Source organism: Sporolactobacillus mangiferae (assembly GCF_023336505.1).
Lineage (GTDB): Bacteria > Bacillota > Bacilli > Bacillales > Sporolactobacillaceae > Sporolactobacillus > Sporolactobacillus mangiferae.
This window is the reverse complement of record NZ_JAMAST010000006.1, coordinates 1-57,671: the sequence shown is the minus strand read 5'-3', so window position 1 is coordinate 57,671 and position 57,671 is coordinate 1. Positions and strand designations below refer to the sequence as shown.

The 57,671-nt window shown below is 43.4% G+C and carries 49 protein-coding genes, 1 other RNA gene, 1 pseudogene and 1 riboswitch (1 of these 52 running past the window's edge); of the genes and pseudogenes, 42 read left to right on the top strand and 9 right to left on the bottom strand.

Features of this window, described 5'->3' with window-relative positions:
- On the top strand, window positions 1-193 hold the 3' portion of the coding sequence (locus tag M3N64_RS07410; RefSeq protein ID WP_249100422.1) for a hypothetical protein. The gene continues 23 nt to the left of window position 1, outside the view; the window shows 193 of its 216 coding nt (coding positions 24-216); its start codon lies beyond the left edge, outside the window; its stop codon occupies window positions 191-193.
- Between the two features lie 556 nt (window positions 194-749).
- Window positions 750-2,201: an NADP-dependent glyceraldehyde-3-phosphate dehydrogenase gene (locus M3N64_RS07405; RefSeq protein WP_249100419.1), complete on the top strand. Its 1,452-nt coding sequence runs from the start codon at window positions 750-752 to the stop codon at window positions 2,199-2,201.
- A 232-nt stretch (window positions 2,202-2,433) separates the two neighbouring features.
- Here the strand turns inward: M3N64_RS07405 and M3N64_RS07400 are convergent, their stop codons facing one another.
- Window positions 2,434-2,805, bottom strand: a complete 372-nt coding sequence (locus tag M3N64_RS07400) for an LSm family protein (protein ID WP_249100416.1) — start codon at window positions 2,803-2,805, stop codon at window positions 2,434-2,436.
- A gap of 165 nt (window positions 2,806-2,970) precedes the next feature.
- Here M3N64_RS07400 and M3N64_RS07395 point away from each other — a divergent pair, with 165 nt between their 5' ends.
- The 5 genes from M3N64_RS07395 (at window position 2,971) to M3N64_RS07375 (ending at window position 6,738) form a co-directional block, all read left to right on the top strand.
- Window positions 2,971-3,453, top strand: coding sequence for a GNAT family N-acetyltransferase (locus M3N64_RS07395; protein ID WP_249100414.1), 483 nt, complete (start codon window positions 2,971-2,973; stop codon window positions 3,451-3,453).
- 299 nt (window positions 3,454-3,752) lie between these two features.
- Window positions 3,753-5,306: an ABC-F family ATP-binding cassette domain-containing protein gene (locus tag M3N64_RS07390; protein ID WP_249100410.1), complete on the top strand. Its 1,554-nt coding sequence runs from the start codon at window positions 3,753-3,755 to the stop codon at window positions 5,304-5,306.
- Window positions 5,307-5,385: 79 nt separating this feature from the next.
- On the top strand, window positions 5,386-5,712 hold the full coding sequence (locus M3N64_RS07385) for an ArsR/SmtB family transcription factor (RefSeq protein ID WP_283163350.1): 327 nt from the start codon (window positions 5,386-5,388) through the stop codon (window positions 5,710-5,712).
- Between the two features lie 86 nt (window positions 5,713-5,798).
- The gene (locus tag M3N64_RS07380; protein WP_249100406.1) at window positions 5,799-6,047 is read left to right on the top strand and encodes a hypothetical protein; all 249 of its coding nucleotides are present in this window, start codon (window positions 5,799-5,801) and stop codon (window positions 6,045-6,047) included.
- Between the two features lie 241 nt (window positions 6,048-6,288).
- The gene (locus M3N64_RS07375; protein WP_249100405.1) at window positions 6,289-6,738 is read left to right on the top strand and encodes a Fur family transcriptional regulator; all 450 of its coding nucleotides are present in this window, start codon (window positions 6,289-6,291) and stop codon (window positions 6,736-6,738) included.
- Here the strand turns inward: M3N64_RS07375 and M3N64_RS07370 are convergent.
- Together M3N64_RS07370 and M3N64_RS07365 are read right to left on the bottom strand one after the other, a co-directional pair.
- Window positions 6,725-7,177 carry a hypothetical protein gene (locus tag M3N64_RS07370; protein WP_249100402.1) on the bottom strand — a complete coding sequence of 151 codons (453 nt, stop codon included), beginning with the start codon at window positions 7,175-7,177 and terminating at the stop codon, window positions 6,725-6,727. The two genes, M3N64_RS07375 and M3N64_RS07370, sit on opposite strands and share 14 nt — an antisense overlap.
- Window positions 7,174-7,953 carry a hypothetical protein gene (locus tag M3N64_RS07365; protein ID WP_249100400.1) on the bottom strand — a complete coding sequence of 260 codons (780 nt, stop codon included), beginning with the start codon at window positions 7,951-7,953 and terminating at the stop codon, window positions 7,174-7,176. Before M3N64_RS07365 ends, M3N64_RS07370 begins: the two co-directional genes overlap by 4 nt.
- Window positions 7,954-8,229: 276 nt before the next feature.
- Between M3N64_RS07365 and M3N64_RS07360 the strand changes: the two genes are divergently transcribed.
- The 8 genes and pseudogenes from M3N64_RS07360 (at window position 8,230) to M3N64_RS07325 (ending at window position 17,375) form a co-directional block, all read left to right on the top strand.
- Window positions 8,230-8,565 carry a DUF3870 domain-containing protein gene (locus M3N64_RS07360; RefSeq protein WP_249100397.1) on the top strand — a complete coding sequence of 112 codons (336 nt, stop codon included), beginning with the start codon at window positions 8,230-8,232 and terminating at the stop codon, window positions 8,563-8,565.
- Window positions 8,566-8,639: 74 nt separating this feature from the next.
- On the top strand, window positions 8,640-9,560 hold the full coding sequence (locus M3N64_RS07355; protein WP_249100395.1) for a S66 peptidase family protein: 921 nt from the start codon (window positions 8,640-8,642) through the stop codon (window positions 9,558-9,560).
- Between the two features lie 19 nt (window positions 9,561-9,579).
- Complete coding sequence (locus M3N64_RS07350; RefSeq protein WP_249100393.1) at window positions 9,580-10,662, top strand: mandelate racemase/muconate lactonizing enzyme family protein; 1,083 nt, start codon at window positions 9,580-9,582, stop codon at window positions 10,660-10,662.
- A 14-nt stretch (window positions 10,663-10,676) separates the two neighbouring features.
- Window positions 10,677-11,573, top strand: coding sequence for a C40 family peptidase (locus M3N64_RS07345; protein WP_249100391.1), 897 nt, complete (start codon window positions 10,677-10,679; stop codon window positions 11,571-11,573).
- A gap of 35 nt (window positions 11,574-11,608) precedes the next feature.
- Window positions 11,609-12,412, top strand: coding sequence for a serine hydrolase (locus M3N64_RS07340; protein ID WP_249100389.1), 804 nt, complete (start codon window positions 11,609-11,611; stop codon window positions 12,410-12,412).
- 186 nt (window positions 12,413-12,598) lie between these two features.
- Window positions 12,599-14,521: an NAD(+) synthase gene (locus M3N64_RS07335; protein WP_249100387.1), complete on the top strand. Its 1,923-nt coding sequence runs from the start codon at window positions 12,599-12,601 to the stop codon at window positions 14,519-14,521.
- 31 nt (window positions 14,522-14,552) lie between these two features.
- A complete protein-coding gene (locus M3N64_RS07330) occupies window positions 14,553-16,274 on the top strand; it encodes an ABC transporter ATP-binding protein (RefSeq protein ID WP_249100385.1) in 1,722 nt (573 codons plus the stop codon).
- Window positions 16,275-16,380: 106 nt separating this feature from the next.
- Window positions 16,381-17,375: pseudogene (locus M3N64_RS07325) on the top strand (S66 family peptidase).
- Window positions 17,376-17,473: 98 nt separating this feature from the next.
- Here the strand turns inward: M3N64_RS07325 and ald are convergent.
- Window positions 17,474-18,613 carry an alanine dehydrogenase gene (gene ald / locus M3N64_RS07320; protein ID WP_249100383.1) on the bottom strand — a complete coding sequence of 380 codons (1,140 nt, stop codon included), beginning with the start codon at window positions 18,611-18,613 and terminating at the stop codon, window positions 17,474-17,476.
- Between the two features lie 263 nt (window positions 18,614-18,876).
- On the opposite strand from ald, the gene M3N64_RS07315 reads away from it, so the two are divergent.
- From M3N64_RS07315 to M3N64_RS07305, 3 genes are all read left to right on the top strand, one after another.
- On the top strand, window positions 18,877-20,544 hold the full coding sequence (locus tag M3N64_RS07315) for a PucR family transcriptional regulator (protein WP_249100381.1): 1,668 nt from the start codon (window positions 18,877-18,879) through the stop codon (window positions 20,542-20,544).
- Between the two features lie 192 nt (window positions 20,545-20,736).
- A complete protein-coding gene (locus M3N64_RS07310) occupies window positions 20,737-22,476 on the top strand; it encodes an ABC transporter ATP-binding protein (protein ID WP_249100379.1) in 1,740 nt (579 codons plus the stop codon).
- A complete protein-coding gene (locus M3N64_RS07305; RefSeq protein WP_249100377.1) occupies window positions 22,469-24,304 on the top strand; it encodes an ABC transporter ATP-binding protein in 1,836 nt (611 codons plus the stop codon). Before M3N64_RS07310 ends, M3N64_RS07305 begins: the two co-directional genes overlap by 8 nt.
- Window positions 24,305-24,317: 13 nt before the next feature.
- Here the strand turns inward: M3N64_RS07305 and M3N64_RS07300 are convergent, their stop codons facing one another.
- Window positions 24,318-25,541, bottom strand: coding sequence for an EAL and HDOD domain-containing protein (locus M3N64_RS07300; protein ID WP_249100374.1), 1,224 nt, complete (start codon window positions 25,539-25,541; stop codon window positions 24,318-24,320).
- A 156-nt stretch (window positions 25,542-25,697) separates the two neighbouring features.
- Window positions 25,698-26,381, bottom strand: coding sequence for a DUF1361 domain-containing protein (locus M3N64_RS07295; protein ID WP_249100369.1), 684 nt, complete (start codon window positions 26,379-26,381; stop codon window positions 25,698-25,700).
- 162 nt (window positions 26,382-26,543) lie between these two features.
- On the opposite strand from M3N64_RS07295, the gene M3N64_RS07290 reads away from it, so the two are divergent.
- The 5 genes from M3N64_RS07290 to M3N64_RS07270 all read left to right on the top strand — a co-directional run bounded on the left by M3N64_RS07290 (window position 26,544) and on the right by M3N64_RS07270 (window position 32,405).
- On the top strand, window positions 26,544-27,962 hold the full coding sequence (locus tag M3N64_RS07290) for an isochorismate synthase (protein WP_249100564.1): 1,419 nt from the start codon (window positions 26,544-26,546) through the stop codon (window positions 27,960-27,962).
- 2 nt (window positions 27,963-27,964) lie between these two features.
- Window positions 27,965-29,707, top strand: coding sequence for a 2-succinyl-5-enolpyruvyl-6-hydroxy-3-cyclohexene-1-carboxylic-acid synthase (menD, locus tag M3N64_RS07285; protein ID WP_249100366.1), 1,743 nt, complete (start codon window positions 27,965-27,967; stop codon window positions 29,705-29,707).
- On the top strand, window positions 29,697-30,539 hold the full coding sequence (gene menH, locus M3N64_RS07280) for a 2-succinyl-6-hydroxy-2,4-cyclohexadiene-1-carboxylate synthase (RefSeq protein WP_249100363.1): 843 nt from the start codon (window positions 29,697-29,699) through the stop codon (window positions 30,537-30,539). The genes menD and menH overlap by 11 nt, the downstream gene beginning before the upstream one ends.
- A complete protein-coding gene (menC, locus tag M3N64_RS07275; RefSeq protein ID WP_249100360.1) occupies window positions 30,536-31,645 on the top strand; it encodes an o-succinylbenzoate synthase in 1,110 nt (369 codons plus the stop codon). Before menH ends, menC begins: the two co-directional genes overlap by 4 nt.
- 106 nt (window positions 31,646-31,751) lie before the next feature.
- Complete coding sequence (locus M3N64_RS07270; RefSeq protein WP_249100356.1) at window positions 31,752-32,405, top strand: HAD family hydrolase; 654 nt, start codon at window positions 31,752-31,754, stop codon at window positions 32,403-32,405.
- A gap of 8 nt (window positions 32,406-32,413) precedes the next feature.
- On the opposite strand, the gene M3N64_RS07265 is transcribed toward M3N64_RS07270, so the two are convergent.
- Window positions 32,414-33,145 carry an SIR2 family NAD-dependent protein deacylase gene (locus tag M3N64_RS07265; protein WP_249100351.1) on the bottom strand — a complete coding sequence of 244 codons (732 nt, stop codon included), beginning with the start codon at window positions 33,143-33,145 and terminating at the stop codon, window positions 32,414-32,416.
- 95 nt (window positions 33,146-33,240) lie between these two features.
- Here M3N64_RS07265 and M3N64_RS07260 point away from each other — a divergent pair, with 95 nt between their 5' ends.
- From M3N64_RS07260 to M3N64_RS07185, 16 genes are all read left to right on the top strand, one after another.
- Window positions 33,241-35,505 (top strand): DEAD/DEAH box helicase, encoded by a 2,265-nt coding sequence (locus M3N64_RS07260; RefSeq protein WP_283163349.1) that lies wholly within the window; start codon window positions 33,241-33,243, stop codon window positions 35,503-35,505.
- Window positions 35,506-35,507: 2 nt separating this feature from the next.
- Entirely contained in the window at window positions 35,508-36,830 is a 1,323-nt protein-coding gene (locus M3N64_RS07255) for a ribonuclease H-like domain-containing protein (protein WP_249100348.1), read from the top strand.
- A gap of 110 nt (window positions 36,831-36,940) precedes the next feature.
- Window positions 36,941-37,528, top strand: a complete 588-nt coding sequence (locus M3N64_RS07250; RefSeq protein ID WP_249100345.1) for an SLOG family protein — start codon at window positions 36,941-36,943, stop codon at window positions 37,526-37,528.
- 121 nt (window positions 37,529-37,649) lie between these two features.
- Window positions 37,650-37,961, top strand: a complete 312-nt coding sequence (gpsB, locus tag M3N64_RS07245; RefSeq protein ID WP_249100342.1) for a cell division regulator GpsB — start codon at window positions 37,650-37,652, stop codon at window positions 37,959-37,961.
- A 55-nt stretch (window positions 37,962-38,016) separates the two neighbouring features.
- Window positions 38,017-38,406: RNase P RNA component class B (gene rnpB, locus M3N64_RS07240), an RNA gene on the top strand.
- 287 nt (window positions 38,407-38,693) lie between these two features.
- Window positions 38,694-39,830 (top strand): THUMP domain-containing class I SAM-dependent RNA methyltransferase, encoded by a 1,137-nt coding sequence (locus tag M3N64_RS07235; RefSeq protein WP_249100340.1) that lies wholly within the window; start codon window positions 38,694-38,696, stop codon window positions 39,828-39,830.
- Between the two features lie 119 nt (window positions 39,831-39,949).
- On the top strand, window positions 39,950-41,488 hold the full coding sequence (locus M3N64_RS07230) for a carboxypeptidase M32 (protein WP_438271009.1): 1,539 nt from the start codon (window positions 39,950-39,952) through the stop codon (window positions 41,486-41,488).
- A 162-nt stretch (window positions 41,489-41,650) separates the two neighbouring features.
- A complete protein-coding gene (gene parE, locus M3N64_RS07225) occupies window positions 41,651-43,609 on the top strand; it encodes a DNA topoisomerase IV subunit B (protein ID WP_249100338.1) in 1,959 nt (652 codons plus the stop codon).
- A gap of 2 nt (window positions 43,610-43,611) precedes the next feature.
- Window positions 43,612-46,059 (top strand): DNA topoisomerase IV subunit A, encoded by a 2,448-nt coding sequence (parC, locus tag M3N64_RS07220; RefSeq protein ID WP_368389904.1) that lies wholly within the window; start codon window positions 43,612-43,614, stop codon window positions 46,057-46,059.
- A gap of 112 nt (window positions 46,060-46,171) precedes the next feature.
- Complete coding sequence (locus M3N64_RS07215) at window positions 46,172-47,182, top strand: NAD(P)/FAD-dependent oxidoreductase (RefSeq protein WP_283163348.1); 1,011 nt, start codon at window positions 46,172-46,174, stop codon at window positions 47,180-47,182.
- A gap of 63 nt (window positions 47,183-47,245) precedes the next feature.
- The gene (locus M3N64_RS07210; protein ID WP_249100332.1) at window positions 47,246-48,121 is read left to right on the top strand and encodes a GNAT family N-acetyltransferase; all 876 of its coding nucleotides are present in this window, start codon (window positions 47,246-47,248) and stop codon (window positions 48,119-48,121) included.
- A gap of 2 nt (window positions 48,122-48,123) precedes the next feature.
- Window positions 48,124-49,338, top strand: a complete 1,215-nt coding sequence (locus M3N64_RS07205; RefSeq protein ID WP_249100330.1) for a class I SAM-dependent methyltransferase — start codon at window positions 48,124-48,126, stop codon at window positions 49,336-49,338.
- Window positions 49,339-50,191: 853 nt separating this feature from the next.
- Window positions 50,192-50,734, top strand: coding sequence for an EXLDI protein (locus tag M3N64_RS07200; protein WP_249100326.1), 543 nt, complete (start codon window positions 50,192-50,194; stop codon window positions 50,732-50,734).
- A gap of 42 nt (window positions 50,735-50,776) precedes the next feature.
- Window positions 50,777-51,733, top strand: coding sequence for a magnesium/cobalt transporter CorA (gene corA, locus M3N64_RS07195; RefSeq protein ID WP_249100323.1), 957 nt, complete (start codon window positions 50,777-50,779; stop codon window positions 51,731-51,733).
- Window positions 51,734-51,891: 158 nt separating this feature from the next.
- Entirely contained in the window at window positions 51,892-52,470 is a 579-nt protein-coding gene (locus M3N64_RS07190) for a xanthine phosphoribosyltransferase (protein ID WP_249100321.1), read from the top strand.
- Between the two features lie 23 nt (window positions 52,471-52,493).
- Entirely contained in the window at window positions 52,494-53,186 is a 693-nt protein-coding gene (locus M3N64_RS07185; RefSeq protein WP_249100318.1) for a YjjG family noncanonical pyrimidine nucleotidase, read from the top strand.
- A 42-nt stretch (window positions 53,187-53,228) separates the two neighbouring features.
- Here M3N64_RS07185 and xerS read toward each other — a convergent pair whose 3' ends face one another.
- Window positions 53,229-54,356: a tyrosine recombinase XerS gene (gene xerS, locus M3N64_RS07180; RefSeq protein WP_438271008.1), complete on the bottom strand. Its 1,128-nt coding sequence runs from the start codon at window positions 54,354-54,356 to the stop codon at window positions 53,229-53,231.
- A 169-nt stretch (window positions 54,357-54,525) separates the two neighbouring features.
- Window positions 54,526-54,611, top strand: a riboswitch (ZMP/ZTP riboswitch).
- A 57-nt stretch (window positions 54,612-54,668) separates the two neighbouring features.
- Here xerS and M3N64_RS07175 point away from each other — a divergent pair.
- The 3 genes from M3N64_RS07175 (at window position 54,669) to M3N64_RS07165 (ending at window position 57,215) form a co-directional block, all read left to right on the top strand.
- Window positions 54,669-55,547: a bifunctional 5,10-methylenetetrahydrofolate dehydrogenase/5,10-methenyltetrahydrofolate cyclohydrolase gene (locus tag M3N64_RS07175; protein WP_249100313.1), complete on the top strand. Its 879-nt coding sequence runs from the start codon at window positions 54,669-54,671 to the stop codon at window positions 55,545-55,547.
- Window positions 55,534-56,154, top strand: coding sequence for a cyclodeaminase/cyclohydrolase family protein (locus M3N64_RS07170; protein ID WP_249100310.1), 621 nt, complete (start codon window positions 55,534-55,536; stop codon window positions 56,152-56,154). The genes M3N64_RS07175 and M3N64_RS07170 overlap by 14 nt, the downstream gene beginning before the upstream one ends.
- A 323-nt stretch (window positions 56,155-56,477) precedes the next feature.
- Window positions 56,478-57,215, top strand: a complete 738-nt coding sequence (locus M3N64_RS07165; protein WP_249100307.1) for a DUF975 family protein — start codon at window positions 56,478-56,480, stop codon at window positions 57,213-57,215.
- A gap of 216 nt (window positions 57,216-57,431) precedes the next feature.
- On the opposite strand, the gene M3N64_RS07160 is transcribed toward M3N64_RS07165, so the two are convergent.
- A partial coding sequence (locus tag M3N64_RS07160; RefSeq protein ID WP_497007934.1) for a VOC family protein occupies window positions 57,432-57,671 on the bottom strand: 240 nt, incomplete at its 5' end.

Here is a 57,671-nt window from a genome sequence, read left to right as displayed (position 1 = left end):
TTTACTCTGTTATGCGCTAATCGGAATGCTCATGGGCTCTCTGCTCGGTCTGCTCCCATTTTGGCGGGCCTGGCAAGGAAGGCATATAGCCGTTTTTTTCTTGTTCCTTATTGCATGGCTGCCGGTCATTATGCTTGCATTCATATGCGCGCCGCTTGCAAACGGTATGCGCGTTCAAGAAAGTGATTGTTGATAAGAGGTTCTTGAGCAGGAGCCTCTTGTTTTCACTTGCATAATCGGATAAGCAGCCATGATAAATCATGACTTCAAATAAGAATATTTATCTATTCCAGTGTTTTCCGCGTCTTGGCCAAGCCTGTTCCGTTGTGAACACATTGATGGGGATATCCAATCATACATGGAATAAATATATGTCTGTTGAAACAAACCACTATTCGTTTCAAAAGAAAATATTTTTTGAAAACTAATTGCTTTTAACTTACTATGAAATTTATTTCCTTGACAAATATATGAAATTGCTTTAAAACCATATATTAAACAGGTCAGTTTTGTTTACTATCATGCATAGTCATGTGACACGGACAGTGAGCAGAAGATTGGAAATTAAGTATCTTTCGTGCGAAAATAAACTTTGTTGAAAACACTATACTCAATGAAAATCTTATTGTGTTACTGGATTCTTAAACGAAAAATAGTTACCTGGTCAGGTGATTGTTCTCGTTTTGAACGCGTCATGATGACACAAGTACGGCTTAAGAGAAATTGATAATAAAGGAGAATGGAAAGGTATGGCATCGAATGTATCAGAATTGACGACTTACTTAGCGTACCTTGAAGGCGAATGGAAGAAGAGTTCATCTGGTGAGACCATTGCCATTCAATCCCCTTACCTGAGACAGACGATTGGTTATGTTCAAGCGGTCACACAGGAAGAAGTGGATCATGCAATTACTGAGGCACACAAGGCGCAAAAGCGCTGGGCAAAGCTTTCTCTAAGCGAACGGGGCGCTTATCTTGAGAAATGGGCGGATGAACTGGTTGCTGGCAGCGAGGAAATTGCCAAAACAATTATGCAGGAAGTGGGTAAGGGTTTCAAGGATGCCCAGAAAGAAGTCGTCCGGACTGCAGACTTGATTCGTTATACAGTTCAGGACGCACTGCATATGCATGGTGAAAGTTTAAAAGGTGATGGATTTCCGGGTGGTGACCAAAAAAAGATCGGTATTGTTGAAAGCGCTCCGTTAGGTGTTGTTTTGGCCATCGCTCCATTTAACTATCCGGTAAATCTGGCTGCCTCAAAGATTGCGCCAGCATTGATGATGGGGAATGCGGTTATCTTTAAACCGGCGACACAAGGATCAATCAGTGGAGTCAAAATGATTGAAGCCCTTGATAAAACAGGTCTGCCAAAAGGTTTGCTCAGTCTGACCACCGGTCGCGGTTCAGTCATTGGTGATTATTTGGTTGAACATAAAGGTATAAATATGATCAGCTTTACGGGAGGTTCCTCCACCGGCAGGCACCTGTCCAAACAGACCACAATGATTCCGCTCGTGCTGGAACTTGGTGGTAAAGATCCGGCTATTGTCTGCGAGGATGCTGATTTAGATGTTGCTGTTAAGAGTATCATGAACGGCGCTTATTCTTATTCCGGTCAACGTTGTACCGCTATTAAGCGTGTGCTTGTCAATGACAAGATCGCTGACGCGCTTGTTTCCCGTTTGAAGGCCGAGATTGAAAAATTAACAGTGGGTTCACCTGAGAAAGACAGCACGATTGTACCGTTGATCGATGATAAGTCTGCGGATTTTGTCCAGGGTCTGATTGACGATGCGCTTGTCAAAGGTGCCACACTCGTTACAGGTAATAAACGTAAAGAAAACCTAATCTATCCAACACTTTTAGATAATGTCACCGAAGATATGGATGTTGCATGGATCGAGCCGTTTGGACCCGTTTTGCCGGTTATACGTGTTGCTTCTGATGAAGAAGCGATTGAACTTGCAAATAAGTCAGAATTTGGCTTGCAGGCGAGTGTCTTTTCACAGGATATTGATCGTGCGCTCGCGGTTGCTCGGCAAGTCGAGGCGGGGACAGTGCAAATCAACGGACGTACGGAACGTGGACCGGATCACTTCCCGTTCCTCGGCGTAAAATCTTCTGGGATGGGTGTTCAGGGCATTCACCACAGTCTATTATCTATGTCACGTGAGCGTGTAACCGTTCTGAACTTGAAATAAAAAATCTGCCGATTAGCAAGCCTTGGCGCAGGCAGTAGCTTGATTATGTGTAAAAAAAGAGAATCAACAATTGATTCTCTTTTTTATATGACTTTCTGATCGTATAATGATAGAGCTTCAGTTGATTTTTTATGGATGAGGCATGCAGGAATGATTCATTAATTGACAGGTGTGGCATTCTTCAACGATTTACAGCAAGAGCTGTATTGTCGGGCAGTATATTTCCTGTTATTTAATAATAGAATGAACCGGGTCCGGAACCATAGTATCCTCCGTAATATGGCGGACGTGGTCCAGGACCGTAATATGGTCTTGGTGGATAAAGCGGCCATGGCCGGACGCCGATGATGGATCCCAATCCGACACCGAGCAGTCCGCCTGCAAAGCCGCCAAGAAACGCCTGGGGCCCGAATCCAAAGCCATAAAAGCGTTCATCGTTACCGCCGCGATTTTCATTTATTTCATGCTGATCATTGGTCAACGGTTTTAAATAGACATTATTTTGATCAAAAGATTCTACAATCCCGTAATGTATCGAACCATCGCTGCATTGGATCTCAACAGGCTGATTGATCAAGTCTTCCCAGTAGTTTGGATGTGCCATGTACGTGCCTCCCTGGATGTGTTCTGTTATTGGCGCAAAAGCGCCGCTGAACATTGGCCTAATTCTAAGTTATGCGGCTATACGGAAAAAGAGTGGGCGAACGCCTGGCAGGCAAAAGGAACAGTTAATTATTTTCATAACGATTTCACAAGGTGGGACAGTCCGGTGGACATAAATGTCAGAGAGATGAACAATCATGATAAAGAAAAAGTACTTCACGAATTAGCAAGTCGCTGGGGCGGACAGCTGATGGCTGTGCATGATGAATGCATTGATATTTCTCAATTACCTGGTCTGCTTGCATTTGCAAATAATAAACTTTCGGGCATTCTGATGTACAGAGAGGCAGAAGATCGATTAGAAATTGTATCATTGGACAGTTTTAATGAAAATCACGGAATCGGCTCAGCATTGATTAAAACAATAATTAAAATGGCAGAAGACAGGAAAATGACTCGTCTCTGCGTCACTACGACAAATGACAATACGCACGCCCTGCACTTTTATCAAAGGAACGGGTTTACAATAACGGCAATCAGACTGGATGCGGTTTCTGGAGCAAGAAAAATAAAACCTGCTATCCCCTTAAAAAGTCAGGACGGCATAGTCATTGAACATGAAATCGATCTTAATTATCCGCTTGCTTGAATTGCTTTTCCGATCAGATTGAATTAGAATAACTATGAAATGATTATTGAGGGGTGGAAACATCGATGATTTTATCTGATTGTCTGCAACTTAAATTGGCCTGAGACAGGATTCGTCTGCCCTTTTTTCACAAAACAGGTCAATGAGTTGCGGCAATCGATCAAAGATGTTTCTGTTTCTAACGGATGGACCACTTTTAGGAGCGAAGCATTGATGCTTTGCTCTTTTTCAATGCAGGATGGAAACGAATCTTTTCCTTTCGCTTCTCGAATGACCGTAAAATAGAGGAGTGAATCGCTATGCTGCTTATCGAAGCAAGCAAGGTTTCTTTTTCTTATGGTGATAAACGTATTTTTAATGAAATGAATTTCAGATTGATGGACGGCGAGCATATTGCGCTTGTCGGACACAATGGTGCGGGAAAATCAACTTTTCTCAAGCTGGTTCTTGGCGAACTGCTCCCTGACAGCGGACAGATTAACAAACGCCAGGAACTTAAAATGGGAGTCATTGAGCAGCACTTGAACTTCGGTCACGGTAAACGTGTCTATGAATGTTTGCAAGATGCATTCAGGGAACTTTTCGATGCTGAAAGAGCAATGAATGATCTGGCAATAAAAATGCAGAACCCTGAAGCGGATCCTGACTTCATTGATCGATATGGAAAGCTTCAGGAACTGCTTATGACTCATGACTTTTATACAATTGATGCACAGATTCATGAAATGGCTGACGGGCTTGGGCTGACTGCCATTGGCCTTGATAAAGATGTATCGCAATTGAGCGGCGGTCAGTTAACTAAATTATGTCTTGCGAAAGTTCTTCTCGAAAAACCGGAAGTCCTGCTGCTTGATGAACCAACCAATTATCTTGACGTTGCGCATATTGACTGGCTGACACAATATCTTGGTGTATATCCGCATGCGTTCATTGTCATTTCGCATGATCGTTCGTTCTTAAATAATATTGCAAAGTTTGTCTATCATCTCGAAAATCAGCAATTAATCCGCTATGTCGGCAATTATCAATCGTATCTTGCGCAGCATCAGGCGCGGTTGCAGCAGCAGGAAATTGCATTCCGTGAACAGCAAAAAGAAATCAAAAAACTGGAGACGTACATTCAAAAAAATAAAGTGCGAACAGCTACCGCGAAACAGGCAAAAAGCAGAGAAAAACAGCTTGAAAAGATTGTGCGTCTGGCGCCCCCTTCCAAAAGTAAAAAACCGGTTTTTCATTTTCGTGTGACCGGTCAGCCTGCACGTATCATTTATGACATTGAAAATCTTGAAATCGGTTATGATCGGCCACTCTTTCCGTGTATGACGACAAAAATCGAACGAGAAGAGAAAATAGCAATTGTCGGACATAATGGAATAGGAAAAACAACGCTGCTCCGAACACTGCTTGGCTTACTTAAACCAATTTCGGGAAAAGTTACGGCAGGAGATCGTGTACAGCCGGTCTACTTTGCACAGCTTTCCGAACCGGCTGGCCAAACACCGCTGGATTGGATGATGTCTGCCTTTCCACACACGCATCAAAAAATTCTTCGTCAGTATCTTGCACAATGCGGTATCAGTGCCGAACATATGCAGCAGCCGATGAACACACTCAGCGGAGGCGAAGAAACCAAAGTTCGCATTGCTCGTCTCAGTTTAGAAAAAAGCAATGTGCTCATTTTCGATGAACCGACAAACCATCTGGATGCGAGCAGCAAAGCATCACTGAAGCATGCCCTTGCAGCATATGAAGGAACTGTGCTCATTGTCAGTCACGAGCCTGATTTTTATGAACAATGGATTACAGGAATCTGGAATATTGAAGCGTGGTCTGACCGAAGTACACGCTCATGAAGACAACTTTGATTTGATGGACAGAGATGTGCAATGTCTGTTAAAGTTAAATCATGATAAATCAATTAGGATGAGCGACATGAATGATCGAATGGCGTCTGATCTTGATGAAGAAACGCTAACAACCGTTACCCAGATTTTCAAGGCTGTTTCTGATGCGACACGGGTGCGTATTCTTTATTTGCTTTCACAGAAAGAATGCTCGGTCTCAGAAATAGCGGATATTTTAAAATTGCAGCAATCCACTGTGTCGCATCAACTGAGTTTTCTGAAGCAGCTGCATCTTGTAAAAGCGCGGAGGAGCGGAAAAACGATTTATTACTCTGAGGAAGACGAACATGTCATGAACCTGCTTGCCCAGACAATAGATCATGCTTTGCACAATTATAAGAAATCACGAGAATAATTCTGCTGTGAATGACGAACGCCGAGACAAAGGTAAAACGAAGACATACAGTGTTAGAGAATATAAGGTGACAGGAGCGAATGATAATGTCAAACGCATCTATTTATTCTCAATGCTGCAGGCTTTTGAATCAGCCAGTCGAAATACGTTGTCATAATGGATCAGTTCACCGTGGTGTACTTACTCATGTTGATGATCGATATGCTTATGTACAGCCACAGTCTTCCGGTTTGTCAGGAAACCCGGGACTGTTTCTTTGGAGAGATTACGGCTGGGGATATCCCGTTGCTTTAGCCTCGATTGCAGTTATTCTCGCGCTTGGTTTGTTCTGGTAAAGAAATCACTGAAAAAGGATGTCTCAAAAGTCACTTGGCGATGGGACATCCTTATTGATATGGAAAGATCGTGTAAATACGCGAACGAAAACAGATACTTCCTGCCTGGCGTAGTCAAACATGTGTTTAAGAAATTTAGTTGCCATACGGTTTATAAACAGGTAATTATGCTTTTTTTACGAAAAATGTTATGCTACTTATTGAAAGAAAACAGGTTATGCCGCTTAGAGGTGATTTGGTGATGAACAAGCAGGAAGCCATGTTGTTGTTAAAAAATAAAGGTTACAAGCATACAGATAAACGTGAGGATATTCTGGATTTATTTGCAAAAAGTGGTGGTTATTTATCAGCTAAAGAAATTCAAAGTTCATTGAAAGACAGCTACCCAGGGATCAGTTTTGATACCATTTACCGTAATCTTTCTTTGTTCCAGGATTTAATGATCCTTGAAGAAACTGAACTTGATGGTGAAAAAATGTATCAGTTTCACTGTAAAGATCATCATCATCATCATTTGATCTGCCTGCGCTGTGGAAAAACCAAAACAATCGATATCTGTCCGATGCAAGACTTATCACAAGTAGATCCGGAATTTGAGGTGACAGGCCACAAATTTGAAATTTACGGATATTGCAAAGCATGCCGTGAAAAAATTGAATACGAAAAAAGTAAAAAAATCACGATTCAATGACGGTCAACCCAAGTGCCTGATGTGCGGCTATGATTTTTTTTACAATATTTTCCTGTCCTTTATGGCAGTGTATTGAAATAAGAATATACGTTTCCGGTTTTTTTTTAAACTTTTTTGTAAAGATAAGATCAATTAGAAAACCGAGTATAAATCCGCCAATACTTGAGGCAATTCCCCAAATGATCGGCCCCAATTCCATTTTGAATCCGATACTTGCACCGACTACGCCAAAGATTGTTGCAAACACAAATCCGAGATCAGCCATGCTCATTTCTTCGTTTGGATTTGAACTCGAACTGATTTCATTTGTCAATTGGCTTAATGGTGCGTCCAAAATAAAGCACGCAACATTGTTTTGATCAATCTGGTTTTTTTTAAATTCTGAAAGTAGAAGCTCAATGGATAGCGATGGCTTAAACAGGCAGATTAAGCTGCTCATAAATCTGACCCTCTCTTTTCTTTAATGATCAAGTCCGATTTAGCTATACTCCATTCGAATTTTAAATAACTCAATAGCTCTTTTTCAAACAGCCGATTGCTTTCAACCGTTTTTGCATAAGCATCATAAGCGGCTCCAAAAATGAGGGATGGCATAAAGAGCAGCCACTCGGGATTAAGCACTTTTATCGCCTCAGCCATGGTGGCTTCATGATTAACAATCAGCTGTATATACTGAAGCTGGTGGCTATTCACATAGATGGTCACGGACCATGATAAGAGCGAAAGAGCAGTGAAAAGTCGGCGTGTATAGACCTGTCCGAGTCCTGGAAGAAGAAATGACCATACAGAAGCAAGCCATGGCAGCCGCTTATCAATAAAGCAAGTTTCATAAGTCCGCAAATCGAGGACTTTCATTGTTACCGGCTTATCTTTTGTTAATGCGTTTATACGGTTTAATTTTGCTGTTGTGATGTAGCTGTCCCAAATGCAGTAAAAATAGAAGGGAATATAGATCAACGTCCATTGTGTGTTCAGTGTCAGTGCAGAACGTTTGAAATCACCCATAAAGGTGTAGACCATTGCCAAATTTAACTTGGAATTGAAGTTGATGATAATCTCGAATAAAAATAAGACATTGCCCTTTATATGCATATCAAGCAGCATGTGTCCAAACCCTGGGAAAGCTGCCGACCACCAGGCAATGATTGCTGGTTTGCGATAGGAGAGTCCTGCTGATCCAAGAAAATCAAGAACAGCGTTATTTCTTCTGGCCATTATATTACTTCCAATCTCAATAGCCATAACCGCCTAAATTGATTACGACTAAAACAGTTGTCATTTTATTTTTCCTTGAAATTGTAGAATCATACACGAGTCTTTTAAAAAACAGGCTGATTGACTTACCCGCAAATTTTTTAAATATTGACAAATTAGCTGGGTCAACATATACTTATTTTATTCCTTGATGTTTTCACGTTCTGAGTTGAATCGGTTTCGGAGAATCGGTCGGTCCCTTAGATCATCTGATGACGCAAGGGGAAGGATCTTGATATGACGGTCTATCATAAGAACACCATTTATATAATCGGTGATGCAAAATCATCGCAGAAAAATCCAATTACATTGCGCTTTAACCAGTTCTTTATTGGCATTGTCATTGATCAGGACAGCGGAAGAATTGTTGACGCGGACTGTTCGGCGACGATCATGCTGACGGTTCGCTTCGTTCGATCACTTTTTATCGGCAGGCTAATGGAAGATCCGGAAATCCTCGTTGATCTTAGGCAAAGATATTTTGGTTCTTCTCAAAAAGCGCTGATTGTTGCCTTTGGCGATGCGCTTAAAAAGTACAGACTCTATAAAAGCGAAAATGCTTTGTCTAAATAAACCTAGACGAAATCCAGTTCAGTTTCTGAACTGGATTTTTACAGTCTTACGGTAAAAATGAAAAGAGGTGTCCCATGATTTTTCCGGAAAGATTATACGAAGGTGATACAGTCGGAGTGATTAGTCCAGCGGGTTCCCCTGATATGAAACGATTGAAAAAAGGTGCCGACTGGCTGAAGGATCTCGGTTTTCGCATACGTTTCGGAAAGCACTTGAGTAGCCGGTACGGGTATCTTGCAGGAACGGATGAGGAAAGGCTTTCGGATTTTCACGAAATGTTTGCGGATGAGGCAATTCGTGCAATTATCTGTTCAAGAGGAGGCTATGGAAGCGCACGATTTGTCCATTCAATCGATTTTGAATTAGTTCGAGCGCATCCTAAAGTATTCTGGGGATACAGCGATGTTACTTATCTGCATACAGCGATCAGGCAGAAAACCGGTCTTGTGACTTTCCATGGCCCTATGCTGGCTTCTGATCTCGGTGAAGAAAATACCCCGCTGATTTCCAGACAGCTGTTTTCTCAGCTTTTTCAACCAATGGCACTTCATTATGATGAACAACTGTCACCACTAACTACAATTCATCACGGGGTCGCAGAAGGGAAACTGGTCGGCGGCAATTTGTCACTGCTGGTCAGTACACTGGGTACCCCTTATGAAATTGATACGAAAAACAAGCTGCTTTTACTTGAGGACATTAATGAGCCTCCGTATCGGGTCGATCGTATGCTTAACCAATTATGGATGACCGGAAAGCTTCAGAAGGCATCCGGGTTTGTTCTCGGTGATTTTCATCAAGATAATTCAGAAGAGGACGCGGATTCGTTTTCCTATCAGGATGTTTTTCAGCGCTACTTGACAATGATAGGAAAACCGGCGGTCAGCGGATTTCTGATCGGCCACTGTGCACCGAATTTTTCCGTGCCGCTCGGGGCGGATGCAATGCTTGACGCGGATCGTAAACAATTGTGGATTCAACCAGGCGTTATGTAAGTATGAAAGGAAGAAAAAATTGAAAATAGTTGATGTGCACACCAGGCGGTTATCCATTCCGCTGAATAAGCCGTTTAAAACGGCACTTAGAACCGTGAATACAGCTGAAAGCATGATCGTTTTTCTTACCTGTGATGATGGAACTGTCGGGATCGGCGAAGCTCCGCCAACACATGTCATTACCGGTGACAGCCTCGCCAGTATCGATTATGCGATTATGAATGTGATCCGCCCGAAAATTATTGGTCTTGAAATTGAACATAAAGAGCAGATTAATCAAGCAATACAACGGGCGTTGGTACACAATTCGAGTGCAAGAGCTGCAGTAGACATTGCTGTATATGATTGTCTTGCCAAGCGAGCCAACATGCCACTTTATCAGTTTCTCGGGGGGAATACTAATGAAATAGAGACAGACTTTACTGTAAGTGTCAATCGTGTGGATGAGATGATTCAAGATGCGCTGAACTATGTTCAAATGGGGTTTAGAACACTGAAAATAAAAGTAGGCAGTGCGTCCATTTCGGAAGATCTTCAACGTGTAAGGGAATTGAGAAAAAGGGTAGGAGATGGAATAAAGCTGCGGCTCGATGCAAATCAGGGTTGGAGGAGCAAAGAAGCGGTTGCTGCAATTCATAAGATGGAAGATATGGGACTTGATATCGAACTGGTTGAACAACCGTTACCCGCACGGGACTTTGAAGGCATGAAATTTGTTACGGAACATGTGGATACACCGATCATGGCAGATGAAAGTGTGTTTGGACCTGAAGATGCAGTACGTTTGCTGTCAATGCACGGTTGCGATATTGTAAATATAAAACTGATGAAGGCGGGGGGCATTTACGGGGCAGAAAAAATTAATACTCTGGCTGAGTCCTATGGTGTTGAATGTATGGTAGGCTGTATGGTCGAATCCAACGTAGCCGTAACTGCCGCCTGTCACTTTGCGGCTGCAAAGAGTAATATCACGCGCTGCGATTTAGATACACCGCTTATGTTTGCCTCTAATCCGGTTGTCGGAGGCGCCGTTTATCATCAAAGCCGAATTACGCTTCCAGACTCTCCTGGATTAGGCATTCAGGATGTTCTGACTAATTAATGGAGGGACGAGGCATGAAAAAATACAGAATATCCGTTCCAGTTGCGACCATTTGGACTGATCCTTCATTGGTTCGTCCTGTTGATAAAGCGGCAATAGATGCAAAATCAGGGATGACTGTGTGGCTTAATAACATGACACGCCAGCAGACTATTGAATTGTGCAAAGCAAAGAGGGTCCAGACGCAAGCTCTTTTCGGAGATGAAGTGATTATTGATGAAATAAAGGACGAATGGGCTAAAGTGTATGTGCCAAACCAATCGTCTTCAAAAGACAGACGCGGCTATCCTGGATGGATACCGGCAGGGCAATTGATTAAATCGGATTTACCCGCTGCCGAGCCAGTAATCGTACAAAGCAGGACCGCGGCCTTCTATGATCTGAACCGAAGAAAAGTGTTTGAGCTCAGCTTTGGCACCGTTTTACCGCTGATCGATGAAATTCCATTCGATGAGGTAAAAGTAGATAGCCCGCTTGGCCCGGGCATCCTGTTAAAAAAAGACGTGATTCTGCCGGATGAGCAACATTTGCATACAGGGACGGAGATCGTGCGCAATGCCGAACGTTTTTTGGAGCTTCCGTATCTATGGTCAGGCACGAGTGCTTACGGATATGATTGTTCCGGCTTCACCTATTCAATGCTTCGTGTCGGCGGTTATTTCATACCGAGAGATGCCGATGAACAATCGCTGCTTGGCCTTTCCATTGATCCTGCAGAGGCCGCTCCCGGTGATTTACTGTTTTTTGCCTATGAGAAAGGGAAGGGCTATGTGCACCATGTCGGTATCTATTATGATGAAGGAAGATTTATTCATTCACCGACGCCGGGCGCTATTGTCAGTATTACTGAGATCAAAGGATCAAAATATGAAGAGGAGCTTTGTGCAGTGCGGCGCTATTGGCGTGCATAGCAAACATTAAACGTGGGTCGGGGAGGCAAAACAATTTGATCGATCTGAAAAAACAGTTACAAGATGAAATTATGGAAATTATTTATCCATTAGGTGATAAAATTGAGCTTGAGGCAGTTGGGTCCGACGGTTTTTCCTTAAGTTACAGAGCAAATATACCGATGTTGTCGGCGAGTCTGATCAAACTGCCTATATTGCTGTATGCTTATAAGAACCCGAATATCCAATCCGAAGTCCTTGATCAAACCATTCACCTGGACGATGATCAGATCGTCAGCGGATCAGGCGTTCTGCAGGTTTTATCGGTCCGAGAGTGGACGATTCGGGATTTGCTTGCTTTGATGATCAGTGTCTCCGATAATACAGCGACTAATTTACTTATGGATTTTTTCGGGATTCATCGACTTCAGAAATGGATCGAGGATCAGGGACTTACGGAGACAAGCATTGAACGCAAAATGATGGATATGGATGCGCAGAAGGAAGGACGCACCAACTGGATCAGCGCGCATGACGCGAATTGGATGATTCAACAGATTTTTTCTGAAGATACGCCGCTTCCAGGCGAAGCAAAATCTTGGCTGTTGCGTCAGCAATTCAGAGACAAATTGCCAGGATTATTCGACGAAAAAGCTCGGCCAATCTTGGTTTACAATAAGACTGGAGAAATGGAGCAGGTAGATCATGACGCTGCTTATTTTTCCTGCGATAATGAGCATATGGCAGTGACCGTTCTGACGAGTGGATGTGAAAATCGTCAGGACGCTTTATTTGCTTTGCAGCAAATTGGACAGCTGATTGCCCAATACTTGCTCGATATTTCAGAATCGGTTGGTTGATTTTTTCAAAAAAGCGTGTTTGACATTTATTTGAAGCTCCATTAACATGTTATTTAATTAATCGCCTGTTAGTGGATCAGGTATAAAATGGATGCAGCGCGATTGCCTCTCTGCGATTGGGGAGGCTTTTTGCACAATCCTGGCTTGTTTACGTCAGATTGCAATCTGATTGGAGGCTTTTTAGAGATGGAGTCATGGAATTTTATACGAGTGGCCGCTGCCTGTCCGGTGACCAGCGTTGCGGATGTACATGCCAATGTGGCCAACGTGAAGCGGTGTATTGATGAAGCAATTGAGAAGAACGCAAAATTAATCATATTTCCGGAATTATGTGTGACTTCCTATACATGTGCGGATCTGTTTCTTCAAAAAAAACTGCTGGACAAATCAGCGGATGGAGTTGCCGAACTGTGTAGATACAGTTTGGAGGCGGATGCATTGATCGCAGTTGGCGCGCCTTTATATGCTGACGGCATTGTTTACAACTGTGCCTACATTCTGTTTCAAGGGAAAGTGCTTGGCATTGTTCCGAAAAGCTACATACCGAATTACGAGGAATTCTATGAAAGACGATGGTTTTCTTCCGGGAAAACGATTATCGATTGCTACATAGATCTGCCTTTTCAGAAAAAAGTTCCTTTCGGTGTTGATCTGATTTTCCAAAGTGGCACTTTTCAGATCGGGTTTGAAATTTGTGAGGATTTATGGAGCGTTGTCCCCCCCAGCAGCTTTCTGAGCCTGTCAGGTGCACAGCTGATTGGCAATCTCTCTGCATCAAATGAAGTGGTCAGCAAATCGGATTATCGAAGATCGCTGATTACGTCGCAGAGTGCAAGAACGATGGGCGCTTATCTATATGCCGGAGCCGGGATAGGTGAGTCATCAACGGATGTTGTTTTCGGCGGAGAATTGCTGATTGCTGAAAACGGGCAATTGCTGGCTCAAAACGCTCGTTTTCAAAGAAAGAATCAGGTAGTTACTTCTTTGATTGACATTGACCGGTTAAATTTGCAAAGAGTAAAGAACATTAGTTTCCGTGAAGCGGCAGAAACACTTCCCTGGAAAGCTCGGAAAATTCAATTTGCATACAGAGGGTTGACATTCGGTACATTTGACCGCGTGATCGATAAACATCCTTTTGTACCTTCGGATGCAAAAAAACGCGCAAGGCGCTGCAGTGAAATATTCAGCATTCAGACTTCGGCGCTTGCAAAACGCATGGAACATACAGGCTTGAAGAAGGCGGTTATCGGCATTTCAGGAGGATTAGATTCGACACTTGCACTCCTGGTTATTATAAAAACGTTTGAAATGCTTGGATATGAGCGAAAAAACATTGTAACGGTTACTCTGCCTGGATTTGGTACAACAGACCGAACCTACCAAAATGCGATTTCTCTATGTAAAAAACTGGAAACGGACTTCCGTGAAGTCAATATTGTTGCGGCATCTTTGCAACACTTTAAAGATATCGGACATCGTCCTGAAATTCATGATGTGACCTATGAAAATGTTCAGGCACGGGAACGCACACAAATCCTGATGGATATTGCTAACAAAGAGGGAGGACTGGTAGTGGGTACCGGCGATTTGTCTGAACTCGCCCTTGGCTGGAGCACGTACAACGGCGATCATATGTCGATGTATGCGGTCAATTGTTCCGTTCCAAAAACGCTGGTCCGTTATCTGGTTCGTTATGTTGCGGAAGAAGAGACGCAGAAAGATATAGCCGGTATTCTTCTGGATATTCTTGATACTCCGGTCACACCTGAACTGCTACCTAAAAATGCTTCAGGAGAAATTTCTCAGAAAACAGAAGATATTGTAGGTCCGTATGAATTGCACGATTTTTTCCTCTACTATTTTATTCGCAGTGCGTTCACTCCAGAAAAAATTCTCTTTTTAGCGAACGCTGCTTTTGGTAGCGAATACGAAGAACAGACAATCCGTAAATGGCTCAAAGTGTTTGTTTCCCGGTTCTTTGCCATGCAGTTTAAACGTTCGGCAATACCCGATGGCCCGAAAGTAGGAACTGTCAGCCTGTCTCCGCGTGGCGACTGGCGAATGCCTTCCGACGCAAGCCGTAATCTATGGATTGAGAATCTGTAATACTGTAACACGAAAGTGAGGAGGCCGTCGTTTGATCCGCAGTTTTTTTGCTTATTACAAACCCTACAAAAAACTGTTTCTTTTAGATTTTTCATGTGCCGTTCTGCTTGCGCTGCTTGAACTTATTTTTCCCGTAGCTGTTAATCAGGCGATTGACCGGCTGCTTCCTGGCAGAGACTGGTCGATTATTTTGCTTGCTTCAGCGGGGCTGCTGTTTTTTTATGTCCTGAATACAATCATGCATTACGTTGTGACTTATTGGGGACATATGCTTGGAATTAATATTGAAACGGATATTCGTCAGGAATTGTTTGAGCATATTCAGCGTCAGTCCTTTCATTTCTTTGATAACCATAAGACGGGGCATCTGCTGTCGCGGCTCACAACTGATCTGTTTGACATTGGCGAAACGGCGCATCATGGGCCGGAGGATCTTTTTATTGCGCTCATGTCACTTTTCGGAGCTTTCTTTCTGATGCTGACGATTAACTGGAAGCTTGCATGCATGACTTTTATCTTGGTCCCAATTCTTGGCGTCTTTATTATTTTATTCAATTTGAAAATGACGCACGCAACTGATCGAATCTATCAGGATATTGCTGTATTTAATGCAAATGTTGAGAATGCAATCGGCGGAATTCGTGTGGTTCAGGCATTTTCAAATGAACGCCATGAACGGCATCAATTCTATGAGAACAATAAATTGTATCGCAAAGCAAAATTATCTTCCTATAAAATTATGGCGACAAGCATTACCACCAATTATTTTTTTATGCGGCTGATTACCTTGTTTACATTGGTCAGCGGTTCCTGGTTTGTTATACATGGTGAGTTAAGTGCCGGCCAGTTTGTCGCCTTCCTGCTGTTGTCCAATTTGTTTGTACAGCCGATTGAAAAGTTTAATGCGATTATTGAACTCTACCCAAAAGGATTTGCGGGATTCAAACGATTTTTAAAGCTTAAGCAGTCCGCTCCGGAAATTGTGAACCGTGAAAACGCAAGAGATATACTATCAATTGCCGGACGTATCGACTATTGCAAGGTCAGTTTCGGCTATGAAGGGAAAAGGCAGGTGCTTCAGTCGGTTGACCTGCATATCAGGCCCGGTGAAACGGTTGCATTTGTCGGTCCGACTGGTGCAGGCAAGACAACGATTTGCAGTCTGCTTCCGCGGTTTTACGAGGTAAGCAGCGGAAAGATCCTGATTGACGGTATTGATATTCGGGATTTTAAGCTGTCATCGTTGCGCCGTCATATTGGCCTTGTTCAGCAGGATGTTTTTCTTTTCTCGGGAACTTTGCGTGAGAATGTGGCTTATGGAAAATTAGACGCGACAGATGAAGAAATCTGGCGCGTGATCCGGCTGGCACGTTTGGATGATACAGTGAAAAATATGCCAGATGGGCTGGATACGGTGATCGGCGAACGCGGGGTTAAACTTTCCGGGGGACAGAAACAGCGCCTTTCCATTGCACGTATGTTCCTCAAGGATCCATCGATATTAATTTTGGATGAGGCGACTTCAGCCTTAGACACAGAAACTGAGGCAGCGATCCAGCAATCACTGGAACAGCTGTCGAAGGAGCGTACAACGCTGATCATTGCGCACCGATTGGCAACGATCAAAAATGCAGATCGTATTATTGTCGTAACCGAGCAGGGGATCGCTGAACAAGGGACGCATGAACAGTTATTAAAGCAAAAAGGCGTTTATAGTCGGCTATATGAGTCGCAATTTGCAATGAACATATAAAGTGTTGTGCATGTTTTGCTTTATAAACCAATAACCGAATTTAACATGGTAACGGCGTAATCGACGCCGTTTTTTTTCAAAACTAAGTGAGAAAAGGGGGGATAAAATTGGTGTTTTTTCTCCGTCATCGCCAGTTACAGCGACCTCACCGAGACGGTTCGCTCGTGCAAAGCGATTTCTTGAATCGAAAGGATTCGAAATTGTCGAAGGAGGTTTGACAGGTAAACAGGATTATTATCGTTCAGGAAACATTCACGAACGCGCTGATGAATTAAATGCATTGATTCATAGAAAATACATAAAATTAATTATGTAAACAATAGGCGGCACGAATTCAAATGCACTTCTTCCTTATATTGATTATGAGGCATTAAAAGAAAGGCCAAAAATTTTGATCGGCTATTCAGATGTGACTGCGATCCTGCTGGCTGTTTACGCGCGACCGGGTTGTCCTGTCTATTATGGACCAGCGCTTGTTCCGTCTTTTGGCGAATTTCCACCCTTCGTAAATCAAACGTTTGACTCCTTTAAATAAGTGCTGCAAGTGGCATATGAATTGCCGATGCAATTGACCGCACCAGACGAATGGACAGACGATTCCGCTAATTGGGAAATTAAGACAAGAGAGAAGGAACAACATCAGAATCGATGGATTGGTGTGAACGGTGGCGAAGCTTCGGGCAGACTGATCGGAGGCAATTTGAATGCAATGAACGGCTTCTGGGGCAGTCCGTACATGCCCGAATTGAAGAAAGGGGATCTATTGCTGATTGAAGACTCAATGAAAGATGCCGCTCAGGTCAGGTCGAAAAAAACTTCTCGCTGTTTAAAGTAAGTGGCGTTTTTGATAAGATTAGCGGTATCTTACTTGGAAAGCATGAACAGTTTGATGATAGCGGAACCGGAAGAAGGCCGATCGATATCCTGCTTGAAGTGCTGAATGGTGCCAAACTACCGATTATCGCTGACTTTGACTGTTGCCATACACAGCCAATGATGACGATGCCGATCGGCGCAAAGGTCAGAATGAATGCTGACAAAGCATGTCCAGCTGTCTGGATTGAGCGTTTTGATTGCTGGCAAGGTTCATTTATTTCATAAAAAACTCCCTGCCCAATAAGAATGAGCGGGGAGTACAATAAAATTACTTGAGCCGCAAAGCGAGATAACGCATTAAGTCAATGCTGCAGCAGTCAAAATCACACTTTTGCAGATGATTCGAGCAATTCTTTTGGACACTTGTACGCCAAACCGTGAGCCTCAGCAACAGGCTTGAACGTTACATAGCCATCAAGAGTGTTTAATCCTTTTAATAACGCTTCATCATCAAGACATGCCTGTACGTATCCTTTACGTGCAATCGTTGCTGCATAAGGAATGGTTACATTGGTCAGTGCAAGTGTTGAGGTTTGCGGCACTGCGCCAGGCATGTTTGCAACGGCATAGTGAATGACACCATGTTTTGTATAGGTAGGATCATCATGAGTCGTGCTGTGATCTGAAGTTTCAACAACGCCGCCCTGATCGATCGCTACGTCAACGATCACCGAGTTTTCTTTCATGTTGGCAACCATTTCTTCAGTGACGAGTTTCGGCGCTTTTGCCCCAGGAATCAACACTGCACCAACAACAAGGTCTGCTTCTTTAACTGCCTGAGCAATATTGTATGGATTGGACATCACAGTATTTAATGCGTTACCGAAGATATCATCAAGATCACGAAGTCTGTCCGCGCTAATGTCAAGAATTGTGACATCAGCGCCGAGGCCAACAGCGATTTTTGCTGCATTTGTACCTACGATTCCACCGCCGATAATCGTGACTTTACCGCGGGAGACGCCGGGAACGCCGCCGAGCAGAATACCTTTACCAGCTTCGTCGCTGAATTTTTCAAGGTACTGGGCACCAATCTGGACAGCCATTCTTCCGGCAACTTCACTCATTGGCTGGAGAAGCGGAAGCACACGATCCGCGCGCTGAACGGTTTCATAGGCAATGGAAACGACTTTATTAGCAACAAGGGCCCGGGTCAGCTCCGCGCCGACCGCCGGTGCCAGATGCAGATAAGTGAAAAGGATCAGCCCTTCATGAAAGAATTGATATTCTTCCGGTTCCGGTTCTTTAACCTTAATCACCATTTCAGCGGACCAGGCTTTCTCAGCGGATGTAATCTGCGCGCCTGCTTTTTCATATTGTTCATCTGTAAATCCTGCTCCGGCTCCTGCCTTTGTTTCGACGTAGACTACGTTTCCTTCCTGAACAAGATGGTACGTTCCAGCAGGGGTGATTGCGACACGACGTTCGTTGTTCTTCAGTTCTTTCGGAATACCGATAATCATGAATGAAATGCCTCCCGATTATTTATCAATATTTGAATAATCAGATAGTCAGGCCAGCAAAACAGACGCAGCGTTTATTGATATGCCGTTCCGTTTGACCGTTTGGCTGTCTGAACCATTCTTTATTGAAAATGTTACAAATAATGTGAATGCTTTTCATCATACATTTTGTCTAAAAATAACGCCAATAACTTGACATTTCCTTTTTGTGTCAGATAATATGACATATATATGAGATGAAAAGAAACGTTGAGGGTGATTTTATGGATGAGCGGCCTTTTTGTGTAAAAGATGTTCTGAAACGTCCATTATTTCGAAGAGCTGCACTGCTTGCTGGAGCGCGCGGTGTATATCGTGAAGTTCGCTGGGTTCACATTCTTGAAATCACACACGCAGCTCCGTATGTCAGCAAGCATGATTTAATCCTTACAACGGGATTATGGCTGAAACGCTCAGTTAAGTCAGGACTCGAGTATATCCGCCAAATCATTGAACATGAAACATCAGGGCTCTGCATTGAATTCGGAACGACAATTGATGAAATTCCTGGCAAAATCATTGCTTTTTGTGATGAGCATGATTTTCCTTTGATCTTGTTTCGTCAGCCGATACGCTTTGAAGAAATCACGCAAGATATACATTCTTATATCATTAACCAGCATTTTGGTCTGTTGAAAAATCTTGAGCAATTCTCTCGGCATCAACAGCAATTGATTCTGCAAAGCAGCGATATTCCTGCCATATTGAGATTGCTCCAGACTTACTCAGAGCGCCAGATCATTTATTTGTCCACCATTGAGCCCAATAAATATTATCCTGCAGTGGAAGACGAGACAGTGGACGTAATCAATCAGTTTTGCCGCGAAAAAATGAAGGACATTGATCAGATTCAGGAATCTGAGCTGTGGTCAATGGATAGTGGTCACTATCTCCTGATCCAGCCAGTCGTGTGTTTTGGACAGGTTTTCTCCTGTATCGGCATGATGCTTCATCAGGCACACCCAACTGAATATATGAAGTTGCTGATTGATTACACAGCCAAAGCGGTGGCCACTGTTCTGCTGCGGACACAGTTTCTTGAAGAAAAGGTACTGAACAATCAGAATAAATTGATCCAGGACATTCTCAGCAGACGGATTGAAAGTGAAGAACAGGCGCAGACACGAATGGGTCTGCCTTCGCCAAATGGAGAAAAATATATCTTTGTTGGCAGTATTATCGCATTTGAGCATAATGTGATGGAAGCGGGTCCGGAACGAATGGAGGCACGAAATCAGGATATTCTCGTATTGATCCGATCATTGCTGAAACGCTATCAGATGCATCATTTATTGATGATGAAAAATAACCAGATTTATATTATTTGCGCCAAGGAACGGGTGAATGAAGATTCAACAGTAAGTCTGTTTCGAAATATTCAGGGGCTGATTGATGGGTTGGATAAATATATTAATCAATCAATCCAGGGTCTTCAATTTCATGCGGGTGTCGGGAAAGCGCGTTCCAGTTTGCTTGATAACTGGCTGAGTTTTAAAGAAGCTTATCAAGTGATTGAACTTTCACAGACGGTGCCTGCGATGAAAGACTGCTATTTTTATGAGAAAATGGGCGTTTATCGATTATTGAAGTCTGTTCCGCATTCCATTCTTTCTGAATTTATCTGCGATCAACTTGGAGGTTTGCTTGACTATGATCGCAGTCATCATCTTAATCTGGCAGAAACTCTGTCTATGTATTTCAGATACATGGGTTCAAAGGGAGAAACAGCCAGGCGCTTATTTATTCATCGGCAGACACTGTACAATCGACTGGATAAAATACGGGATATCCTGGGAGATGATTTTTTTGAACCTCAGAGACGCTATGCGCTTGAAATGGCGCTTCTCGGATATCCGCTGCTTGCAGATGTGAAAGGTGATATACGACCATAGAATCAATAAAGCTTTGATACAAATTCCTGGTAATTGAGTTTTTGTTTGAATGATTATTGAAATGTGCGTCCTTCGACAAATAAGTCTCTAAAAGCAAAGAGATGGACAGTGGTTTGTTGTTATATTATTATAAAAGACCTTAATTGGTCAGCCCCACTGTTTCTTCATTTTGCCAGTGAATGGAGGCTTATGATGCTCTATCTTGATGTCTATTGGAAAAAATATCGAAATAAATTTTTATTGGCTCTTTTATTTTTAGCGTTTGAAGCGTTTGCCGATCTTTTGCAACCTGCGTTTATGGCGAAAATTGTTGATCAGGGAATTGCTCGGTCAAATATGGCAGCCATTTGGCGATTCGGTTTGCTGATGCTGTGCGTTACGGCTATCGGCGCTGTCTGTGCCAGTCTTCGCAACATTTTGTCCGGTCTTGTTTCTCAGCGCTTTGCACAGGATCTTCGCCAGGATCTATACCTGAAGATCCAAAAGTTACCGCAGACCGGGATCGATCATTTTGGAAATGCGACGCTGATTATCCGGATGACCAATGATGTGACGCGCGTGCAGACCTTTGCAAATGGATTGATGCGAATTATGGTCAAAGCACCGCTTGTAGGTATTGGCAGTTTAATCATGGCTGTCCATCTCAATCCCAGACTATCACTGGTATTGCTGTGTGTGGCGCCGCTGATTGCGCTGTCCATCATGATGAACATGAAAATAAGTTATCCATATTTTCGTGAAGTTCAGCAGGCTCTGGATCAAGTCAACCGTTCCATGCAGCGCTATTTAGCAGGCATTCGTGTGATTCGTGTGTTTAATCGTTCGGAATACGAACAGAAGGGGTTTCAGAAAAATAATCAGAGGCTGGCGGATTTAACCGCTGTTGCCACTAAAATTGGCAGCGCGTTTGGTCCGCTTGTTAATTTTACGGTTAATGCAGGTGTCATTGCCATTCTGTGGTTTGGAGCTGTGGGTGTCAATCAAGGGACGATGCGGACTGGTTCGATTATCGCGTTTACTAATTATATGATGCAGCTTTTATTCGCCTTGATGGTGGTAAATAATGCCTTTAATTTGTTTGTTCGCGCTAAAGCCTCAGCGGAACGGATCGGCGAAGTGATGAATCGCGGGTCAGATCACACATTTAAAAGAGCAATGCTGACAGCGCATGTTCGAAATGATAGTAATGGCCTTGTATTTCACAAAGTCACTTTTTCCTATAAGAACACAGAGCAGCCTGTCCTAAGTAATGTTGATTTTCGCATCGAAGCAGGCGAAACACTTGGTGTGACCGGACCGATTGCTTCGGGAAAATCAACAATCGTCCAGTTGATCCTGCGATTTTATGATCCTGACCAAGGCATCATTTATTTTCGAGGGCATCCGTTACCCTATTATTCACTTGAAGAATTAAGAAAACGCATTGCAATTGTTCCACAAGAACCACTTCTTTTCAGCGGTTCAGTGAAGGAAAATATTCGTTGGGGTAATGAAAAAGCAGACGAACAGGCAATTATCGAAGCAGCATGTGTTGCTGATGCAGACGACTTTATCCGGCATCTTCCAAATGGCTATAATTCACTAGTCGGGCAGGGAGGCGTCAATTTATCAGGCGGACAAAAACAGCGGATTTCCATTGCACGGGCATTGGTTCGAAATCCGGATCTGCTTATCTTGGACGACGCGACCAGTGCCGTTGATGCTCAGACAGACCGGGAAATTCGCAGTCGGTTAAAGGAGTATTCTGAATGCATGACCTGCATCATTATTTCTCAAAAGATCAACTCAATCAAAGATGCAAATCGAATTATTGTGATGAGTAATGGAATGATCGAAGCGTCCGGAACGCACCAGGAACTCCTTACTTCATCGCCATTTTATCGCGATGTATGCGAAGCACAGATGATGAAAGGGACGGAGCAAATTGACTGAAAAAAAAGGCTCTGCAAATCGGCCGCCCACAGGGATGTCAAAAAGGAATAATCATAGAAGGGGTGCCGCGCGCTTTGCGCCGGTTGAAAAACCGAGGCGAATTCGTGAAACGCTGCAACGGCTCGGCGCTTATTTTGTTCGCGAGAAAATCAGCCTGATTGTTGTATCGGTACTCATATTGCTCGATGCGGCAGTATCCTTGCTCATCCCGTATTTGATTGGACTGGCCGTAAACCAAATCGGTGTACATGCACATTCCGTAAAATTTTCTTTGCTCATCGATGTGCTTCTCGTGCTTCTTGTTTTTTATATTCTTGATGGTCTGCTTAATTTTCTTCAGGGCTGGCTGATGGCGACAGCAGGTCAGCGAATGGTAGCGGCACTGCGACGTCATCTTTTCAATAAAATGACGAAACTGCCGATTTCTTTCTTTGACCGCCATAGCCATGGAGAACTGATGAGCCGTTTAACAAATGACATTGAAAATATCGACGTTACGATTTCACAGTCTACGTTGCAACTGATAAACGCAGTCATAATGATTGCCGGTTCTCTTGTGATGATGATTTGGATCAGTCCGCTGCTTACTATCGCCAGTATCATTGTAGTGCCGCTTGTCCTTCTGCTGACGAAAACCATTGCAAGCCATACTTCCAGACTTTTTGTTGAACAGCAAAAAATTCTGGGTGGATTAAATGGACAAATTGAGGAGTCTATTTCCGGTCTGTCCGTCATTAAGGCATTCAGTCGAGAAAAGCAGGAAGCTGGGCAGTTCATGAGGTTAAACCGGCAATTAACTGATGTTGGCATACGCGCGCAGATCTGGTCGGGCTATTTGATGCCATTGATGAATGTGATTAATAATCTTGGTTTTGCAGCGGTGGCCTCCTTTGGCGGCTATCTGGCAGTAAAAAATTTAATTTCGGTCGGTATGATTGCCAGCTTTCTGACCTACTCCAGGCAATTTGCCAGACCTTTAAACGATGTGGCCAGCATTTTTAACACACTGCTTTCCGCGATGGCCGGGGCAGAGCGGGTATTTGAGATCTTCGATCAGGATGAGGAGATGCCAGACCGGACGGATGCAAAAGTGATTAGTCGCGCGACCTGCAAAGGATCCATAAATTTTGACCGTGTTTCATTCAGTTATGTCCCGGAACATCCAATTCTGAAAAACATTTCATTTCATGTCAGTCCGGGGGAGACGATCGCTCTAGTTGGTCCGACCGGGGCGGGAAAAACCACGGTTGTCAATTTACTGATGCGTTTTTATGAACCGACAAGCGGCAGCATTCGAGTTGACGGCTTAAATGTCAGCCATTATCGGCGACATGATTATCGCAGTTTGTTTGGCATGGTTTTGCAAGATACACACCTGTTTCCTGGAACGATTAAAGAAAATCTTTGTTACGGGCGTATGGGCGCCTCAGAGCAGGAAATCAGGGACGCGGCGTCAGCCGTGGGTGCTGATCTGTTTATTAATAGTACCGAAAAAGCTTATGATACGGTTCTTCATGGCAATGGGGACAATTTGAGCGAAGGACAGAAACAACTGCTTACAATTGCACGCGCGCTCCTTGCAGATCCTGCTATTTTGATTATGGACGAGGCAACGAGTCATGTGGATACGCAGACGGAGAAGGCCGTTCAAACTGCGATGGTTACTTTAATGCAAGGGAGAACAAGTGTGATTATTGCACATCGGCTTTCAACCATTCGCCATGCGGACAAGATTCTCGTCATTAATGGAGGAATTATTGCAGAGCAGGGCACACACCAGGAACTGCTGAAACACAGGGGACTCTATTATAAAATGATCCATCAATAACCGTGGTGTGCGATTAAGATACATCGGAATCCCGCATTGAACGCTCCCATTTAATCGCGTCCATATAGTACTTCATCAGCTGTCCGCTGGTTAAGTGATTTGTCTCTGTAAAAAGGCGAAGCGCATTCCAATCCGCATTTTCAAAATGAATCACTGCGTCCAGGTAATTTCTGAATTGATTTTTGTAGCCCATCAGTGCGTTTTTAACTTCCGGATTCAGCGGAAGTTTAGCAACCACCTGTGCCATCGGCTGATTGAGTATTTGATCTAAAGAAGAGAAAATACCGGTAATAAATGCATCAGCAGATGCAGCAGGTCCATCCACTTTAACCACAAGCAGTTCCATCATTTTCCCGCGGATCAAAGAACGTTTGATTAACTCAGCATTCTCAATTCTTTCGACCTTTTTGATCATCATGATCTGTATCCACTGAATCATTTCTTTGTGTCCCAGACGTGAAATAGCTTTATGAACAGAACGGATAGGATATTTCGATCCATATTGAAGCGTATTTGCCACACGCAATAATTTATATGCCAATCCGATATCCGATTTTATCCATGCCGTCAGCTTGTCTAAATCGGGCTCAGGCTTCTTAAGCTCGGTGAGCATTCTTGATAAAATGGTGACTTGGTATCCGATCTCTTTTGCATTTACCATCACTGGTCTGCTAAAGAAATATCCCTGAAAAAGTTCATAGCCCATTGCCAGAGCCAATCGATAGTCAAGAGTCGTTTCAACCTTTTCAGCGAGAAACAGCTTCTGGCCGCGATACTTTTGGATCAATCGTAGCTGATGTTTTATTTTCGTTCTGGAGAATTCAATTTTGATGATGTCGGCAAGGTCGATCAGTGCTTCGTATCCTTTTCTGTCGAAAATAAAATCATCAAGTGCAAGCACATAGCCATCCTTTTTTAATAAGCGGCAGGCTTGAATGACTTCCGGTGTCGGACGAACACGTTCCAATATTTCAACGATAATCTTTTTTTTCGGTAAAAGGCGCGGTAATTGCTGAATGAGGAAATCTTCCGGAAAATTAATAAATCCATGGGTATGATCAATCAATTCATCAAATCCGAATACGAGCACAGAATTTGATAGCAGTTCTGCGGTTGCTTCACGATCGCTTGATTGCAGTTGATATGCGTTCGTCTGACTTTCGCGGTACAGCAGCTCATATCCGAAAAGTCTCATTTTGCTGTCGAAAATAGGCTGACGGGCAACGTAGATATCCATAGCTTCATCTCTAATGCCATATAGAATTAATTACATTTAAAGCATAAGCAACGCCAAATCCTTTCAATTTCCTAACTATAAGTAATTATCGGTATCTTTTCAGACTTTTTTAGTATGACGAATGAGGGATCAATAAAAACCTGGTGCTACCGGAAATCATCGTTTACCGTAAATATTCAAAGGAATGAACAAAAGTAAAAACAAAGTCCAGTAGGCCAGAAAGGTGTAGCCTGCAGCTACCAAAGTAAATGTGAGGGTGAATGCTGTGAAATGATCGGTTAAATAGTTCGTGACTTTTGAAAGATTGAACAGATCCCAGGAATTAAGACGAAGGAACCGTCCAATATACATGCCGTATCCGCTGAGTAAGAAAAAAACGAAAAAAAACGTACGGCGAATGACAACATTTAAATGTATCAAAAAACGCTGGTGAATCATCCATAATGAGAACATCCCCATACTTGTACCGATAAACACACCAATACCTACTTGAAACAGACTGAACCAGGTCAGCAGATCGCCTGTGTAAGTAGCGTGCTGTGTCGCAGTGTAGAAAGAAAGGTGCTGCAGGTGAATGAAGTCAGTAATCATATACGGTGCGTTGGGGAAAAAGATCATCCATAAGAAACCAAGCAGCCACACGCGCGCCCAATCTTTGGACTTGGCAGCATGATACATCAGTGCAGCAAGAACAACTGGAACACAGGACAGGATCAGGTTCCAAAGAATCATGATATGGATTGTACGCTTTGTGACAATGTAAAGGATCACGCTGCTCAATAAATAAGTCAGGAAACCGTATGTGAGTGGATTTAGCCGGCGGCGTTTTTTATAAAACATGGCATCGAATCCTTTCAGCGAAATGACTGCTCTAATCGGATTATATTAACAGCGGACAAGTTTTACCTATGAAACCTGCGTTCTTTGAAATTGACAGTTTTTGTTGGAAAGGGGTATCTTAAAAAAGACATAATATGTTCACATTGTAGGCGATATCAGGTGATGAAGTTGACGTTCAATAAAGAAAAGGATTTATATAGATTGATTTCTAAGGAAATTGAGCGAGCGAATAGTACACGATGTCCGCAGGTTGTGAGTGAAATCAAAGTGATTGAGCAGATCGAGCCGCTTGACTTTTATCGTGCTGCAGGTAAAATCGCCGATGGCGAGCGTTTTTACTGGGAACAACAGGTTGATCAATTTGCCCTTGTCGGTGCAGGCATTGCCGCGTCAACACGTACAGAAGGAAGAAGCGGTTATCTGGCTGTGCGCGATATGCAAAGCCAGCTGCTCCGATCAGCGACTGTCTGCGGTTCTGAGGGTGTGACAGGGACAGGACCTCTGATTTTTGGCGGGTTTGCATTTGACTCCGACAAACAGTCATCAAAAGACTGGTCCCTTTTTGGTTCCGGTTATTTTTTTCTGCCTGAATGGCTTTTGACGGTATACGGTCAGCATTGTTATTTAACTCGATCAGTCGTTTGCAGACCTGGCGATCACGCCGAAGCATTCATTAAAAAAATGAAGATTCAGGAACACAAACTTTTCAGCAATCTTACTGAAATAAAAACTGAATCCTTCATAGAAAAGCATAATCTGCTCAAATACCAGACAGATCAAAATAAGCTTGAATGGAATAAATTGCTGAACGAAGCGATACATGCCATAATGTCCTCTGAACTTAACAAAATTGTTCTGGCACGTTCGCGAGTTCTGGTTTATCAGGACACACTCGCCAGTGAGTCAGTACTTCACGCCCTGCATGAAAAACAGAGAGGAACCTGCGTCTTCTGTCTTGAAAACGGACGGTCAGCATTTCTCGGTGCGACGCCTGAGCGACTGATCAAAAAAAGCGGTTCACACATTGAATCAGCATGCCTTGCTGGTTCTGCGGCAAGAGGGGATACGAATGAAGAAGACAGGCGGTTGGGCGAATGGCTGCTTCATGATTCAAAAAACAGAATCGAGCATGAGTATGTCGTCACGACCATTCGGAAGGCACTCGCAGAAGTATGCAGGCAGCTGAGCATACCTGAGCAGCCTTTGCTAATGAAAAATAAATATATCCAGCATCTATACACACCGGTCACGGGTGTCTGTGACGAGCGTGCGTCCATTGTGCAATTGGTTGAACGGCTGCATCCAACACCCGCTCTTGGCGGACTGCCGCGCCAGAATGCAATCTCATGGATTCGCGGTCATGAAATGCTGGATCGTGGTTTCTATGGTTCACCGCTTGGCTGGTGTGATGGAGAAGGAAACGGCGATTTTCATGTTGCTATTCGATCAGCATTGATTCATAAGGAAACAGCAGTGCTTTTTGCAGGATGCGGCGTTGTCAGAGATTCCGATCCGAATCAGGAGTTTGAAGAAACGGCATTAAAATTTTCACCTATGCTCCGCGCACTTTCAGGGAGGTAATTATGAATCATCAAGAACTGTTAACACACTATTTATCTTCACTGACTCATACACTGATAAAACAAAATGTGAGGATTGCAGTCATCAGTCCCGGTTCCAGATCTACGCCGATTGCTTTACTTTTTGAGCAACATCCTGCATTACGCACCTATATCGATATTGATGAGCGTTCGGCGGCTTTTCTGGCATTAGGCCTTGCAAAATCCATGAATGAACCGGTCGCGCTCCTTTGTACTTCTGGAACGGCTGCTGCCAATTATTATCCGGCGATTGTTGAAGCTTATTTTTCACGCGTTCCGTTACTTGTGATCACATCGGATCGGCCTTATGAACTTCAGCACGTTTCAGCACCGCAAACCGTTGATCAGAATCAACTGTACGGACAGCACGTCAAACAGTTTTTCCAATTAGAAATGTCAGAGCGTGATTTGAGTCTTGTGGCGTATAATCAGGCACTGGTGAGCCGCGCGGTTTCAATTGCGGACGGGTGTCCTAAAGGGCCTGTTCACCTTAACGTTCCGCTCAGGGAACCGCTGCTTCCGTGCGGGATAAGCGAACAGCAAATCGCCAATGAATCACTTTTTAAGGGGATCCACGTGCTTCAAGGGACGCTTGCACCGACGCAGCAGCAGATTCAGACGATCATCAGCAAGGTGAATCAATCGAAACGTGGCGTGATCATTTGCGGTCCGATGAACGGGAAACCATTAACTTTACTAGCGGAACTGGCGAATCGGGCAGGCTTCCCGCTGCTTGCAGATCCACTGTCACAACTTAGAACAGGCAGTCACTCGATGAAATCAATAATTGAATCATATGATACATTTCTCCGAAATCGCCAGAATCTGGCCTCATTTAAAGCAGACTTAATTATTCGTTTTGGCGCACCGCCTGTTTCCAAGGCGATTAAGTTATGGATGGAGCAGCAGACGTGTGATAATCTGGTGATTGACAGTGGCGGAGAATGGAGAGATCCGGTTGGAAAAGCAACTGAGATGATTTATTGTGATGAACAGTACTTGTGCTCGGCACTGATTTCAAAAATGAACAAATCAGTGAACTTAGATTGGATTTCCATGTGGCGTTCAGTTAATGAATTAACGAAAACAGTACTTCAGACAATCCGCGATGAACAAACACTGAGCGAAGAAAAAGCGTTTTTAATGCTTATTGACTGGCTCCCTGAACATGCACATCTTTTTGTCGGTAACAGCATGCCAATCAGAGAGGTCGACAGCTTCTTGCTCCGTCAAAAAAAGTCGGTACATATTTATGCCAACCGTGGTGCCAACGGTATTGATGGCGTTGTATCAACTGCGGTGGGGGTTGCTCTGGCGAAACAGCGCGTGATTCTCGCCATAGGCGATCTCAGCTTTTTTCATGATATGAATGGTTTACTTGCGGCAAAGCAGTATCAGGCTAATTTAACGATTATTCTGATCAACAATGATGGCGGAGGTATTTTTTCATTTTTGCCTCAGGCATCCGAAAAAAAATACTTTGAATCTCTGTTTGGCACGCCACATGGGCTTGATTTTGCATATGCGGCCAGACTTTACGACGCTTCCTATTGCAGAGTTGATGACAGTGCATCCTTTCAATCCGCACTGATCCATTCTGAAACAAAGAATGGGCTGAATATCATTGAAGTACCAACCAGGCGATTCGACAACGTTGAGAAACATCGTATGCTGCAAAGCCAGCTGCATCTTCGTCTGAAAGAAGTGCTTGCTGATGATGACTGAACTTCGCGGGACAGTCTATCATTTTGAACAAAGAGGAGCAGGATTTCCAATGCTCCTTCTCCATGGATTTACCGGTAGTGTTAAGACATGGGATTTTTTGGACACCGCTTTTTTTCGAGGATTTCGTCTTATTGCACCTGATATCATTGGCCATGGGCAGACTGGAAAACCGGCTGACTTTCATCGCTATTCGATCTTTGAAGCTGCCAAAGATCTTTGTGCACTGCTTGACTTTCTCAATATTGATCGCGTGCTGTTGCTCGGTTATTCGATGGGCGGAAGGCTGGCACTCAGTTTTGCATGCTTATACCCTGAACGGACTGCCGGTTTAATTCTGGAAAGTGCTTCTCCGGGATTGAAAACCGAAAAAGAACGGAAGTCCAGGAGAATTAAGGATGAACTGCTGGCGGAAGCGCTCGTTTCACGAGGTGTCCAGGCATTTGTCGCACGCTGGGAGCAGCTTCCTCTATTCGAATCGCAGAAAAGTATGTCTCCGGAAGTACGTGCTGCATTGCGTGCTCAGCGGCTTGCCAACGATGCGAACGGTCTGGCATGCAGTTTACGTGGTATGGGTACTGGGGCACAGCCTTCCTGGTGGGCACACTTGCCAGATCTCCGTATGCCAACGCTGATGATTACCGGTGCCATCGATAAAAAATTTTGCGTGATTGCCTCAGAAATGCAGAAAAGGGTACCGTATGCCGAATGGCGGACTATTCTCGATTCCGGACATGCAGTTCATCTTGAACGTCCGAAATCATTCATGAATCTTGTCCGCTCATATGCATATCAATGTGCTGAGCGTTCGGATATAGAGGGGGACACGAGGTGAAAATTCATTCAGTCATTGTGCGTTTGATTTCGTCACCATTGAACGCACCCTTTAAAACGCATCTTCAGAACGTGACAAACAGAGAAGCGCTGGTTATTGAACTAGAGGATACTGACGGGCGAATCGGCTACGGCGAGGCAGATCCTTTCTCCAGTCCATGGTATTCAGAAGAGACAATCCGCTCCTGCTTTGCCGTTCTTAAAGATTTCTTGATCCCAATTCTTTTTGAACATGAAGGAGTTCATCCCTCCGAACTTGATCATATTTGGCAATGTATTCGCGGAAATCGAATGGCCAAATCTGGTCTGAGTCAGGCTGTCTGGGATCTGCACGCGAAACAGAACGGCATCTATCTTGGTCGCTTGTTTGGTCCTGCGCAAACGTCAGTTGAGGCAGGTGCAGTTATTGCGGCAGACGATGCGAATAAAGCCATTGCGCAAATTGAACGCATGAAATCAGAATGTAGCTATAAGCGTTATAAAATCAAAATTAATCGCATGCACGCCGTGGATCTGCTGACAGAGATACGCATGCATTTTCCTGATCTTGTGCTGCAGGCAGACGCCAATTCAGATTACACGCTCAGTGATACTGAACAATTATGCCAGCTTGATCAATTCGATCTGCAAATGCTGGAACAACCGCTCGCGTATAATGATCTGACTGATCATGCTGCCCTGCAGAAGTTGATCAAGACGCCTATCTGCCTTGATGAGTCCATCTGTTCTTATCAGGATGCTGCAAGCGCGATTAAACTGGGCAGTGGGAGGATCATGGCACTAAAGATGGCACGTGTTGGCGGCTGGTCTGAGGCGCTGCGTATTCGCGATTTGTGCGTCGCTCACCATATTCCGCTTTGGTGCGGTGGTATGGTTGAGTTTGGCATTGCTAAGGCCCATAATATTGCGCTTTCGTCAGTTTCCGGATTTACACTGCCCGGCGATCTGAGTCCCTCAACGCATTATTGGGAAAGGGATATCGTGGCCCCTGAAATCACTGTTCGTAATGGTGAGATCCGTTTGCCGGACAGCCCTGGCATTGGATTTGAAATAGATCGGGATACGCTCTGTGATTTAACACAGTATACTGAAAAGTTTGCGCGGTGACGGGGAAGAAAAAGGATAATCCCAAAAAGTTTTTTGACAAACAGATTCGATTAATAGGATACTAGAGTAGATCTGTAAAGAGATTAGCTGAATTTGGAGGAGAATAATGATGCAATTGCGCAACGTGCTTTTTGACTTTGACGGAACGCTTGCCAACACTTTACCGCTAACGATTTTCGCAGTGCAGTCAGTTTTCAAACAATTTGATGGCCAGACCTTGAGCACTGATGGCGTTGTTGCCATGTTTGGCCCGCCCGAGGACAAAATGATCGAAAAAAATTTAAAAAATCGGGCAGCGGTTTCAGACGCCATCGAACAATACTTTGAACTGTATGAAAAAGAACATGAACACTATGTTGAAAAAAATCATGAAATTTTTAACATGTTACATATGCTTAAAGAGCAGGGGATAAAAATCGGACTCATCACCGGAAAAGCACGGCGCTCATTTATTATTTCCGAAAATAAATTGGGTTTTAACCATCTTTTTGACAGCGTCATAACCGGAGACGAAGTTTCTGTCCCTAAACCAGACCCTGAAGGCATTAAGCGAACGCTTGAAAAATTTGGCGCTGATCCGCAGCAGACAATCTACATCGGTGATGCAAATGGAGATATTCTTGCGGGAAAGGCAGCCGGAATCCATACAGCAGCGGTACAATGGCTTGAAATGTCGCAATCTGACAGCTATCCGGCAAAACCGGAGTTTTATTGGACACAGATTGGCCAATTCGTCGATTTTTTCAAGAAGGTTTATTGATTTGATTTTTATAGGATGAGCGTATCAGGATTAAAAGAGTTAAAGTCTGCTTCTGCAAACCGATCAATGGCTTCCATTTGCAATGCAGGTCGATCATTAATCAGCAGCGTGGGAATGCCGGACTGTTTGGCGTAGTCAGGCACACAGTTGATCGGTGCAACCCCGAGCGAACTGCCAAGTATCAGCAGACGGTCCGCTCTTCGGACCGCTTTTATGGCAGCCTGCACCCCCCGCACTGTTTCGCCGAACAGCACAATATCCGGCTTTAATACCGTTCCGCATGTTCTGCCTTCACTGTTGAAGGCTGGGCAGTGCGGAACTTTTTCTTTCCTGACCTGATCCGTGTCATATTCAGCACCGCAGTCAAGGCAGATGCAGCGATTAAAAGCACCATGAACCTCAATGACTGCTGAACTGCCTGCCTTATGGTGCAGTCCGTCAATATTCTGTGTTATGATCGTGACTTCACGGTCACGTTCGAGGTTTTTCAGCCATCGATGAACAGCATTCGGCTGCGCATGCAGCAATAGATCTGCGTCAAATAATGACCAGTAAAACTTCCAGAATTCAGCTGGCCGTGTAAGGAAATAATGCATTGAAAGACAGAACTCAACCTTTGCGTTTTGATAAAGGCCGCTTGGTCCGCGGAAGGGCGAGATACCCGATGGAACACTGATTCCCGCACCAGTCAGTACAGCCAGATGCCGGCTGCTTTCAATCCATTGAGTAAGTGATGCCATACAAAGTGCCTCCCAATAAGAATTAACGAACATTTATTCGTTATGCTATAATAATAAATAAAATCATATAAACGGCGAGGTATTGAGGAAAACAGATGATTGGGCACAAAACCGTTGACAATATTTTAAAAGAACTAAAGACCGATCCCAATATTGTTCATTGGAGAACCATACCCGAAAAGGCGGCGCACGATGTTCCTTTTCCACATGCCATTGATGATCGTTTGAAAAAAGCACTGATGCGGCGGGGCATCTCTTCACTTTACACACACCAGGCAGATGCATTCCAGGCAGTGATGGCCGGAAATGATGTTGTTCTTGTCACTCCGACAGCATCGGGAAAAACGTTATGCTATAATCTCCCAGTTCTTGAGACATTGATTGAGCAACCGGAAAAAAGAGCACTTTACTTTTTCCCTACAAAAGCACTTGCTCAGGATCAGAAAAATGAAATGGTGGAACTGATTGATGAAATCGGTTTGCCGATCAAGAGCCATACTTACGATGGGGATACGGCCGGATCAGTTCGGCAGACAATTCGTCAGTCGGGCCAGATTGTTATGACAAATCCAGATATGCTCCATTCATCTATTTTACCCCATCACACAAAATGGGTTTCATTGTTTGAAAACCTTCAATTTATTGTCATTGATGAACTGCATACATACCGCGGTGTATTTGGCAGTCATGTTGCCAACGTCATTCGCAGACTGAAACGGATTTGCCGTTATTACGGCAGCCATCCGCAATTTATCTGCACATCTGCGACCATAGCCAATCCGAGAACACATGCTGAGGCTTTAACGGGCAGGAAAATGCATTTAATTGAACGCAATGGTGCGCCAAGCGTGCGCAAGCATTTTCTGATCTATAATCCGCCGGTTATTAACAGACAGCTCAATATTCGTGAAGATGAAAGTCATTCGGTTACACGGCTCGCTTCCCAATTCATAAGAAATAAAATTCAAACAATTGTTTTTGCAAAAAGCCGGCTGCGTGTCGAACTTCTTGTCAGCCATTTACAAAAAGTAAACAGTGGGTTACAGACACATGCTTCCATTTGTGCTTATCGCGGTGGCTATCTTCCGCTTGAGAGACGGAGCATTGAAAAAGGATTGCGGAGCGGAGAGATCGTTGGTGTTGTCAGCACGAATGCTCTTGAATTAGGGGTAGATATTGGACAGCTTCAGGTATGTATTTTGACCGGTTACCCGGGGAACATGGCCAGTTTGTGGCAGCAGGCCGGCCGTGCCGGAAGAAGACAGGAAGATGCCGTAGTCATTCTGGTTGCCTCTTCTAATCCACTTGATCAATATATGGCCGGGCATGTGGACTATTTCTTTTCGCGACGGCCTGAAGAAGTACGGATTAATGCGGACAATATCATGATCATGATGGAGCATGTCAAATGTTCCGCCTATGAGCTCCCTTTTAAAAACGGTGAGAAGTTTGGCGAAGAGACCGTAGACGATCTATGCGATTATCTTGCTGAAGAAGATGTGCTCCATTATCAGCGTGGAAAATGGTATTGGATGAATGATGGTTTCCCGGCAAACAATATCAGCCTTCGCTCCGCTGCTCAGGATTCTTTTGCCATCATTGACGTGACTGACCGTGGCCATGCCAAGGTAATTGGTGAGATGGATCGTTTTGGAGCGATGACCATGCTCTACGAGGATGCTATATATATACACCAAGGGGTTCAGTATCACGTTGACGATCTCGACCTCGAAGAAAGAAAAGCGTATGTGCGCAAGGTTAACGTCAATTATTACACAGATTCCGATCTGGCCGTTCAGCTTGATGTGCTGGCTACGGATAAGCACGCTGAATGCGATGATCCCGTTCGGCATACGGAAAAAGGCTATGGCGACGTGGCGGTACGTGCACTTCCGACCGTGTTTAAAAAAATTCGCTTTGAAACCTATGAAAATATCGGGTGGGGAAAGATTAATCTTCCGGAACTTGAGATGCACACGAATGCAGCGTGGATCAGCTTCGATCCAGAACTCATGAATATATACGGAAAAGACACTTTTCAGGGCGCATTGGTAGGGCTCAGTCACCTTCTCCGGCACGCGGCACCGCTTTATGTGCAGTGTGACCAGTCAGACCTGTCTGTTGTACCCAAGATTAAAGCTCCCCATAATGAAAAACCAACTATTTTTGTATACGATAAGTATCCGGGAGGTATCGGATTGAGTGACAGGATCTACAGTGAGCTGCCAAATTTGCTTGACAAAGCAAGAGAGATGGTTGAGAGCTGCAGCTGCACGTCCGGCTGTCCATCGTGCATTGGTTTTGTCAATGAAGGTAAAGCGGCAAAGCTGACATTGAGACGTTTATTAAGGGAACGATAAGCATGTCACTAACGAAAAAACTGCAATTGTATCGGAAACAGCTTCATGAGCAAAACCAATTGACCCGTCCAGAAGTTTCCCAGTCAACAGCGAGCTTTGAAATGTCTGAAAGCAGGCAAAATGAAGCAATTGCTGCCGCTGCACAGCTTCTAAACGCCAAAATGAACTGGCTTGATGATCAATACGTGCTTGTTTATTCAGAAATAATTCCTATTCAAAAGAAAGTCGGTCCCTATACATTGGCGGAGCTTGATCCGGCCGTTTCGGCATGGCAGTCTTTTTCCCCGCGCCATCCGCTGTCCGCTTGCGGGCTTCAGACAGAGGAATTGCTTTTTTTTGATACAGAAACGACAGGACTCGGTTCTGGTGCAGGACAAATGATCTTTTTGATTGGCCTTGCTCATTGGACCCGACAGGGGGTTGTTTTAAACCAATACTTTCTGCCAGGCCCTGGTCATGAAGCTGCTTTTTACCATAAATTTTTAAATGACACAAAATCATTAAAAAATCTTGTCACATTCAATGGAAAAGCTTTTGACTGGCCGCGCGTAAAGACACGCCATCAATTTGTCCGTAATCAAGTGCCACGATTGCCTGCTTTCGGTCACTTTGACCTTTTGCATGCATCAAGACGTCTGTGGAAAAATCGTTTGGAGGCTGTCCGGCTTCAGACAATTGAATCAGATATTCTTTCAATGGAGCGGACACACGATGTTCCCGGAAAAATGGCTCCATTTCTCTATTTCCGTTTTTTAAAACATCCGGATGCAGGTTTGGTTAAAGGAATTATGGAGCATAATCGCGATGATGTTTTAACGCTGATTTCTTTATATATCCATCTGTCAAATAAAATCATGGGACGAATTGGTCCTGATTTGGAAGAAAAGTTTGAGATTGCGCGCTGGAATGATCAGATCGGTGAAACGGATCGCGCACAGAGACAATGGGAAGCGCTTGTTCATCAACCGTCATCATTCAGGGGACGAGCGAAACTGCGGCTTGCCCAGCTCTATAAAAAACAAGGCGCCTATTCCGCGTCACTGAACCTCCTTCAATCCGCCATTCGAGATCCCGATGTTGATGTCGGCAGTATATACATTGAAGCTGCGAAGTTGCTTGAACATCAGTTCAAAGATTACCGCCGTGCTCAATATTATACGAAGGAAGCGTTGAATTATTTATATCAGGGAGATCATCGTCTGACTGAAGGATTTCAGAGCAAAGAGGCGGACTATTTAAAAAGGTTGCAGCGACTTAACGGACGAATCGGAGAACATGATCGGATCAAGAGAAATATTACCCGGGCAAGCGCAAAAACACCCTAAAATCGTCAAAACACGCTTGCTTTTATTGGACAGGGGGAAAATATTCGACAGATTATGCGCTTCATTGGGCATTTTTTAAGAACCGAGAAAATAAGGAGAGGAGTGAATCAATGCGTGATCAGGAATCGGTGATTTTGATTACTGGGTATAAAGCTCATGAACTTGGTGTATTCACGGCTGATCATCCCGGTATTCAGACAATTCGATATATACTTGAGAAAAAAATATTGGCGTATGTTGAACAAGGGGCGCTGTGGTTTGTAATCAGCGGACAGACGGGTGTTGAGCTGTGGGCAGGAGAGGTTTGTCTTAAATTGAGAGATAGCGGTCAAATAAATGTAAAACTTGCGGTTTTAATGCCTTTTTTAAATCAGGAAGCGCATTATAAAGAATGGCAGAAAGAGTGCTACTTAAAAGTCCTTGATCACGCGGATTATGCTGCCAGCATTAGCAACCGCCCTTATGAAGGACCGGAGCAGCTTCGGCAAAAGAATGATTTTCTTGTTGCAAAGACCGATGCGATGCTGATCATTTATGATGAGGAAAAGAAGGGTTCGCCTGTTTTCTATTTAAATGCTGCCAAAAGGAAAAAGAAGCAGACGCATTACCCCATTCAAATGATTAATCACTATGACCTGGATCTGGCCGCTGACGATTTGCAGCAGCAAAATCCCGATTATTGGTCAAACGGTGTATGAGTGCATCATGTTTTTAATCGATTTCCACATACATCGATGAAGGTTGTCATGACCGTGTGATTGACACAATAAACTAAATTTGAAAAAATAAGATGAGATCAACAGTTTGGAGTGAATCAGTGTGGCAGAACAGAAAACGATCAGGCTAACGAAAAATGAAATTCTCCATAAAGAGTTTAAAACTGGATTCCATGGATATCAGCAGGATGAGGTAGATCAATTTCTAGATATCATCATTAGCGACTATGATGTTTTTAATGCAGAAATTCTGCGGTTGCGCGAAGAAAATAAACGTTTGAAAAATCAACTGGCCGGTGGCGAAGTACAACGACAGACAGCACCAGCAGAAAGCCAGGGAGTTACTAATTACGATATTCTGAAACGTTTATCAAATCTTGAGAAACATGTTTTTGGCAGCCGTCTTGGTGAATAAAAAGGGTTGATTCTTTGAATAAAATGGATTATAATATATATCTGTGACATTATTCGTGTTCGGGCAATCGCTGTATTCTTTGCGAATATAGAGGAAAGTCCATGCTCGCACGATCTGCAATGATCGTAGTGTTCGTGCCTGGCCAAGTCATAAGCCAGGGTAGCTCGGATTATGATTCTGGGCTAACGGCGGGAGAAAAACCTGTGTTCCTCTGGAATATGGTTTGCTATCCCATAACGTGCCATAGTGACGATGTCTTTTGGAAACAAAAGAAGTGGAACGCGGTAAACCCCTCGAGCGGGAAACTCAAACTTGGTAGAGGAACCCTTTGGAAGGAATCAAACGGAAAAAGGGACAGTTAATCTGTAGATAGATGATTGCCGCTTTCGTACGAGGAGCGTGCAGCTCTGTTTGAGTGCGGGAGTACAGAACATGGCTTACAGAACATGGATAATGCATTTTATTAAAGAAAAAGCCCGTTTCGGGCTTTTTTTGTACTGTTAAGAAGGTATAAGCTTTTAGCTAGGCATCAAAGTGCGAACCAGAAACGAAAGCGCGAGCCCCGCAGATTCCAGCTTGTCCAAGGAGACTCGCGGTAAACGGGATAACTGAAAAGTCACACAGGCTACAAGGTCCGTGGTTTCATGCTGCATACTGAGTTAAAAGCATTTTTGTTAACCATGTCAATTTATTTGAAAAAAAGACGATAATTCCTGAGAAGGGAACATGCATATGGATCAGACGATGACATTAATTGCGACGACGGCCATGGGCGTTGAATCTGTTGCTGCCGGTGAACTGAGAAAACTAGGCTATAAAGACTTGGATGTAAAAAACGGGCAAATTGTTTTTCCCGGAGATGCGCTGGCTATTTGCCGGTGCAATCTTTGGTTGCGTACAGCAGACCGCATTCGTCTGCAGATCGGGTGCTTTCAGGCTACATCATTTGACGACCTGTTTGAACAGACAAAGGCGTTACCGTGGGCAGAATTTTTACCGATTAATGCTTCATTCCCGGTCACCGGGAAATCACACAAATCAGCTCTGTACAGCGTTCCGGATTGTCAGGCGATTGTCAAGAAAGCCATCGTAGAGTCCCTCAAGCAGCATTATCACAAAGAATGGTTCGCTGAAGACGGACCTGTGTATAAAATACAGGTTGCAATCGAGAAGGATACAGCGACCCTGTCCATTGACACTTCAGGCGAAGGCCTGCATAAACGCGGATACAGACGCCTGCATAATCTGGCACCTTTGAAGGAAACTTTGGCCAGTGCGATGATCTTGCTCAGCCGCTGGACTCCGGATCGACCGTTTGCGGATCCATTTTGCGGCTCAGGGACGCTTCCGATCGAAGCCGCGATGATCGGTCAAAACATTGCGCCCGGTTTTAACCGCGATTTTGTATCTGAATCCTGGCCAACAATCAGTGCAGATATTTGGTCACATGCACGTGACGAAGCGGAGGATCTGGCTGATTATGATCAACCCTTGCAGATTCTGGGCAGCGATATTGATCATAGTATGATCGAACTGTCTAAACACAATGCTCTGGAGGCGGGCCTTGGAGGATTAATTACATTTAAACAAATGCAGGTCGCGGATTTTACGACTAAAGCCGATCATGGCTGTATGATTGGAAATCCACCATATGGAGAACGGATGGGAGATATAGCGCAAATTCAACAGATTTGTCAAGATCTGGGACATCTATATAAAACGTATAAATCATGGTCGTTTTATTTCATAACTTCATATGATCAGTTTGAAAGTTACTTTGGCCGACAGGCGAATAAAAAAAGAAAATTATACAATGGGCGGATTCGAACGAACTTTTATCAATATTTTGGGAAAAAGTATTCGGATTGACAATTGAACATACGTTCGTCCATAATCAAAAGAAAACGTCTGTACCGTGTTACTGTTTATTAAAGACAAAGAAGGAACTTTAACTGAACATCAAGAAAAAAGATTATGAGACGATACTTATGGTTTTATTACACAAAGGGGCGCTAATGATGATTACCGATGTTGTTCATTCGTATAAAAATTACGTTAAAAAAATTATGGACTTTAATGAGGCGATTGCACTTGCAGAGTGGGATATGCGGACAGGCGCGCCAAGAAAAGGAATCGCACAAAGATCCGAAGTGGTAGGTACACTTTCAGATGAAGTGTTTAAGCGATCCACTTCAGATGAAATGAAAGGATACATAGATGCACTGACCAATCCCTCGGTGCAGGAACAGCTGAGTTCCGTAACAAAAAGAATGGTGGAAGAATCTCAAAAAACGTATGACCGTTTTATTCATATTCCGTCTGAAGAGTATAAAGCATATGTTATTTTGCAATCTGAGGCACAAAGTGTGTGGAAAGAGGCAAAGGAAAAAAGCGACTTTTCCTTGCTCCAGCCGTATTTGGAAAAAATGGTTTCTTTTAAACGGAAATTCATTGAATACCGCGGAATCAATCATAATCAGTATGACGCACTTCTTGATTTATACGAACCCGGCTTAACCGCTGAGACGATTGATCATGTTTTCGGAAAATTGCGCAGCCGGCTGATTCCGCTTGTTAAAGAAGTCATCGCCTCAAAAAATCAGCCGGATTCTTCTTTTTTGACCACGTCGTTCCCGATTGAAAACCAGCGAGCACTATGTCTGCATCTGCTTAAAGAAATCGGTTATGATTTTGATGCCGGACGGTTGGATGAAACCGAGCATCCATTTGAAATTACGCTTAACCCCGGTGACGTTCGTGTAACCACGAATTACCAGGAACACGATTTTATCTCGACTGTTTTGGGAACGGTCCATGAAGGCGGCCATGCGCTGTATGAACAGCATATCTCCCGTGATCTTGTCGGGACACCGCTCTGCGAAGGGACATCAATGGGCATTCACGAATCACAATCACTTTTCTTTGAAAACTTTATCGGCCGCAGCAAAGCCTTTTGGTCCCATCACTACAGCGAATTAAAACGGTATGGAAGCGGTCAGTTTGATGGCGTTTCTCTTGATGACTTTTACCGCGCAATTAATACAGCGCATCCCTCATTCATTCGTACGCATGCTGATGAGCTGACGTATCCGTTGCACATTATGGTTCGCTATGATATTGAGAAGGCGCTGTTTAATGGTGACTTGCAGGTTCGTGACTTGCCGGGAATTTGGAATGAAAAAATGAAGGAGTATCTCGGCATTGTCCCAGCCAGTGACCGCGAAGGTGTCTTGCAGGATATTCACTGGCCGGGTGGGGATTTTGGTTATTTTCCATCCTATGCGCTGGGGTATGTATATGCCGCGCAGTTTAAGCATGCCATGATGAAGGATATACCTGATTTTGACAACCAGGTCAGTTCAGGTAACTTGCATATTGTTACGGACTGGCTGAGCAGGCATATTCATCAATTCGGACGATTGAAGAAACCACTTGAAATTTTGCGGGAAGCAACAGGTGAAGGACCGAATCCTGATTATCTGATCCAATATTTGTCGGCAAAATACAAAGACATTTATCAACTGTAAATCGTGAGTATGAAATCAGAATTACTGACGGACTGCCTGGATCAGTAAGAAATTCTGGTTTTGGCATATGAGAACGAAAAGAATGGCCCATAAACAGTCGGCAAATGTGAACGACTTATGCGTTTGTGTCAGATCGTGAAGAAAGTGAAAGGGGTTCTTTAATTGGCAAAACAAATATCTGCATATGATGATGATACGATTCAAATCCTTGAGGGGCTTGAAGCTGTACGAAAGCGCCCAGGTATGTATATTGGATCTACTGATTCTAGGGGACTTCACCATCTTGTGTATGAAATCGTTGATAATGCAGTTGACGAAGCACTTGCCGGATATGGAAACGAAATACTTGTGTGCATTCATAAAGATGGCAGCGTCAGCGTTCGCGACTTTGGACGCGGCATGCCGACAGGAATGCACCGTACAGGCAAACCAACGGTAGAGGTCATTTTCACGGTTCTCCATGCAGGAGGAAAATTTGGCCAAAGCGGTGGGTATAAGACAAGTGGCGGTCTGCACGGCGTTGGTTCTTCTGTTGTCAATGCATTGTCAGAATGGCTTGAAGTCACGATATGGCGTGATGGGAAAACTTTTAAACAGCGCTTTGAGCGTGGCGGTCATCCAGTAACAACACTTGAACAAATCGGCACGACCAGGGAAACGGGCTCACTGATCCATTTTAAACCGGATGCTACGGTTTTCAGTACGACAGTTTATCAGTTTGACATTTTGAGTGAACGACTTCGTGAATCCGCATTTCTTCAGAAAGGAATGAAGATTGTTCTGACTGACGAGCGGAGTGGTCGTGAGGACATTTATCATTATGATGAAGGCATCAAGGAGTTTGTTGCTTATTTGAATGAAGATAAAGATGTCCTTCATCCGGTCGTTGCCTTCGAAGGGACCGCAAATGAAATGGAGGTTGAAGTCGCCTTTCAGTATAACGATGGGTATTCGGAGAATTTAATTTCTTTTGTTAATCATGTGCGTACCAAGGATGGCGGTACACACGAATCCGGGTTTCGCACGGCATTGACCCGTGTTTTTAATGACTATGCCAGAAAAAGCGGGATTCTGAAAGAAAAAGAAAAAAACCTTGATGGAGCAGATATACGCGAAGGTTTCATGGGGATTGTTTCCGTACGTGTTCCTGAAAATCTGCTCCAATTTGAAGGGCAGACAAAGGAAAAACTGGGAACTAGCGAAGCACGTTCAGCAGTTGATACTGTTGTATCTGAACAGCTAGCTTATTTTCTTGAAGAAAACCCGCAAACAAGCGAACTTTTGATTCGAAAGGCAATGCGTGCGCGGCAGGCCCGTGTTGCGGCGCGCAAAGCAAGAGAAGAAGCGCGAAACGGGAAAAAGACAAAGCGCAAGGAGTCCATTTTAAGCGGTAAGCTAACTCCTGCGGCTTCAAAAAACGCCTCACGAAATGAATTGTATCTTGTCGAAGGTGACTCTGCCGGAGGATCTGCAAAACAGGGGCGCGACCGGAAATTTCAGGCAGTGCTTCCGCTTCGAGGCAAGGTCATTAATACACAAAAAGCACGCCTTGAAGAAATTATGAAAAACGAAGAAATCAATACGATTATCTATGCAATCGGAGCGGGGGTCGGATCCGACTTCTCGATCAAAGACAGCAACTACGATAAAATCATTATCATGACAGATGCGGATAATGACGGTGCCCATATTCAGGTGCTTCTGCTTACCTTCTTCTATCGATACATGCGGCCGCTCATTGATGCGGGAAAAGTATATATTGCCCTTCCGCCGTTATATAAGGTCAGCAAGGGAACCGGTAGAAATGAAACTGTTGAGTACGCCTGGGACGATCAGGGACTTAAAGAATCCATAAAGAAAATCGGTAAGGGCTATACGATTCAGCGCTACAAAGGACTCGGAGAGATGAATGCCGAGCAGCTTTGGGAGACCACCATGAATCCGGAGTCACGGACTTTGATACAGGTCCATATCGAAGACCAGGCCTATGCCGAGCGCCGAGTGACAACATTGATGGGCGATAAGGTGGAACCTCGCCGTAAATGGATTGAATCCCATGTTGCATTTGGACTTGAGGAAGAGGAAACTGAAGGATTGAATGCTGTGAAAGGTGCTGAGTGATTGTGGCGAGTCGAGAAAAACTTGTGAATCGGACGCTGGAGGAAGTGATGGGCGACCGTTTCGGTATTTATAGTAAATATATTATTCAGGAACGTGCGCTTCCTGATGTCCGCGACGGTTTAAAACCGGTGCAGCGCAGAATTCTCTACGCCATGCTTCGCGACGGGAATACAAATGATAAGCCTTTTCGCAAGTCGGCAAAAACAGTCGGCAACGTAATCGGTAACTATCATCCGCATGGCGATTCTTCAGTTTATGAAGCAATGGTCCGGATGAGCCAGGACTGGAAAGTGCGCATGCCGCTGATCGAAATGCACGGGAACAATGGCAGCCTGGACGGTGATCCTCCGGCTGCTATGCGTTATACTGAGGCAAGGCTTTCAAAAATAGCGGTCGAACTGCTTCGTGATATCGATGCAAAAACCGTAGATTTTGTACTTAATTTTGATGATTCAACGGAAGAACCCACGGTATTTCCATCAAAATTTCCTAATTTACTGGTAAATGGTTCAACAGGTATTTCGGCCGGTTACGCAACGGAGATTCCGCCGCACTGTCTCTCCGAAATTATTGACGCAACGATTATGCTGATGGAGCATCCTCAATCTACTGTCGATGATCTGATGACCTGCGTCAAGGGGCCGGATTTTCCAACGGGCGGTATTGTACAAGGACTGGACGGAATTAAAAAGGCTTATAAAACCGGCAAGGGCAAAATTGTGATTCGCGCAAGAACGAAAACGGAGACGCTGCGTACCGGGCGTAAACAGATTGTGATCAACGAACTGCCCTATGAAGTGAATAAAGCACTTCTCGTGAAAAAAATGGATGAGCTTCGACTGGATCACAAAGTAGAGGGCGTTTCTGAAGTCCGGGACGAAACAGATCGAAGCGGAATGCGCGTTATTATCGAACTTAAAAAAGATGCTGACCCGGACGGCATTCTCAATTATTATTTCAAAAATACGGATCTGCAGATTTCCTATAATTTCAACATGGTGGCCATTGATCAAAAGGCACCAAAACAGCTTGGTCTCAAAGAAATTCTGGAAGCATATATAGCGCATCAGAAAGAAGTCGTAACACGTCGAACGCAATTTGAATTGCAGCGAAGCATTGACCGGCAACACATTGTCCATGGTCTGATCAAAGCCATTTCGATTTTAGATGATGTGATTCGTGTAATACGCAGTTCAAAGAATAAGAAAGATGCAAAACAGAACCTGTCTCATTCCTTCGGCTTTACAGAAGCACAGGCTGAAGCTATTGTTAACTTGCAACTGTACCGACTGACCAATACAGACATTGTGACTCTTCAGAAAGAAGAACAACAATTGGAAGCAACAATTGGCAGACTGAAAGGCATTCTTAATTCAGAAAAAAAGCTGATTGCCGTCATCAAAAAAGAACTAACAGACGTTCGCAAAAACTATTCAGATGCGCGAAGAACAACGATTCAGGCGGAAATCGAAGATATAAAGATTGATCTTGAAGTCATGGTTGCCTCTGAAGAGGTTATGGTTTCTTTAACAAAACACGGCTATATCAAACGCTCAAGTCTTCGCTCCTTTGCCGCAAGCAGTGAGGATGCGGTAGCAATGAAAGAAACGGACCATCCTCTGTTTCAGCAGCAGATGAACACAACAGACACGCTGCTTGTATTTACAAACATGGGGCGTTACATTTATTTGCCGGTTCATGAAATTCAGGATCGCCGATGGAAAGAACTTGGTCAGCATATTTCGAGTCTCGTTCCTCTTGATTCTGATGAGGAACTGATCCATGCTGTTCCAGTCAGAAGCTTTGATGAAACGAAAAATTATCTGATTTTCTTGACTAAACGAGGCATGGTAAAACGCACAAAACTGAGCGCCTATCAGGCACAACGGAGGTCAAAGCCTCTGGCTGCGCTTAAACTGAAAAAAGATGATCAATGTCTCGCTGTACTTGTAACGGATGGTTCAACCGATTTAGTTCTCGGCACATATCTAGGATACGGACTGCGTTTTGCGGAAAAAGAAGCGGGCGAAGTCGGCGTCCGTGCAGCAGGTGTCAAGGCTGTCCAGCTAAAAAAGGACGATTATTTAGCTGGAGCGGTTGCGTACACTCAGTCAACGCCCGCTCACTTGTTGATCGTAACGGATCGCGGTTCAGTCAAAAAAATGGCCATTGACGGACAAATCGAACAAACGGGCCGTCCGCGAAGAGGCATACAGCTCCTGCGTGAATTAAAAACCCGTCCGCATCATCTTGTCGGATTCGCCTTAGCCAATCGTCTGGATGTATTCAAGATTGGAACGGACACAGGAAAAACTTTCACGGTAAACGCGGATAATGTGCGTGTCTCGGATCGTTTCAATAATGGTTCCTTTATTTTAGATCAGGATGAAGATGGAACGGTTTCAGAAATCTGGCCGGATCTGGCTCAGAAAAACTCAGGAACGGAATAAAGATTTTTTGAGTGAATACTGCCATGAGCGTTCTAATGGCATTAATCCAATCATTCGCTTAGAATAAAACATGATTATTTACGAATTTTTATGGACAGGCGGAGGGATTGTTTTGACTGAAAAACAAAATCTTTTTGATATAACGATCATTGGTGGTGGGCCTGTTGGGCTTTTTACCGCATTTTACGCCGGAATGAGGCAGATGAAAGTTAAAATTATAGAAAGCCTGCCTCAACTTGGTGGCCAACTCAGCACGCTCTATCCGGAAAAGGAAATCTTTGATGTAGCCGGATTTCCAAAGATAAAGGCTAAAGAACTGGTCAATAATTTAGTGAAGCAAGCTGCACAATTTAAACCGGAGATCGTGCTTGATGAAACGATCGCAACACTGAATCGACATGAGGACGGTATCATCGAGCTGATCGGACAATCCGGACAAATTCATCAAACAAAAACGGTTGTCATTACCGCGGGAGTCGGAGCATTTTCACCGCGTCCACTCAAAGTAGATCAGAAAATTGAAGGAATCACCAATATCCACTATTATGTTCAGGATGTCTCCGTTTTTAAGGGGAAGCAGGTCGTTATTCTTGGCGGTGGTGATTCAGCTGTTGACTGGGCCAACACGCTTGCCTCGATTGCAAAAGATGTGACAATTGTCCATCGGCGTAATGAGTTCCGTGCCCACGAAACAAGTGTCGAAGCAATGAAAAAAGCAGCTGTGCATATCAAAACACCTTTTACGGCAAAGTCCGTTTCTGTTAAAGAAAATAAAATTAACGAACTGGCGATTCAAATGGTAAAAGGCGATCATGAAGAAACGCTGTCTCTCGATGACTTGGTTGTCAATTATGGATTTGTTTCCGCGCTTGGTCCAATCAAGGATTGGAATCTTCAATTGGAAAAAAACGCAATACTTGTTAACAGCAAAATGGAAACCAATATACCTGGAGTTTACGCGGCAGGGGACATTGCCTCCTATCCAGGAAAAGTGAAGCTCATTGCCACCGGCTTTGGCGAGGCGCCAACCGCGGTGAATAATGCAAAACACTATATTGATCCGTCTGCACGTGCGCAGCCTGTCCATAGTTCAAGTGCGGGAGATCTGTTTGCAAATGCTTAGGTTTTCACCTGCAAAAAGCCTGCTGATCGGGCTTGGTTACATAAAAAAGGCCACGGAGCGCTTATGATTATACGACCAGTTAAACGATTAAGTCCTTTGGAAAAAAGAGAAATCCAGACGCTTGAACATATCTGCTCGCAAGTGGACGGCATTACTTACAAGATGGATTTAGATGGCTCACTCAACTTCCGAAATGAGATGAATCATACCTTTCTTTGCTATGAAAATCATCGGCTTGTTGCGTTCATTCATTTATTTGCGCCAATGCAAGCTGAAGCCGAACTTTCTGCATTAACACTGCCCATGTATCGAAAAAAGGGGTACTTTACAGCTTTGTTTTTGCGCACTGCTGCAGAACTGGAACTATTTCAAGTTTCTGACGTGCTGTTTGTATCTCAGCCGGATTTTCCGAATAATGCTGTGATCGATCATTTTCAGGCCAACTATGATTTTTCAGAATACGTCATGGCGCTGGAATGTGGACAATATGAGATTCGTTCGGTTTCAAATGTGCTGTCACTTGAAAAACAGACGATGGCCAGAATGGAACAGCTCATTGCAGTCAGTATGTCCAGTTTTCATGACAGCAGAGCAGATGCACGGAACCTCATTGAGATGGCTTTGCTTTCGGCTAATCGTCAGGGATACATGGCTGTGTATGAGAACGCAATTATCGGCATCTGTTACGTACGGTTTGAAGAAGATCGCGCTTTTCTATTTGGGTTCGGTCTGCATGCAGATTATCAAAACAAGGGCCTTGGCAGCGCATTTTTTCAGCTTGTTCTGAATCAACTTTTTCAAGGTCACACAAAACAGGTGATGCTGGAAGTTGAATCACGTAATGAACGTGCACTGCATCTGTACAAAAAAATGGGGTTCACGATTCAAGAGACGATCAACTATTTTCGAGCACATCTTAAGAACCTGAGAGGCATTTAATAATGAACAGGAAAGAGAATAATAAAGAAGCCGCTTGGCAAGAAGCCATTTTACATGCATGGCAGCTGATAGAAAAAGAAAAGATACCGGCGACAATTGAAGGCCTTTCCGCATTGAAACTGCAAGGGTGCGCCGTCCACTGTGATCATGCCGTGCGAATCTCTGTTCAATGGGATGCACTGGCAATATTGCATAAGACAATGCGTGAACAAGGTGCATCAGAAATAGTGAATACGAAACGGGCCGCCTCTTTTACTTTTCAAAGTTTACAATGCAAAGTCACGATTATCGGTTATTTCGGAACAGTGATACGCACAGATCCGGATCGACTATTTATTAGCATTGGGGCTGCCAGGCTTGCCGTGAAATCGTTTGGGTTCTTTCTACGAACTTTACAGAAAAATGATCCCATTCGCGAAGCAGTTAAGCTGCGATTAAAAGAAATGCAATACAAAGATTCTGGAATCAATGGTCAGGCATGGAATCATGAAGCATATCAGGCCTGGATCAATCGTTTTGGAACGCCTGACGAAGCTGCGAAAAAAATAAGACGGGATCCCGAAGGCAAGCTTGGATCAATGGCTTCCTATTTTCAGAACGTGAAGGGAAAGAAGATCATAAATCTTCTTGGCTCCAACGGTGGAAAAGCACTTGCACTTGCACTGATGGGAGCACAGGTTACCATTGTTGACATTGCCTCTGAAAATGCGGCCTATGCCCAAAATGTTGCCAGTGCCTTGAGAATGCCTGTTGAATATATTGTTTGTGACGTATTACAGTTGCCATTGGAGCGACATAGTGAGAGATATGATTACGTGTTCATGGAACTGGGCATCCTGCATTATTTTGTCGATCTTGAGCCGCTTGCAGCACTTGTTTTTCATTTGCTGAAGCCTGGTGGACAATTTATTATCCAAGAATTTCATCCTGTCTCAACAAAACTTGTCACGACAAAAGGAAAAAGGCAGATCGTTTATGGCAATTATTTTGATCAGTCTTTAAGAAGACAGCGGGTCGCTTATTCAAAACATCTGCAATCTGAGCTTCGAAAAGAGGAGGAGATACAGGCAGTTTCTTTAAGAGAGTGGACCCTTGGAGAAATCATTACTGCATTTGCCGAATCGGGTTTGATCGTACAACGATTGGATGAGGCACCAAATATGAAGATTGCTGATATAGGGCTGCCCAAACTGTTTACCCTTGTATGCAGCAAATAAATCATTAATTTCTTAATGAGTGTGGATAGATACATCCACACTCATTTTTTCTTAGAGATAAGTAGTTAATATCACTCATTTAACTCTGTAACAAATCTTGGTCTAAAAAAAGCAAACATAATAACTAATTAATCGTTTGTTTAATAATTAAGTTCGTTAAATGCTTTGTTATTTATGATAATTTAAGAAACATAATTCATTTTATGTATCTATAATGGATCATCGCTTTTCATTGTTGATTTTCTGTTCATGTTTCATAGGCATGAAAACTTGCGTCAATTCTTCATGTCAACGAGCCGATTCAGCACGCTGAAAGGTATGGAAAGTCTGCACCTTTAAGATTTGTGTGAACATCAACTTGATCCCCTAACATAGCATCAATCAACCCATTAAAAAACACACAAAAAAACAAGTTTCTTTCATTGCTGCGCTTATTCTTTAAAATCAGGATCAGTATAGGAGGAAAAATATTGTCCATTTTTCTCATAAGATAAAAAGTATAGGATTTTAGCTAAGCACAAAAGTGTAAGTCAGAAACGAAAGCACGGGACTCCGTCGAAACGTTCCTGTTGAAGGAACTTTCGCTAACTGCGCATACGTCCTGTATGCAACGCGAAAGCCATCACATTCTGTGAAAGTAGGACCGGGCGCGTTTTTGCCTGGTTTTTCTCATTTTCTGAATGAGTATAGTGGCCCGAAAACAGGCAGCAAAGAATATATTCATTTTATAAATATATGATAAATCTATTTATATGCATATATTATGTATAAAATACTTTCATCATACGTAGAAAGGGTGTATATTTATATGTACAAAATAAATATATCTAAATGAAAGAGAGGAAAGCGTCCTATGCCGAATAAGACCATTTATGTTCAAGATGCTGATTTGGCGGTATTTGACAAGGCACAAGCTGTCTCTGGAAAAAACTTATCTGCGACGATCGTGCAGGCACTTCGTTTTTTTACCAAAATTGGTGAGGGAAAAGGATTTGAACATATAGAGGTTTCTGAGGGCGAAGACGGTTTCTACAAAAGGAAGCGTTTCATTGGCCGAGAGCTGGCATCGGCAAGTGTTCATGATGACGAGCATTCATTGCTCACAACCTATGTTGTCTATGAAACGACACACGGACGTTATGCTGTATATATCCGTGAAAAAAAGAAAGTTCCGCTCGAACAGTCCATTGAACATGAGCTGAAGAAAAGAATTATGGAAAAAATTGCAGGAGAAAACATTGGAAATATTCCTTTTCCTTCCGAAGCGGAGGATAATGTCCCCGATTCACGGCGTTTGGAAGTTTATCAATCCATTGATAGCCTGGCGGGCCGTGTACCTGCAGATTTATACCGCGCACTGCACGAAATCAAGGACGGTGAATTTCTCGACATCTGAAAGTTCAGTGTTGACGACGCCCACAAAGGAGTCCGCTTAGAAATGATAAGGATTTTAACGCAAAACGGCAATCAAGAACTCAGTGTCCAACAAAATCTCTCGTCAGTTGCTGCGCTGGAGAATCATCATTACTGGCTTGATCTTAGCGCGCTAAATGATGAAGAAAACAAACAGTTAAAAGCATTACTCCCTATTTTCTATCGACAAGTGAACGAAAGCAGGCAGCATTCACGGCGACCGCAATTAAAACTGTTTAAGACATACTATTTCATGTCATTGCGCGTGGTCAATCCCAGTACGCTGAAGATGCACGAACTCTTTTTATATATTGGAAAGCATTCACTGGTGACACTGCATAGCGATCATTTGAAAGCAATAAACGATATCTGGCATGAAAGCAGAGCCACTGATCATTTTTCCGATCACGGAATTCCAGATGAGGTGCTCAGACAATTACTTGGAAGAATTATTGACCAATATATAATGGCTGCTAATGATCTTGAGGATCAGATCGATGATTTGGATTTGAATGCAAAAAATGAGTCTGTTCATAAGCTTAATCGTCGTGTTTTTCAACTGCGCAGTGAATTGCTCAGTTTTCGAAGAATGGTTTCCCCACTCATAGATATTATCCAGCGAATGATCCGTTCATCTTTAATTGAGACCAGTGAGGAACAAGAGCTGTTTTTGCGCAATCTTAATGAAAACCTGAGCCGACTTACTCATATGATTGAATCTGACCTGGAGATCACGTCGGATATTCGCGACAGTTATCTTTCGCTGACCAGTTATCGAACCAATCGAATTATGCAGACGCTGACAGTGATTACAACGATTTTTATGCCGCTCACCTTCATCGTCGGCATTTACGGAATGAATTTTGTCTATATGCCTGAATTGGACTGGCAGTATGGTTATTTTGTTGTTCTTGGGGTCATGTTCCTTATTGCCGTGATCATGTACTATTGGTTTCGAAAAAAAGGATGGTTTGATCGATAAAAGATAAGCATCTGCGCAAGTAATCTGCTTAACAGGAGCTGCGCCTCATTTGTTCTGAGATTTATTTATTTGCTAGTCTCTCTTGTAAATCCATAGTATACTTTTTAATAAGATGCTCAAAAAAGGAATCATACATAGAGAAAGGAACGAACTTAATCATGGACGAATTGAAAAAGCGCATTCGCGAGGAAGGGATTGTGATTGACTCCGACATACTCAAAGTTGATCAATTCTTAAATCATCAAATTGATCCGGTTCTGATGCAGCACGTCGGCGAAGCGTTTGCAGAAGCGTTCGTGCAGTCATCCATTACAAAGGTGCTGACTATCGAATCATCGGGAATTGCGCCTGCGCTGATGACCGGGCTCAAATTGGGTGTTCCGGTTCTTTTTGCGCGTAAAAAGAAACCGCTGACTTTAAATACCAGCATATTAACCACTCAGGTATATTCTTATACAAAGAAAGTACATAATTCAATCTTCCTGGAAAAAGCGATGATCAATTCTGAAGATCGAGTCTTGATTATTGATGATTTTCTGGCAAACGGGGAAGCTGCAATGGGACTTGTCCGTCTGATCGAGATGGCAGGTGCATCGGTAGAAGGTATTGGAATTGTTATTGAAAAGTCTTTTCAGGAAGGGCGTTCTAAACTTGATCGGGCTGGATATGCTGTATATTCACTTGCTCGGATTTCCTCACTTGCCGATCACCAGGTTACATTCATCGACAACGATTAATTAATGGAAGAGGAGGTAAGCCTTTGAAGAAATACAAAACGTTGCTATTTGATGTGGATGATACGCTACTTGATTTTGCTGCCGCCGAAGATTCGGCACTCAGCAAACTTTTTGCATGTCAAAAAATTCAACTGACTCCTGAAATCAAGACTTTCTATAAAAAGATGAATCGCGCCATGTGGGAAGACTATGAACAGGGAAAACTTGAGCGTGATGAGCTTGTGAATACGCGATTCGCGAAGCTGTTCAGGCGATTTGGAAAGCTGGTCGACGGTATGGAAATGGAACGCGATTACCGGCGCTATCTTCAAGAAGGCCATCAGCTGATTCAGGGTGCTCGGCAACTGATTTTCGATTTAAATAAAACTTTTGATCTGTACATCGTCACGAATGGTGTGAAGGAGACGCAGTATAAACGACTTTCAGATTCGGGACTTTCTCCATTTTTTAAAAGAATCTTTGTATCTGAAGAAACGGGGTATCATAAGCCGGACCAGAGGTTTTTTCAATATGTTTTTGCGCATATTCCGTATTTTAACAAGGGCGGCGCATTAATTATCGGCGACTCATTAATTTCGGATATCCTTGGCGGCATTCGAGCAGGGCTCGATACATGCTGGTTTAATGCGAAAAATCAGCATAATGAGTTGCGCGAACAACCGACTTATACTGTGCAGCGTCTTGAGGAGATCCGAGCCATTGTAGACATCGGTTAACAAAAAAATAATTATGTAAACTATATAAACCGAAGAAAAAGCTTAATCCCATTCTTTATTATTCGGCCCTTTAAAATGATCATCCATATGGTCCACAGCACGTTTTAGTTCATCATTTGAAAGGTGCGTATAAATCATCGTTGTCTGGATGGCGGAATGACCGAGTTGGCGGCGCAATTTAGGGATGTCATTATTCTCCGCCTGGTATCTGGTGGCAAAGGAATGCCGTAATTTATGGACAGACAAAGAAGGCTTGCCAAAAGCGACTGCATATTTTTTTACCAGATTTTCAATTGCACGGGCGCTGAGTCGGCCGGTTGTTCCTTTTGGCCCCATTGATGCAGATACAAACAGTGCTTGATTGGACGCCGCCACATTGTATTTTTTCTGGCGAACAGCAAGATAATCAGTAAGGTCCAGACCGGCCTGTTCGCTGAAAAACACATACTGCTCTTTATTTCCTTTACGAATTACACGGACCATTCGCTTTTGAAAGTCGACATCATGAAGATCCAGACCAACGATTTCGGATAATCGAAGTCCCGATCCAAGAATCAGTGATACAATTGCTGTATCACGCTCGGCATTCAATGTATGGAAATTCAACAACTTTTTGTTATTCTTAATGATTTCCCGATAGTCACGCGCAACAAACTGGCGAAAAGATTCATATTCGTCGTTCCAAAGTATTTTGCCGGCCATTTTCTGAGCAACGGTTTCTTGATCCTCTTTGATTTTGTTAAATGCGATTTTTGCCATCACATTTCGAATGAGGTAAGGCTTTAAATCACTGGTTTCAGCAACATTTTGCAAGTAATTGAAAAGTGATTTCAATGAAGAAAGCTTGCGATTGATCGTAAATTTGTCATTTTGCAGACGGAACTGTAAATAGGACAGAAAATTTTCAATGGACTGCGGTGTCAGATTTTCCAGACATTCAAGAGGTATATCGGTACGCGGCCCTTGGCAGAATCCCTCAGCAATCAGCCAGTCAAAGAAAATCAAATAATCGTGACAGTAATTAAGAAGGGAACGCGGCGACATCGTGCGCATTTTCTTATCTACATATTCACGTACAAACCAGGGGAGCTGAGCTGTTTTTTCATCAATCCGCTCATAAATGTGACGTGTGCGTTCGTCAGGCAACAGAAGCACCTCAATTAAGATCATATAATAACATTATTTTAGCATGAATGAAAGTACGCATCAAATATTTTACGCAGTAATCATAGAAAAATTCATGGCTCAATACAATTTTCAATGACTTTTGTCATCTATACTCGTTTTTATTGGCATTATGCTGCATTCATGTTATATTTTAGAGTGAAATAGAATGAAATGAACCATATGTAACTGGCGGAACATGGGGAACCATGAGGGAGCATATGATGAATAAATGATCAGCCGTACGCCTGGGCAAAGTATTTGGGAGAGATGGATTCGTCAGCCAAATACTTTTTTTATTTGTTTACGGAGGCTATGATGGGAAAACTGCTGCAAACCAAAGCGCTCGCAAAACAGATGTGCGATCACCTGATCCTGGAAGTAAAACAAATGAAAGCAAAGGGCATTGATCCGACCATTGCTGTTGTTGTCGTTGAAGGCGACCCTGCATCTCAATGCTATGCGAAAGTCAAACAAAGAATGGCGCTCAAGCTAGGTATCCGTTATTTGCTGACATCTGTGCATCCAAGGATCACAGAAGCGGAACTGCTGGAAAAAATCAAATGGCTGAATCGCTGTTCATCGATCCACGGCATTATCCTTGAACTGCCGCTTCCTAAGCACCTTGACACAAAAATAATAACGGCAGCCATTGCGCCCGAGAAGGATATTGACGGCCTTACGCCTGCAAACAAGCTGGCATGCTTTACCGGGGAGACTGGACTGTATCCCGCAACACCGTTATCATGTATGGCTATATTGAATCACTTCGACTATTCTTTAAAAGCGAAAAAAGTTGTTTTAGTCGGTTATGGAGCGACGGTCGGCAAACCACTTGTTCAATTATTATTACGTGCACATGCAACATTGACAATCTGCCATAAGTATACAGTTGATTTGAAAGAACATATTGCTCATGCAGATATTCTGATTACGGCCGTGGGAAAGAAAAATTTAATCACTCCGGATATGGTGCATGAACATCTGGTTATTGTGGATGCCGGGATTAATGAAGGTGAAGAGGGCGTTGTCGGAGATGTACATCCTGAGGTCAGGAATCATGTTCAGGCAATGACACCAGTGCCTGGCGGGGTTGGGAAAATCACAACGATGACATTATTTGAAAATCTGATAAAAGCTGTTCGAATTCAGAAGATTAAAGCGAAAAGGGAGAATCGGCGAAGTGAAAGTCTTTGACCAGACCATCCGCGAATTCTTGAATGCATCAAGTTCATCAGATCCAACGCCAGGTGGTGGCAGCGTAGCTGCTCTATGCGCTTCCCTGGGAACATCAATGGGTTCGATGGTCGCTCAATTATCAATGGGCCCCAAATTTGACAATAAGCGAATGAATTATATTACAAACCAAATGCAGGCAGCAATACAGACATTTGAAATTCTTGCACAGCAAGATATGGATTCATTTGCATCTTTTATGCACATACTCAAAATGCCGAAAGAAACATCTAAGCAGCGCATCAAACGATCATCGCAACTGCAGAAAGCGGCTTTTCAAGCAGCAGCAGTGCCGCTTGATTTAATGAAAAACTGTTTGGATGTGATAATTTTATTGCATGAGACTGCCGATCAATTCAATAAAAATGTCATTTCGGATTTGGGTGTTGCAGTGATCACTTTGGATTCAGCAGTCCAGTCGGCATTTTTGACAGTAAAGATCAATAGCGTTCTACTTAAGGACAGCGGACTGAAAGATAAAGTTATGGAACAAGGAACAAATTTATTAAATGATTCAATGAATATGAAACAAAAGGTTATTCAATTGGTTACGAAAAAAATGGGTTAGCAAACAGGCTAAAAAAATACAGCTCAACATTACTTCGTCAAAATTATATTTTACGTAGTAATGTTGAGGCATCTTTTTTTGTCTTTGACTATTCTGAATCGCACATGTGATTTCTGATTCGTGAATCAGCTGTTTTAAAAGCGCTGTTCCAACGCCCCCTTCCTTTGTCCTTTGTAATGTAAATACTGACATCACCAATTCTTTTATAGCAGTAACGGCTGTTTCTTAAAATGAGACACATTATTTTTTTACCGGTTTTTGACATTATTCTCCGCATTAAATGTACAATAGTAAAATAATCATTAAGGAGGTCTTTTTAATTTATGCACATTAGCGAATTGAAAAACGATGCGCGCACAGCGTTACAAGGAAAATGGCTGAAAAGCGGACTTTTTGTTCTGATCTATTTTCTGATTACCTCACTCCCCCCTTTTATTGCCGAAATAATATTGTCAGGAGGCTTTGAAAAATGGAACAGTCAATACCAATCTCCGCTGTCCTCTGATCTCGTTCAACTCATTTATTATCTTATCTGTATTCCGTTGCAATTCGTCGTTTACTGGTATTTCTTAAAAACTTTTCGCAATGAGCAGGCATCGGGTTCACTGCTGTATCAGGTCTATCAAAACGGTCAGACAGCGCTTAAGCTCATCTGGGTGAATATAGTGACGATTTTCTTTCTTATTCTCTGGACACTTCTATTTGTCATTCCGGGTATTATAAAAGTTTATACATATTCGCAAAGCTTTTTTATACTCCATGATCATCCAGACTATTCAGCTGGTAAAGTATTACAAGAAAGCAAGCGTTTAATGAAAGGATTTAAATGGAGACTATTCGTCCTGCAATTAAGTTTTATCGGATGGTGGCTCTTGGGAATCGTGCCGGTCATGGCCAGTATTATCGTGGCCGGTTTAATTGGATTTATTTTCTCAGACATTATGGGCTATCTGTTTATTGCGATCGGAATTGTTGGCAGCGCGTGGCTTTACCTTTGGCTTTTTCCTTACTATACCGTTTCACTGGCCGCTTTTTATGAACAAATAAAATCCGAAAGATAAGCTTAATAATGAGCCGGAAAATCAACAGTTTCGTTTAACGAGGATGTTCCAAAAAGTATCGAGCTCTCGATTAATTGTATCAAGGGCTGACCACGTGCGTCCGCTACCCGCGCGCTTAACCACAAAAAGTACATCATTTTAAAGAGTGTCCCATCGTCAAGAGACTTTTGAGACACCCTTTTTTTATACAATGGCTACCTTCAGGACATGTTAAATTCATGAGATAGCGAGCTCCAATTTGATTCCTGATGGATCTTTTGTAAAAAAATGATTTCCAGATTGTTCTATATCTGCACCAAGCTTTTGAAGCTTTTTGATCACTTGAATGCGTGCATTCTCGCCGGGAAGGACGAGTCGATAATAGTTTAAACCGATATGCGGCTCTTCAGGCACATGAATGCCTTGGCTGTTCCAGACATTCAGTCCAAGATGATGATGATATCCACCTGTTGAGAT

Coding starts and splice junctions, on each gene's coding strand:
- M3N64_RS07380 (WP_249100406.1), top strand. CDS start 5,799: ATGTCAAACGCATCTATTTATTCTCAATGCTGCAGGCTTTTGAATCAG.
- M3N64_RS07265 (WP_249100351.1), bottom strand. CDS start 33,145: ATGGCATCACTTACTCAATGGATTGAAAGCAGCCGGCATCTGGCTGTA.
- M3N64_RS07295 (WP_249100369.1), bottom strand. CDS start 26,381: ATGTTTTATAAAAAACGCCGCCGGCTAAATCCACTCACATACGGTTTC.
- M3N64_RS07400 (WP_249100416.1), bottom strand. CDS start 2,805: ATGGCACATCCAAACTACTGGGAAGACTTGATCAATCAGCCTGTTGAG.
- menH (WP_249100363.1), top strand. CDS start 29,697: ATGATGACTGAACTTCGCGGGACAGTCTATCATTTTGAACAAAGAGGA.
- M3N64_RS07255 (WP_249100348.1), top strand. CDS start 35,508: ATGTCACTAACGAAAAAACTGCAATTGTATCGGAAACAGCTTCATGAG.
- M3N64_RS07385 (WP_283163350.1), top strand. CDS start 5,386: ATGAATGATCGAATGGCGTCTGATCTTGATGAAGAAACGCTAACAACC.
- M3N64_RS07250 (WP_249100345.1), top strand. CDS start 36,941: ATGCGTGATCAGGAATCGGTGATTTTGATTACTGGGTATAAAGCTCAT.
- M3N64_RS07235 (WP_249100340.1), top strand. CDS start 38,694: ATGGATCAGACGATGACATTAATTGCGACGACGGCCATGGGCGTTGAA.
- M3N64_RS07175 (WP_249100313.1), top strand. CDS start 54,669: ATGGGAAAACTGCTGCAAACCAAAGCGCTCGCAAAACAGATGTGCGAT.
- M3N64_RS07365 (WP_249100400.1), bottom strand. CDS start 7,953: ATGGCCAGAAGAAATAACGCTGTTCTTGATTTTCTTGGATCAGCAGGA.
- M3N64_RS07375 (WP_249100405.1), top strand. CDS start 6,289: ATGAACAAGCAGGAAGCCATGTTGTTGTTAAAAAATAAAGGTTACAAG.
- M3N64_RS07210 (WP_249100332.1), top strand. CDS start 47,246: ATGATTATACGACCAGTTAAACGATTAAGTCCTTTGGAAAAAAGAGAA.
- corA (WP_249100323.1), top strand. CDS start 50,777: ATGATAAGGATTTTAACGCAAAACGGCAATCAAGAACTCAGTGTCCAA.
- M3N64_RS07310 (WP_249100379.1), top strand. CDS start 20,737: ATGCTCTATCTTGATGTCTATTGGAAAAAATATCGAAATAAATTTTTA.
- xerS (WP_438271008.1), bottom strand. CDS start 54,356: ATGATCTTAATTGAGGTGCTTCTGTTGCCTGACGAACGCACACGTCAC.
- M3N64_RS07300 (WP_249100374.1), bottom strand. CDS start 25,541: ATGGATATCTACGTTGCCCGTCAGCCTATTTTCGACAGCAAAATGAGA.
- M3N64_RS07390 (WP_249100410.1), top strand. CDS start 3,753: ATGCTGCTTATCGAAGCAAGCAAGGTTTCTTTTTCTTATGGTGATAAA.
- M3N64_RS07205 (WP_249100330.1), top strand. CDS start 48,124: ATGAACAGGAAAGAGAATAATAAAGAAGCCGCTTGGCAAGAAGCCATT.
- M3N64_RS07315 (WP_249100381.1), top strand. CDS start 18,877: ATGGATGAGCGGCCTTTTTGTGTAAAAGATGTTCTGAAACGTCCATTA.
- M3N64_RS07370 (WP_249100402.1), bottom strand. CDS start 7,177: ATGAGCAGCTTAATCTGCCTGTTTAAGCCATCGCTATCCATTGAGCTT.
- ald (WP_249100383.1), bottom strand. CDS start 18,613: ATGATTATCGGTATTCCGAAAGAACTGAAGAACAACGAACGTCGTGTC.
- M3N64_RS07230 (WP_438271009.1), top strand. CDS start 39,950: ATGGTTTTATTACACAAAGGGGCGCTAATGATGATTACCGATGTTGTT.
- M3N64_RS07165 (WP_249100307.1), top strand. CDS start 56,478: ATGCACATTAGCGAATTGAAAAACGATGCGCGCACAGCGTTACAAGGA.
- M3N64_RS07290 (WP_249100564.1), top strand. CDS start 26,544: ATGAAGTTGACGTTCAATAAAGAAAAGGATTTATATAGATTGATTTCT.
- M3N64_RS07360 (WP_249100397.1), top strand. CDS start 8,230: ATGACGGTCTATCATAAGAACACCATTTATATAATCGGTGATGCAAAA.
- M3N64_RS07355 (WP_249100395.1), top strand. CDS start 8,640: ATGATTTTTCCGGAAAGATTATACGAAGGTGATACAGTCGGAGTGATT.
- M3N64_RS07260 (WP_283163349.1), top strand. CDS start 33,241: ATGATTGGGCACAAAACCGTTGACAATATTTTAAAAGAACTAAAGACC.
- M3N64_RS07345 (WP_249100391.1), top strand. CDS start 10,677: ATGAAAAAATACAGAATATCCGTTCCAGTTGCGACCATTTGGACTGAT.
- M3N64_RS07405 (WP_249100419.1), top strand. CDS start 750: ATGGCATCGAATGTATCAGAATTGACGACTTACTTAGCGTACCTTGAA.
- M3N64_RS07270 (WP_249100356.1), top strand. CDS start 31,752: ATGATGCAATTGCGCAACGTGCTTTTTGACTTTGACGGAACGCTTGCC.
- M3N64_RS07190 (WP_249100321.1), top strand. CDS start 51,892: ATGGACGAATTGAAAAAGCGCATTCGCGAGGAAGGGATTGTGATTGAC.
- M3N64_RS07200 (WP_249100326.1), top strand. CDS start 50,192: ATGCCGAATAAGACCATTTATGTTCAAGATGCTGATTTGGCGGTATTT.
- menD (WP_249100366.1), top strand. CDS start 27,965: ATGAATCATCAAGAACTGTTAACACACTATTTATCTTCACTGACTCAT.
- M3N64_RS07335 (WP_249100387.1), top strand. CDS start 12,599: ATGGAGTCATGGAATTTTATACGAGTGGCCGCTGCCTGTCCGGTGACC.